The sequence below is a fragment of the Streptomyces sp. NRRL WC-3742 genome, assembly GCF_000720635.1.
Taxonomy (GTDB): Bacteria; Actinomycetota; Actinomycetes; order Streptomycetales; family Streptomycetaceae; genus Kitasatospora.
Genome location: NZ_JOCF01000026.1, coordinates 1 through 56551, shown reverse-complemented (window position 1 = coordinate 56551; position 56551 = coordinate 1). Strand labels below are relative to the sequence as shown.

The 56551-nt window shown below is 73.4% G+C and carries 48 protein-coding genes, 1 tRNA gene, 1 other RNA gene, 1 pseudogene and 1 riboswitch (1 of these 52 cut by a window edge); of the genes and pseudogenes, 12 read left to right on the top strand and 39 right to left on the bottom strand.

Annotated elements, in window-relative coordinates:
- Positions 1 to 345 carry the 5' portion of a DinB family protein gene (locus IH61_RS0116450; protein WP_051837201.1) on the bottom strand. It extends 222 nt beyond the left edge of the window, so only the first 345 of its 567 coding nucleotides appear in the window; it begins with the start codon at positions 343 to 345; its stop codon lies off the left edge, out of view.
- Between the two features lie 81 nt (positions 346 to 426).
- Positions 427 to 825 (bottom strand): winged helix-turn-helix transcriptional regulator, encoded by a 399-nt coding sequence (locus tag IH61_RS0116445; RefSeq protein ID WP_031070295.1) that lies wholly within the window; start codon positions 823 to 825, stop codon positions 427 to 429.
- Positions 826 to 952: 127 nt separating this feature from the next.
- On the opposite strand from IH61_RS0116445, the gene IH61_RS0116440 reads away from it, so the two are divergent.
- Positions 953 to 1630 carry an NAD(P)-dependent oxidoreductase gene (locus tag IH61_RS0116440; protein ID WP_051837199.1) on the top strand — a complete coding sequence of 226 codons (678 nt, stop codon included), beginning with the start codon at positions 953 to 955 and terminating at the stop codon, positions 1628 to 1630.
- A 95-nt stretch (positions 1631 to 1725) separates the two neighbouring features.
- On the top strand, positions 1726 to 2289 hold the full coding sequence (locus IH61_RS0116435; RefSeq protein WP_031070291.1) for a GNAT family N-acetyltransferase: 564 nt from the start codon (positions 1726 to 1728) through the stop codon (positions 2287 to 2289).
- Here the strand turns inward: IH61_RS0116435 and mycP are convergent.
- The 4 genes from mycP to IH61_RS0116410 form a co-directional block, all read right to left on the bottom strand.
- Complete coding sequence (gene mycP, locus IH61_RS0116430) at positions 2283 to 3587, bottom strand: type VII secretion-associated serine protease mycosin (RefSeq protein WP_051837197.1); 1305 nt, start codon at positions 3585 to 3587, stop codon at positions 2283 to 2285. The two genes, IH61_RS0116435 and mycP, sit on opposite strands and share 7 nt — an antisense overlap.
- A 42-nt stretch (positions 3588 to 3629) precedes the next feature.
- Positions 3630 to 4952, bottom strand: a complete 1323-nt coding sequence (locus IH61_RS44570; protein ID WP_078911148.1) for a WXG100 family type VII secretion target — start codon at positions 4950 to 4952, stop codon at positions 3630 to 3632.
- Positions 4953 to 4991: 39 nt separating this feature from the next.
- Positions 4992 to 5342, bottom strand: coding sequence for a hypothetical protein (locus IH61_RS0116415; RefSeq protein WP_158845036.1), 351 nt, complete (start codon positions 5340 to 5342; stop codon positions 4992 to 4994).
- 167 nt (positions 5343 to 5509) lie between these two features.
- Positions 5510 to 6211, bottom strand: coding sequence for an endonuclease V (locus IH61_RS0116410; RefSeq protein ID WP_031070280.1), 702 nt, complete (start codon positions 6209 to 6211; stop codon positions 5510 to 5512).
- 200 nt (positions 6212 to 6411) lie between these two features.
- On the opposite strand from IH61_RS0116410, the gene IH61_RS40930 reads away from it, so the two are divergent.
- On the top strand, positions 6412 to 6639 hold the full coding sequence (locus IH61_RS40930; RefSeq protein ID WP_037972859.1) for a hypothetical protein: 228 nt from the start codon (positions 6412 to 6414) through the stop codon (positions 6637 to 6639).
- 27 nt (positions 6640 to 6666) lie between these two features.
- Here IH61_RS40930 and IH61_RS0116400 read toward each other — a convergent pair whose 3' ends face one another.
- Positions 6667 to 7317 (bottom strand): RDD family protein, encoded by a 651-nt coding sequence (locus IH61_RS0116400; RefSeq protein WP_031070277.1) that lies wholly within the window; start codon positions 7315 to 7317, stop codon positions 6667 to 6669.
- A gap of 81 nt (positions 7318 to 7398) precedes the next feature.
- Positions 7399 to 8700 (bottom strand): RDD family protein, encoded by a 1302-nt coding sequence (locus tag IH61_RS49570; protein WP_031070276.1) that lies wholly within the window; start codon positions 8698 to 8700, stop codon positions 7399 to 7401.
- A 397-nt stretch (positions 8701 to 9097) separates the two neighbouring features.
- On the opposite strand from IH61_RS49570, the gene IH61_RS0116385 reads away from it, so the two are divergent.
- Positions 9098 to 9514, top strand: a complete 417-nt coding sequence (locus IH61_RS0116385) for an SsgA family sporulation/cell division regulator (RefSeq protein WP_031070273.1) — start codon at positions 9098 to 9100, stop codon at positions 9512 to 9514.
- Positions 9515 to 9661: 147 nt separating this feature from the next.
- On the opposite strand, the gene IH61_RS0116380 is transcribed toward IH61_RS0116385, so the two are convergent.
- The 3 genes from IH61_RS0116380 to IH61_RS0116370 all read right to left on the bottom strand — a co-directional run bounded on the left by IH61_RS0116380 (position 9662) and on the right by IH61_RS0116370 (position 13673).
- Complete coding sequence (locus IH61_RS0116380) at positions 9662 to 11065, bottom strand: glycosyltransferase 87 family protein (RefSeq protein WP_078911147.1); 1404 nt, start codon at positions 11063 to 11065, stop codon at positions 9662 to 9664.
- A gap of 332 nt (positions 11066 to 11397) precedes the next feature.
- Positions 11398 to 12972, bottom strand: a complete 1575-nt coding sequence (locus IH61_RS0116375; RefSeq protein ID WP_234327201.1) for a sensor histidine kinase — start codon at positions 12970 to 12972, stop codon at positions 11398 to 11400.
- Positions 12969 to 13673, bottom strand: a complete 705-nt coding sequence (locus tag IH61_RS0116370) for a response regulator transcription factor (protein ID WP_031070266.1) — start codon at positions 13671 to 13673, stop codon at positions 12969 to 12971. Before IH61_RS0116370 ends, IH61_RS0116375 begins: the two co-directional genes overlap by 4 nt.
- A gap of 172 nt (positions 13674 to 13845) precedes the next feature.
- Between IH61_RS0116370 and IH61_RS0116365 the strand changes: the two genes are divergently transcribed.
- The gene (locus IH61_RS0116365; RefSeq protein WP_031070264.1) at positions 13846 to 14379 is read left to right on the top strand and encodes a hypothetical protein; all 534 of its coding nucleotides are present in this window, start codon (positions 13846 to 13848) and stop codon (positions 14377 to 14379) included.
- Positions 14380 to 14398: 19 nt separating this feature from the next.
- Here the strand turns inward: IH61_RS0116365 and IH61_RS0116360 are convergent, their stop codons facing one another.
- A complete protein-coding gene (locus IH61_RS0116360; RefSeq protein ID WP_051837194.1) occupies positions 14399 to 15013 on the bottom strand; it encodes a VOC family protein in 615 nt (204 codons plus the stop codon).
- A 202-nt stretch (positions 15014 to 15215) separates the two neighbouring features.
- On the opposite strand from IH61_RS0116360, the gene IH61_RS0116355 reads away from it, so the two are divergent.
- Entirely contained in the window at positions 15216 to 15773 is a 558-nt protein-coding gene (locus tag IH61_RS0116355) for an Lrp/AsnC family transcriptional regulator (protein WP_234327200.1), read from the top strand.
- A 47-nt stretch (positions 15774 to 15820) separates the two neighbouring features.
- Here the strand turns inward: IH61_RS0116355 and IH61_RS0116350 are convergent, their stop codons facing one another.
- The 5 genes from IH61_RS0116350 to IH61_RS0116330 form a co-directional block, all read right to left on the bottom strand.
- A complete protein-coding gene (locus IH61_RS0116350) occupies positions 15821 to 16627 on the bottom strand; it encodes a S16 family serine protease (RefSeq protein ID WP_031070259.1) in 807 nt (268 codons plus the stop codon).
- Positions 16628 to 16665: 38 nt separating this feature from the next.
- The gene (locus IH61_RS0116345; protein WP_031070258.1) at positions 16666 to 17316 is read right to left on the bottom strand and encodes an IclR family transcriptional regulator; all 651 of its coding nucleotides are present in this window, start codon (positions 17314 to 17316) and stop codon (positions 16666 to 16668) included.
- 339 nt (positions 17317 to 17655) lie between these two features.
- Positions 17656 to 18096 carry a DUF2752 domain-containing protein gene (locus IH61_RS0116340; RefSeq protein WP_078911146.1) on the bottom strand — a complete coding sequence of 147 codons (441 nt, stop codon included), beginning with the start codon at positions 18094 to 18096 and terminating at the stop codon, positions 17656 to 17658.
- A gap of 2 nt (positions 18097 to 18098) precedes the next feature.
- Positions 18099 to 18374: a TM2 domain-containing protein gene (locus IH61_RS0116335; RefSeq protein ID WP_031070254.1), complete on the bottom strand. Its 276-nt coding sequence runs from the start codon at positions 18372 to 18374 to the stop codon at positions 18099 to 18101.
- Positions 18375 to 18591: 217 nt separating this feature from the next.
- Positions 18592 to 20427: a DEAD/DEAH box helicase gene (locus tag IH61_RS0116330; protein ID WP_051837212.1), complete on the bottom strand. Its 1836-nt coding sequence runs from the start codon at positions 20425 to 20427 to the stop codon at positions 18592 to 18594.
- A gap of 307 nt (positions 20428 to 20734) precedes the next feature.
- Between IH61_RS0116330 and IH61_RS0116325 the strand changes: the two genes are divergently transcribed.
- Complete coding sequence (locus IH61_RS0116325) at positions 20735 to 21166, top strand: SsgA family sporulation/cell division regulator (RefSeq protein WP_031070250.1); 432 nt, start codon at positions 20735 to 20737, stop codon at positions 21164 to 21166.
- Positions 21167 to 21230: 64 nt separating this feature from the next.
- On the opposite strand, the gene IH61_RS0116320 is transcribed toward IH61_RS0116325, so the two are convergent.
- Genes IH61_RS0116320 through IH61_RS0116310 form a run of 3 tightly spaced genes read right to left on the bottom strand, consistent with a single transcriptional unit; the run spans position 21231 to position 25740 of the window.
- Entirely contained in the window at positions 21231 to 23780 is a 2550-nt protein-coding gene (locus IH61_RS0116320; protein WP_051837189.1) for a rhomboid family intramembrane serine protease, read from the bottom strand.
- Entirely contained in the window at positions 23777 to 25102 is a 1326-nt protein-coding gene (locus IH61_RS0116315; RefSeq protein WP_051837187.1) for an alpha/beta hydrolase, read from the bottom strand. The genes IH61_RS0116320 and IH61_RS0116315 overlap by 4 nt, the downstream gene beginning before the upstream one ends.
- On the bottom strand, positions 25099 to 25740 hold the full coding sequence (locus IH61_RS0116310; protein WP_051837185.1) for a class F sortase: 642 nt from the start codon (positions 25738 to 25740) through the stop codon (positions 25099 to 25101). Before IH61_RS0116310 ends, IH61_RS0116315 begins: the two co-directional genes overlap by 4 nt.
- 425 nt (positions 25741 to 26165) lie before the next feature.
- On the opposite strand from IH61_RS0116310, the gene IH61_RS0116305 reads away from it, so the two are divergent.
- Entirely contained in the window at positions 26166 to 27461 is a 1296-nt protein-coding gene (locus IH61_RS0116305; RefSeq protein WP_037972858.1) for a lipoprotein, read from the top strand.
- 3 nt (positions 27462 to 27464) lie between these two features.
- On the opposite strand, the gene IH61_RS0116300 is transcribed toward IH61_RS0116305, so the two are convergent.
- Positions 27465 to 28904, bottom strand: coding sequence for an MFS transporter (locus IH61_RS0116300; protein WP_031070239.1), 1440 nt, complete (start codon positions 28902 to 28904; stop codon positions 27465 to 27467).
- 129 nt (positions 28905 to 29033) lie between these two features.
- Entirely contained in the window at positions 29034 to 29348 is a 315-nt protein-coding gene (locus tag IH61_RS0116295) for a DMT family transporter (RefSeq protein WP_031070237.1), read from the bottom strand.
- A 42-nt stretch (positions 29349 to 29390) separates the two neighbouring features.
- Positions 29391 to 29456, bottom strand: a riboswitch (guanidine-III (ykkC-III) riboswitch).
- Positions 29457 to 29540: 84 nt separating this feature from the next.
- On the opposite strand from IH61_RS0116295, the gene IH61_RS0116290 reads away from it, so the two are divergent.
- Positions 29541 to 29612, top strand: a tRNA-Cys gene (locus IH61_RS0116290).
- Positions 29613 to 29703: 91 nt separating this feature from the next.
- Here the strand turns inward: IH61_RS0116290 and IH61_RS0116285 are convergent.
- The 6 genes and pseudogenes from IH61_RS0116285 to IH61_RS0116260 all read right to left on the bottom strand — a co-directional run bounded on the left by IH61_RS0116285 (position 29704) and on the right by IH61_RS0116260 (position 37035).
- Complete coding sequence (locus tag IH61_RS0116285) at positions 29704 to 32034, bottom strand: xanthine dehydrogenase family protein molybdopterin-binding subunit (protein WP_031070235.1); 2331 nt, start codon at positions 32032 to 32034, stop codon at positions 29704 to 29706.
- Positions 32035 to 32596: 562 nt separating this feature from the next.
- A pseudogene (locus IH61_RS48530) lies at positions 32597 to 33053 on the bottom strand ((2Fe-2S)-binding protein); the annotation flags it as partial.
- A 71-nt stretch (positions 33054 to 33124) separates the two neighbouring features.
- Positions 33125 to 33991, bottom strand: coding sequence for an FAD binding domain-containing protein (locus tag IH61_RS45975; RefSeq protein ID WP_051837209.1), 867 nt, complete (start codon positions 33989 to 33991; stop codon positions 33125 to 33127).
- Positions 33992 to 34301: 310 nt separating this feature from the next.
- A complete protein-coding gene (locus IH61_RS0116270; RefSeq protein WP_031070231.1) occupies positions 34302 to 35993 on the bottom strand; it encodes a beta-N-acetylhexosaminidase in 1692 nt (563 codons plus the stop codon).
- A 90-nt stretch (positions 35994 to 36083) separates the two neighbouring features.
- Positions 36084 to 36368 carry a DUF3039 domain-containing protein gene (locus IH61_RS0116265; protein WP_031070229.1) on the bottom strand — a complete coding sequence of 95 codons (285 nt, stop codon included), beginning with the start codon at positions 36366 to 36368 and terminating at the stop codon, positions 36084 to 36086.
- A 73-nt stretch (positions 36369 to 36441) separates the two neighbouring features.
- A complete protein-coding gene (locus tag IH61_RS0116260) occupies positions 36442 to 37035 on the bottom strand; it encodes a YqgE/AlgH family protein (protein ID WP_031070228.1) in 594 nt (197 codons plus the stop codon).
- Positions 37036 to 37334: 299 nt separating this feature from the next.
- On the opposite strand from IH61_RS0116260, the gene murA reads away from it, so the two are divergent.
- Positions 37335 to 38675, top strand: a complete 1341-nt coding sequence (gene murA / locus IH61_RS0116255; RefSeq protein ID WP_031070226.1) for a UDP-N-acetylglucosamine 1-carboxyvinyltransferase — start codon at positions 37335 to 37337, stop codon at positions 38673 to 38675.
- A 69-nt stretch (positions 38676 to 38744) separates the two neighbouring features.
- Here murA and IH61_RS0116250 read toward each other — a convergent pair whose 3' ends face one another.
- From IH61_RS0116250 to ftsE, 8 genes are all read right to left on the bottom strand, one after another.
- On the bottom strand, positions 38745 to 39026 hold the full coding sequence (locus tag IH61_RS0116250) for an HU family DNA-binding protein (RefSeq protein ID WP_030308200.1): 282 nt from the start codon (positions 39024 to 39026) through the stop codon (positions 38745 to 38747).
- Positions 39027 to 39540: 514 nt separating this feature from the next.
- Positions 39541 to 41013, bottom strand: coding sequence for an NAD-dependent malic enzyme (locus IH61_RS0116245; RefSeq protein WP_031070224.1), 1473 nt, complete (start codon positions 41011 to 41013; stop codon positions 39541 to 39543).
- A gap of 388 nt (positions 41014 to 41401) precedes the next feature.
- Positions 41402 to 43705: a HelD family protein gene (locus IH61_RS0116240; protein ID WP_031070222.1), complete on the bottom strand. Its 2304-nt coding sequence runs from the start codon at positions 43703 to 43705 to the stop codon at positions 41402 to 41404.
- A gap of 153 nt (positions 43706 to 43858) precedes the next feature.
- Positions 43859 to 44240: a transfer-messenger RNA gene (gene ssrA / locus IH61_RS43955) on the bottom strand.
- 129 nt (positions 44241 to 44369) lie between these two features.
- A complete protein-coding gene (gene smpB, locus IH61_RS0116235; RefSeq protein ID WP_031070220.1) occupies positions 44370 to 44846 on the bottom strand; it encodes an SsrA-binding protein SmpB in 477 nt (158 codons plus the stop codon).
- 56 nt (positions 44847 to 44902) lie between these two features.
- Positions 44903 to 46039 (bottom strand): S41 family peptidase, encoded by a 1137-nt coding sequence (locus IH61_RS0116230; protein WP_031070218.1) that lies wholly within the window; start codon positions 46037 to 46039, stop codon positions 44903 to 44905.
- Between the two features lie 113 nt (positions 46040 to 46152).
- Positions 46153 to 47064 (bottom strand): permease-like cell division protein FtsX, encoded by a 912-nt coding sequence (gene ftsX / locus IH61_RS0116225; protein ID WP_031070217.1) that lies wholly within the window; start codon positions 47062 to 47064, stop codon positions 46153 to 46155.
- A 78-nt stretch (positions 47065 to 47142) separates the two neighbouring features.
- Entirely contained in the window at positions 47143 to 47832 is a 690-nt protein-coding gene (ftsE, locus tag IH61_RS0116220; RefSeq protein ID WP_030059730.1) for a cell division ATP-binding protein FtsE, read from the bottom strand.
- A 351-nt stretch (positions 47833 to 48183) separates the two neighbouring features.
- Between ftsE and IH61_RS0116215 the strand changes: the two genes are divergently transcribed.
- Positions 48184 to 48378: a hypothetical protein gene (locus tag IH61_RS0116215; RefSeq protein ID WP_031070214.1), complete on the top strand. Its 195-nt coding sequence runs from the start codon at positions 48184 to 48186 to the stop codon at positions 48376 to 48378.
- Positions 48379 to 48536: 158 nt separating this feature from the next.
- On the opposite strand, the gene prfB is transcribed toward IH61_RS0116215, so the two are convergent.
- The 3 genes from prfB to IH61_RS0116195 all read right to left on the bottom strand — a co-directional run bounded on the left by prfB (position 48537) and on the right by IH61_RS0116195 (position 53064).
- A complete protein-coding gene (prfB, locus tag IH61_RS0116205; protein WP_031070212.1) occupies positions 48537 to 49652 on the bottom strand; it encodes a peptide chain release factor 2 in 1116 nt (371 codons plus the stop codon).
- A gap of 45 nt (positions 49653 to 49697) precedes the next feature.
- Positions 49698 to 50966 carry a serine/threonine-protein kinase gene (locus IH61_RS0116200; protein ID WP_031070210.1) on the bottom strand — a complete coding sequence of 423 codons (1269 nt, stop codon included), beginning with the start codon at positions 50964 to 50966 and terminating at the stop codon, positions 49698 to 49700.
- Between the two features lie 214 nt (positions 50967 to 51180).
- The gene (locus IH61_RS0116195; protein WP_031070208.1) at positions 51181 to 53064 is read right to left on the bottom strand and encodes a serine/threonine-protein kinase; all 1884 of its coding nucleotides are present in this window, start codon (positions 53062 to 53064) and stop codon (positions 51181 to 51183) included.
- Between the two features lie 405 nt (positions 53065 to 53469).
- Here IH61_RS0116195 and IH61_RS0116190 point away from each other — a divergent pair, with 405 nt between their 5' ends.
- On the top strand, positions 53470 to 56328 hold the full coding sequence (locus IH61_RS0116190) for an FHA domain-containing protein (RefSeq protein WP_031070206.1): 2859 nt from the start codon (positions 53470 to 53472) through the stop codon (positions 56326 to 56328).
- Positions 56329 to 56551 lie beyond the last annotated feature (223 nt).

Sequence of the window (56551 nt, the reverse complement as noted above, 5' to 3'; positions counted from 1 at the left end):
GGCCGTCTCGTCCTGGTCCCAGTTCGGGAAGAGCGGGCCGTCCTCGTCGAGCATCAGGTTCAGCCGGACGTGGAACAGCCGGAAGACGTCCCGGACGTGGCAGGCGTACTCCAGCGGCGACCACACCGCCGGCTCCGGACGCAGGCGCAGCCCGTCCTCCTCCCCGCCCAGGACGGCCAGCCAGCCCTCGGCGTTCGCCCGGATCATCCCGGCGACCTCCTCCCGCACCACCGCCGGGGTGTTCAACCCGCAGTCGGGGCACGGGCGTTCCAGGACCCAGGTCCAGTCCTTGGTGTCGGGGACGATCTCCTCGGCCGCGCTCGCGGCGTGCTGTTCGGTGCTCATGGGCCCAGCATCGCCGCCGCGCCACCCCGCCCACCAGCGGCAGGACCGCCAGCCGTCGCCGAAATGCCGCCAGGTCGCGACTCAGTTCTCGTGCTCGTGCTCGTGCTCGCGCTCGTACTCCGCCCGGGCCTCGAGCAGGCCCCGCAGGTTCTCGCGGCTCCACGCGCACACCGCGTCCATCGGCCCGAGCAGCGTGCGGCCCAGCGACGTCAGCGCGTACTCGACCCGGGGCGGGTTCTCGGCGAACTCCGTCCGCGACACCACGCCGTCCTGCTCCATCGACCGCAGCGACTCCGCCAGCACCTTCGCGGTGATCGCCCCCAGCGGCACCCGCAGCTCCGAGAACCGGCGCGGGCCGCCCTCCAGGCAGCGGATGATCTTCCAGGCCCACTTCCTGCTCCCCAGCACCGGCACGGTCTGCACCGGGCAGTCGGCGGGGAAGAAGTCCGCCGACAGCGGCTCCAGCACGCTCTGCGTCATGCCCCCGACCGTACCCCCGGCCCCCGCGCGGGCGCGCCGGTACCGTTGAAGTAACCGGCACCCCCTGACCTACCGTCCCCTCAACGGCGGGCGACAGCGCCCGCCCACGAGCGGAACGGACACCGCCATGGGCAGCACTCAGGACGTGGCTCAGGACGTCACTCAGGGCATCACCGACGTCATCGTCTACGGCGCGGGCGGCCAGGTCGGCCGGGCCGTCGTCGCCGAGGCCCGCCGCCGCGGCCTCACCGTCACCGCCGCCGTCCGCGACCCCGCCCGCCACGCCGAACTCGCCGGCCCCGGCGTACGGCTGGTGGCCTGCGACGTCACCGACGCGGCCGCCGTCGCCGCCACCGGGCAGGGACACCGGGCCGCCGTCAGCTCCGTCTACACCCCGGACACGCCGTCCACCGAGTTCTACGGCGCCGCCACCACCGCCCTCGTCACGGGCCTCGGCCGGGCCCGCGTGCAGCGGCTCGTCAGCGTCGGCGTCGCCACCACCCTGGAGACCGCACCCGGCGTCGCCGTCCACGACGACCCCGCCTTCCCCGCCGAGTACCGCGCCTTCTCGCTCGGCCACGCCGCCGCCCTCGACCTGCTCCACACCTCCCCCGCCGACCTCGACTGGGTCGTCGTCACCCCGCCCATGGACCTCGACCGCACCGCCCCCGGCACCGGCCGCTACCGCAGCGGCGGCCCCCAGGTCCTCGGCACCCGCATCGCCCAGGCCGACCTCGCCGTCGCCGTCGTCGACGAACTCACCACCCCCGCCCACCACCGCCGGCAGATCGCCGTCGCCGACTGAGCCCGCGGCCGGGAGGCCAGGCGGCCCGGAGGCCCGGCGGCTCGGGCTCGCAAAACACGTGGACGAACGGACGGGCAGCCGCCGATCCTGGCGCCATGACCACCCACCTCGGCGCCCTCACCGTGAAGCCCACCCTCCACGGGCCGACCGTCCGCCTCGTCCCCCTCAGCGCCCGCCACACCGACCCGATGTGGCAGATGTGCGCCGACGAGGACATCAAACGGCTCACCGGCACCCGCACCACCTTCACCCGCGACCGGATCGAACAGTGGTGCACCACCCGCGCCGACCAGCCCGACCGCCTCGACCTCGCCGTCGAAGACCCCACCACCGGCCAGTTCCTCGGCGAAACCGCCCTCAACGACCTCGACCCCGACAACTCCTCCGCCGGCTTCCGGATCGCCCTCACCCCGGCCAACACCGGCCGCGGCCTCGGCACCGAAACCGCCGTCCTCATCCTGCGCCACGCCTTCGAGACCATCCGCCTCCACAGCGTCCACCTCGACGTGTACGAGTACAACGAACGCGCCATCCGCGCCTACGAGAAGGCCGGCTTCGTCCTCGAAGGCCGCGCCCGCCAGTCCCACCACTGGGACGGGCGGTACTGGGACACCCTGTACATGGCGGCGCTACGGGAGGAGTGGCTCGCCACTCACTGACGCGGCGGGGCGGGCGGCGGAGGGGGAGAAGAAGGAGTCGGGGCGTAGGAGTGGGGATGCGGATACGGAGACAGCGCCGCCTCCTCCGCCGCCCGCCGCTTCCGCCGCGTCCGCCGCCGCGAACGGACCACGAGCACGACCACCAGCACCACGACCCCGACCACCGCCAGGCCCCCGGCCGCGACGATCGCCACGGCGATCAGATCGCCGGTGTCGTCGGCGGTGTGGTCAGGTACCACTGGGGCGATGCTCGGCTCGTCCGTGGGGTCGTCCGCCGGCGGGTCGCCCTGGGACTCCTTGCGCGTCAACAGCGGATTGTCCCGTGGGCCGTTGTCGACTGCCGGATTCACCTCCAGCGCCTTCGCCGGCGAGACCGACCCGTAGCCGTACCGATCGCTCGGCACCTTCGACCCATCCGCCGGCTTGGTAGCCGTGGTGATCATCCGGTTGATGACCTGTCCAGCGGACAGGTTCGGATACTTGGAACGAATCAGGGCAGCAGTCGCGGAGACGTAGGCGGTGGAGTCGGAGGTACCGCTCGCCATCCCGTAGCTCGTCGACGACTTGGCCGTGGCTCGGATTATCTCTGCGCCGGGCGCGACGAGGGTGGTCTCGGGACCCGACGTGGACCGATCCCACAGGGCCCCCTTGAAATCGACCGCCCCGACAGCCACCACTCCGGGGAAGGATGCCGGGTATTCCACAGGCTCAGAACTGTCGTTTCCGGTGCTGGCCACCAGCACCACGTCCTTCGACACCGCGTAGGCGACAGCCTTACGGGACTCCAGATCGAACCGGAACCTCCCACCGAGGGACATGCTGATGACCTTGGCGCCGTGATCCACCGCGAATCGAATCGCCCGAGGCAGTTCGTTGACTGCGAAGGAGTAGTCGTCGGTACCCAACTTGATCTTCACCGGAAGGATCTTCACCTTCGGCGCCAAACCCATCACGCCGACTTGTGAGCCATGGCCGTGTCCAGCGATCAAGCTGGCCATCCCGGTGCCGTGACCGTCGCCGTCCGAACGGCCGTCCGTGTTGGCGCCGGTGAAGTCGGCCCCCGGAAGTACCTGCCCGGTCAGGTCCTGATGATCCTGGTTGACCCCGCTGTCGATCACGGCGACGACCACGCCCTCGCCCTGACTCACCGGCCAGACCTTCGTCTCAGCCTCGAACGACTTCAGAGCCCACTGCTGGTCACGGATCTCGTCGGCCGACACCGCCGGTGCCACCAGGCCCCAGAGCAGTGCCCCGACGGCAAGGACCGCCGCCCCCCGAGCCAACTGGCGGCGCGTCACCTAGTTCACCCCACTCAGATCAACTGTCCGTCAACAGACGCCTCATTTCACCACGTTCGGATTGGTCGGCCGGTCCGACGCCCAGGTTTCCTCGTCCTCGACGAGGTAGTCCGGCCGTTTGCCGTCCTTCCCCCTGCCCCTCCTTCGGCCATGGCCATCGCCCATCGGAACACCATGAGGCATGGCCCCGGCAGTGCCGATGCCCGTGTCGCCGCGCAGTCGCCCGCGAGCTCCCAGGCCCGAACCACCTTCCGTGAAAGCCTGCTTGGCGCCCTCGCCGATCCCCGGCCTTACCACTGGACCAGCCACGGACTTGGCGACAGCACCACGCCCCACTTCTCCGGCGACCGCTCGACCATCGCGCGGACCGATTCCCTCCATCGGCAGCCCTCCCGGCCCGACGATCGGCGCGCCGGTCACTGGGCCGGCGGGCCGTGCATCCGGCCCTCCACCGCCGAACGGGCCGACAGTCGGGGTGGCCGCCGGCGTGGTGTTCAGCACCGAAGTCTGGGCCCCGGCGGTTGCGGGGCTTGGAACACTCCCGCTCGGTTGGGACACCGGAGTTCCGGAGATCCCTGAAGTAGTGTCTCGGCTTCCTGGCCCTGGCTCCTTGGGCGGAGCCTGCGCAGTTCCGCCCTTGATGCCCGAGTCAGTCGGAGCAGACACGCTCTTCGCCTGGATGGTCGGCGACTTCGGCATCGAAGACGTGGACTGCTGCGTCCTCGAACCCGTCGTCATCCGTACCGGTGCTACTCCAGCTGCCGTCCCCGACACCACGGCGGCCGCCGCCGCTGCGCTGCTGGGGTCCGCCTGCGACCCGTAGTCACTGGGTTTGTCATCACGATGCCCCCCGGTCCCCAAGGGCGGCGGGGTCTTCAGTCCCGGGGTCGCGATCCGGTAGTGCATCGCGAGTGTCTGCATCACCTGGGCCGCTTCCGCCTTCCGGCGGGCGGTGATGCCTACGTGCTCGTCCTCGCCATCGCCCGTCACGAAGTCGACGAAGTCGCTCGCCGTGTCCTTCGTCTTGTCCCAGATGCCCGGTTCCTCGGGCATGTCCCGCTTGGCCTTCGCCATCGCCTCGGACATGTTGTGCAGCGTGTTCCCGGCGTCCTGGGCGTACGCGGCAGCCTGGTTCAGGCTGTTGGACAGGTCGAGCATCCGCTTGTGGAACGCCTCGCTCGTGGGGCCTTCCCAGGTGCCGACGGCCTCGCTGCTGTACTTGGCGAGGCGTTGGCGGATGTCCTTGAGGGTTTCGGCCGCCTTGTGCCACGGGTCGCCTGCCGCCATGACCGCGCCGGGGTTGAGCGCCTTGGCCATCTTGCGCAGTTCGGCGTGGCTGAACTGGTTGAAGTTGGTGTAGCCCATGGCGGCGTTCGCCTCCGTTCGAGGTTCGGGTCCGGTGGGTCAGTCGGGGTTCTTGTTGCCCCACTGGGGCAGGTGGAGGCCGTCCTGGTACGCGTTCTCACTCGCCTTCGACGGGGCCGCCGCGGACCAGCCGTCGCCGGCGAGTTTGAGTTTCTTCGCGGTGCGGTGTTCGTGTTCCTCGTAGCTGCTGGCGGTGAGTTCGGCCTTGTGCTGGGCCTCGTCGACGGCTTTCTGGAGCTGGTTGAGGATGTCGCGCAGCGCGTTGCGCATGGAGTCGTAGCGGCCCTGGAGGTCGGTGGCTTCCACGAAGGTGCCGAAGGCGTCCTTGCCGAGGCCCGTGTGTACGTGGGTGGCGGTGCCGTTGGCGTGTTTGTCGAAGGTTCGGAGCATGGTTCGCACCTGGCTCGCGAAGGCGCGGAGTTGTTCGACCTCGACGCGGTATCCCTGGCCGGCTCCGCCGGTCGAGCCGGTTCCCGATGACACTTCGGTGCCTCCCCCGTGCGTCCGTTCGCGTGTCATGTCTAACACACCGTCGGCCAATCCGGCCTGGCACATGGTCAGTTCGAGGGCGTCCGGGTGCGCAGGGCGTCGGCGAGGGCACGGCGGCAGAGCGAGTCGGCGTGGCGGGTGGTTTCGGGGATGCGGTAGCGGGTGGCCAGTGCGAGGGTGGTGCGGACGGCGGTGTCGAGGCCGATGCGGTGGCCGACGGAGACGTAGACGGGTTTGACGCCGGGCCTGGTGCGGACGGCGCGGCCGACCTCCTCTCCCGTGGCGGGGTCGGTGAGGGGGCTCGAGGCGCCGCGTTCGGGGCCGGGGTCGGTGTGGTCGAAGGTGAAGGGGGTCTTGGCGACGCCGAGGGTGCGCAGTCCGGTGTGGACGCCGAGGTGGCTGGCGAGGCCGAGGCGGCGGGGGTGGGCGAGGCCGTAGCCGTCGCAGACGACGGTGTCGGGTGTCTGCTTCAGTGCGGCCAACGCGTCGAGGACGGCGGGGAGTTCGCGGAAGGCGAGCAGTCCGGGGACGTACGGGAAGGCGATCCGCCCGACGGCGGTGGCCTGCTCGACCACGTCGAGGGTGTCCCGGTCGAGGAGGACGGCCGCGGCGGCGACGAGGTCGTGCTCGTCGTCGTAGGCGACGTCCACGCCGGCGATGAGCCGGCCGGGGAGTTCCCCGTCGTCGTGGGCCCGGACGAGCGGCCGCAGCCGTTCCTGTTCGGCGAGCGCCTGGGTCTCGGTGGTGGGCCAGTCGGCGGGGATGGGCACGGGACGGTTCCCCCGGGTTCATTCGTGGCGGACAGGTGGACGGAGTGCACGGTCGCGATCCCGTTCACCGTACCGAGGGGCCGGACGACCCCGCGATGAGCCCGTGCGCCCCCCGTGCTCCCGGGGCCCGGGCCTTAGCCTGGACTCACCGAAGACGCACCTCCCGCCCGTTCCCCCGACGTGCGAAGGACTCCCCCGCCATGCCGCGTCCCTCCGCTTCCCAGCTCTGCCTCGGCTCGTTCACCGTCGTCGCCGCCACGGTGGCGCTACTGGCCGTCTCGGGCGCCTCCGGCGTCCTGGAGGTCGCGGTGCTGGTGGCGTTCGCGCTGGCGCTCGGCACCCTGGTGACGGTGCTTTCCTCGCGTGCGGACGATCCTTCCCGTCCCACGGCCGCCGGGAGCGGACCCGAGTACGCCCGGCAGCGCTGAGCACCACCGGGCGTTGTGGAGGGGTCGTCAGACCTCCGTGGTGACCACCACGGTCTTCGCCGCCTTGTCGTGGATGCACTGCCGGTAGGGCTTGTCGAAGACGCCCCACAGGCCGTCGACGAGCCACCAGAGCGCGGCGCAGCAGAGCACGGCGGGCAGGATGAAGACGGCGGCGCGGGTCCAGGCGGCGGACTGCGTGGGCGGGTTGCCGTCGATCAGCATGGCGACCCGGATCTTCGTCGCCTTCTTGCCGAGGGTCTGGCCGTCCCGGCTGAGCATCAGGGCCTCGTACACGAGGTAGAGGAGTGCGCCGACCCAGAAGGCGCCCGCGGAGCCGTTTCGCTCACTGAGGTCGGCGAAGGGCGCGACGATGATCGCGCCGACGGCCTGCATCAGCAGGTAGTCGATCAGGCGGGCGAGGATGCGCCGGGGCCAGGTGCCGAGCGGCGGCATCCCGGGGACGGGGCCGGCGCCGGGCATCCCGTAGCCGGACGGCTGGTCATAGGGGTTCTGTCCGTACGGGTTCTGGTCGTACGGGTTCTGGTCGTGCTGGTTCGCGTGCGGGTCGCCGCCGTAGCTGCCGCCGTACGCGCCGGGGCCCGGCTGCGGGGGCTGCTTGTCGAAGGAGGGCTTGCCGCCCCCCTCCGGCTCGGGGCCTGAGGGGTCGTGGGTGCTCATCCCTCGAGTAGAACATCACACATTCGCACGCTTCGGGATATTCAGTCCGTTTTGACCGCCGACGGCGGGAATGGCGCAGCCTCAGCCGCGCACCACCCTGGTCCGGGCTGCCCGGTCCTGCCAGCCGCGCCGGGCCGGACGGTCGAACAGTGGCCAGACCAGCCCGAGGAGCAGGACGAGCCCGAGATGCCGAACGACCCATCGCAGCAGCGAGCGCCCGAAGCCCAGCCGGGAACGCCCGCCGGAGGCGGCGGCGACGGCGTCGACGACCCGCACCCTGGCGAGCCGCTTGCCGAAGGTCTGGCCGGTGCGGGCGGTCGGCAGCACCTCGTAGAGCAGGCCGACGAAGAGGAGGATGCCGATCAGCACCCCGGCCTTGCCCAGCACCACACCGTCCACCAGCCAGACCTGGACCTGGCGATGGGTGAGGACGCTGGCCATCTTCGCCTGGTCGAACTTCTGCTGGAGGTGGTCGGAGACCGAGTGCCCGAGCGGGACCCCGGCGGCGGCCGCGACGGCCAGCATCACCGCGGTGTCCACGATCCGCGCGGCCAGGCGTCGCCCGAGCCCGGCCGGTACGGCGGCGGGCCTGCGGCGCCCGGCGGGCTTGCGCGCCCTCGGAACGACCGTTTCCCCCGGGGCCCGCCGCACGACGGGAGCGGGAGCAGACACAGGAGCGGGCGCGGGTTCGGACGCGGGAGTCGGAACCGGAACCGGAACCGGCAGCGACGCCTTCCGCACCACCACCGCCGCGACCGGGGCGACGCCCGCGGCCACCTCGACGGCAACAGGAGCGCGCACCTCCTCCGCACGCCCCTCCTCCACTTCGAGCGCCTCCGGAAGCGCCCCCCAGGAGACCCAGCGCGGCGCCCCGCCCGTCTCCAACAGCCCGTGCTGGGCGCGGGGATCGGCCTGCCAGCCGGAGATCTCGGGCCCGACCGCCTCGACCATCTCGGCCATCTGGGCCACCTCGACCGCCCGGAACACCGGGCCTCCGGCCGCCTCGGCCTCCGCGGCCCCTGCCTCCGCCACCTCCGCCGGCTGCCCCGTCACCTGTGGCCCGAGGACGAAGGACGCCCCGCCCGTCGTCTGGTCGAGGTAGACCGGCCCGGTGTCCCGTGCCGTGTCCCGCCCGGGGCCGGCCACCGGCGGCGGCACCACCCTGCCCCCGGTGGCGAGCCCACCGGGGGCGGGCGGCCGCCGGGTGGCGAAGCGGGGCGGTTCCAGCACCTCGCCCTCCGCGGGGACGAGGCGGCTGGTGCCGGGCACCCAGGCCGAGCCGCCCCAGTACCGGACGAAGCCGGGGATGGACGGGTCCGGGTAGTAGCCCGGCTCGGGTGCGACGGCCGGGTCGCCGGCGTCGGCGATGGGGCGGTCCGTCATGGGGGTCTTCTCTCCTGGGGCCTGGACGCTCGGAAGCCTGGGAACCGAAAAACCTGCGCGAAGCCGCGCGCCCGGCGCACGCCCCTCGGCGCAGGTGTGGGGGCATCACCGATGGGCGGACAGTCGCCGGACAGTCACAAAGGGTAGTGCCTCGCCGCAGTCGCGACGGGAAATCGGCGAATCCCCGGACAGCCGGGGCCCGCCCGGGGTATGGACGGCCGGGTCACGCCCAGCGCGCGGCGCCTACCCGCGCGCCCCGCCCTTCGCCGTTCACCACCCCTCGCGGAACTTCCCGAAGAAATTCGGGAAACGCGTGTAAGAGCCGACGCGCACGGCCCTCTCAAAGGTCACAAGGCCAAAGGCCACAAGGCAGCGCAGCAGAGAGAGGAAGACGGTCATGGAGCGTCCCGTCAGCGTCGTCGAGCACGAGCTGGAGCTGAACCTCGTGCTCTCCCCGGAGCACAGCGTCCCCGTCCCGGCCCGCCTGTCGTACGGCAGCCACGACCCGTACGCGGTCTACATCACCTTCCACCTGGACACCGGCAACCCGGTGACCTGGGTGTTCGCCCGCGAGCTGCTGGTCGAGGGCACCTTCCGCCCGTGCGGCCAGGGCGACGTGCGGATCTGGCCGACCCGCTCGGGCCGGCGCAGCGTGCTCTGCCTGGCGCTCAGCTCCCCGGCCGGGGACGCGCTGCTGGAGGCGCCGCTGCCGGCCGTCGCGGCCTGGCTGGAGAAGGCGCACCGGCTCGTCCCGCCGGGCAGCGAGATGGCCACCCTCGACATGGACGGCTCGCTCGCCGAGCTGCTCGCCTAGGCCGTGCGCCGAAGCGTGCACTGGCACGTGCTCACGCACCACGCCCAAAGCTCCCGGACCGCCCAGACACCCCAGACACCCCAGACAACCCGGAAGGACGATCGGAGCGGCAGCGAGACGACGAAGCCGAACGGCGCCCCCGCCGGCTCAGCGGGCCGCGGGGGCCTGCTGACGACCGCGGGCGGCGTCCGGGCCGCCGCCGTCGCGCCGCTGTCCGGGCAGCCGGACGAGCGGGGCCCCGGCGGAGCGGCGCCGGGCCCTTATCCGGACGGCGGCGGCGAGCAGGAAGCAGAGCCCGACCCACGGATACACCGAGGTCGGCAGCTGGCGCAGTGCTGACATGTGGAGGACGGCGGGCCCGAGCGGCTTCGCCAGCCACATGGCGAAGGACAGGAACGCCAGCAGCGTGGCCCAGAACACGGCCCGCCAGCGCACCCGGCGGACGGCGTCGGGGCGCACCCGCTCGACGGACGCCTCGGAGGCGAGCAGGACGAGCACCGGCACGCACCAGATCCAGTGATGGGTCCAGCTGATCGGGGAGATCAGCACGGCGGTGACGGCCGCGCAGCAGACGCCCCACGCCTCGGAGCGGGGCAGCCAGCGGCCGCTGCGGTAGGCCCAGGCGGCGACGGCGAGGCCGGCCAGCGCGACCAGAGCGGCCCCGAGGGTGGCGGTGAGGCCGGGCTCGGTGGTGTGCAGCAGGCGGGCGAAGGCGCCGCGCAGCGACTGGTTGTCGACGATCTCGGTCTTGCCGACCCGGGAGGAGTCGTACAGGTACTTGGTCCAGAAGCCCCAGGTGGCGTCGGGCAGGAAGAGCGCGCCGATCAGGAAGGTGCCGAGGAAGGTCAGCCCGGCGGTGAAGGCGGCCCGGACGCGGCCGGTGATCAGCAGGTAGACGGCGAACAGCCCGGGGGTGAGCTTGAGGCCGGCGGCGATGCCGATCGCCACGCCCTTGCCGCGGCGGCCGTCGGGGCGGGTGAGGTCCCAGAGGATCAGGCAGGCGAGGGCAAGGTTGATCTGGCCGTAGCGGAGCGTGGTGAAGACGGGTTCGAGCCAGACGCCGAAGCCGGTGACCAGGACCACGCCGATCGCCCGCAGTTCGCGGCGCGGCCAGCCGACGAGCTTGAAGGACAGGTGGGCGAGCACGGCGAGCAGCGCGAGGTTGCCCAGAGTGATCACCACGCGCAGGGCGGGTACCGGGAGCCAGGTGGTGGGGACGAACATCATGGCCGCGAACGGGGGGTAGGTCGCGGGCAGGTTCCACTCGGTGACGCGCAGTGCGTACAGGTCGGTGCCGTTGGCGACGGCGGCGCCCTCGGCCCGGTAGACGATCATGTCGACCATCGAGGTGTGCACGAAGTGGCGGACCACCGCGTACGCGACCAGGGACAGCAGTGCCAAGGCCGAGGCGACGATCAGCGGACGGCGCGGGGCCTCGCGCAGCGCGCGCACCGGGGCGCCGAGCGCGAACCTGAGCCGGTCGGACAGTGGGGCGGGCGAGGGTTCGGGGACGGTCCGCACCGCTCTGCGCTCGTCTTGCACCGCTGTCACTTGCTGTCTCCGTCCACCGCTCGGCCAACCAGCGACGATACCGGATGCCGTCGGGGCAGGTCCTGGGTCGATCGGCTACGCACAGTGACGAGCGGGCCCCGGTCGCCCGTGCTCGGCTGCGGACGGAGCACGGACGACCGGGGCCGCACCGGGGGCCGGACGGGCTCGGCCTGCGCAGGGCGCCGAAGGAATCCGACCGGCCCGACCGACGCTAGCCACAGCCGCGCGGCGAGGGCAGGGGGCTCAGCCAGGGGTAGAACTCCCTTAGGCCCCTCTTAAGGAAACGCCGCCCGGCGCGGCAACCACCGCCCGACGCGGAACCGTCTCACCCCTCACCGTTGGAAGAGCGCCCCCCGGCTGCGCCGCCGCCCGGCCCGGACCTCGCCCTCGGGCGGCCGGGTGCGCATCCGCAGCCGGACCTCGGCGCCGCCGAGCACCGCCGAGCGCCCGAGCGCGAGGTCCCCGCCGGTGGACTCGGCGAGCTTGCGCACGATGTCCAGCCCGAGCCCGGTGGAGCCCTCGCCGCCGTCGCCCTCGCCGCGCTTGAGGGCGGCGGCCGGGTCGGCGAAGCCCGGTCCGGCGTCGCCGACCAGCACGATCACCGAGGAGCCGGCGACCAGGACGTCCACCGAGAAGGCGGTGCCGACGGCGGTGTGCCGGAAGACGTTGCCGAGCAGCGCGTCCACGACGGCGGCCAGGTCGCCGCGCTGGACGGGCACGGGCGCGGGCTGCTCGGCGCCGCCCAGCTGCCAGGGGCGGCCCTCGTCCTCGGCGAGGGCGGACCAGAAGCCGACGCGCTCGCGGATCACCTCGGCGGCGTCGCAGCCGACGGGGACGGCGGGCTGGGCGTCCTCGGGGTCGCGGCGGGCGGCCCGGATGATCTGGTCGACCTCGCGTTCCAGCTGGGCGACGGCGTGCCGGGTGGCATCGGCGGCGTCTCCGTCGCCGAGCGAGGCGGCGTTGAGCCGCAGCACGGTGAGCGGGGTGCGCAGCCGGTGCGACAGGTCGGCGGCCAGTTCGCGCTCGGCGGCGAGGAGTTGGACGACCCGGTCGGCCATGGCGTTGAACGCCTGGGCGGCCTCGCGCAGTTCCTCGGGGCTGTCGGCGGCCTGCTTGCCCTCCAGCGGGACGCGCACGGTGAGGTTCCCGGTGCCCAACGACCGTGCGGCGGTGGCGAGTCGGCGGGCGGAGGCGACGATCCGGGTGCCCATCCGGTCGGCGACCAGCACCGAGATGGCGACGAGCCCGAGGGCGACGCCGCTGAGCACCAGCCAGGCGATGGCGACGCCCCGGGTGAGGTCGCTCTCGGCCACGAAGACCTCGACCACCGCCGTACGGCCGGTGTCGACGGCGACGGGCTGGAGCAGCGCGTAGCCGCCGGGCACGGCGACGGTGAAGGCCCGGCCCTGCGACCGGGCGGTGCTGACGGCCTCGGAGTCCGCACGGACCGTCCCGATGGTCGGGCCCTCGGGACCGCCACCGACGGCGGGCCCCAGCGGGGAGCCCCCGGGCGCCGCCCCGGACACCCCTCCGGACACCCCTGCCCCGGACACCCCTGCCCCTGCCGCCCCCACCCCGGAGCCGCCCCCCGCGGGCGCCCCCGGCGTCCCGGCCGTCCCCGGCAGCACCGCCGCCCCGGCCGGCGCCGGCAGGTGCACGGCCATCCGCCCCTGCCCGCCCGCGTCCGTACTGGCCAGCGCCCGGCTGATGGCGTCCTGGTCGGTGGTGATGGCCAGCGCGGGCCCGAGCGCGGCGGCCTGCCGCTCGGCGGCGGTGAAGGCGCGGTCGCGGGCGGTCTGCTGGACCATCAGGCCGAGCGGGATCAGGAAGGCCAGCGCGACCATGGTCGTCCCGGCGACCGCGGCCCTGACGAGGGCCCAGCGCAGCGAGCGCCCGAACCTCCTCATGCCCGGTGCTCCGCGAGCCCCCCGGCGGCCTCCAGCCGGACCCCGACGCCCCGGACGGTGTGCAGGTAGCGGGGGCTGGAGGCGGTCTCGCCGAGTTTGCGGCGCAGCCAGGACAGGTGGACGTCGATGGTCTGGTCGCCGCCGTACGTCTGCTGCCACACCTCGGCGAGGATCTCCTTGCGCGGCACGACCACCCCGGGCCGGCGCGCGAGGAAGGCGAGCAGGTCGAACTCGCGGCGGGTCAGGTCGAGCGCGGTGCCGTCCAGGACGGCCTCGCGGCGCTGGAGGTCGATGGCGAGGCCACCGACCCGCAGCACCTGGGTGGCGGGGGCCGCGCCGCCGCCCAGGCGCCGCAGCACGGCGGTCATCCGGGCGCTCAGATGCTCTCCGGAGAAAGGTTTCACCAGGTAGTCGTCGGCGCCGTCGTTGAGCAGCCGGACGATCTCGGCCTCGTCGTCGCGCGCGGTACAGATGATCACCGGGACGTTGGTCAGCCCCCGGATCATCTTGAGCGCCTCGCTGCCGTCGAGATCGGGCAGGCCCAGGTCGAGGATCACCAGGTCGCAGCCGACCTGGGCCACCTCCCGCAGCGCCTCCAGCGCGGTGCCCACGCTGCGGACGGCGTGGCCGGTGTCGGTGAGGTGGCGGATGAGGGCGGAGCGTACGAAGGGGTCGTCCTCGACCACGAGCACTGTTGCCATGGCCCTGCACGGTACGCCATCGGCGGGCAGTGGTCTGTACCTCGGGTCGTAGCTCGGGGCACAGCTCGGCCGGGACCGGCCGAGGTTCAACTCCCCAGGGTCACAACGGGGCTGGCTCAATTCAAGGATGCCGGTCGGTACCGGCCCGGAGATGCGGCAGGATGTGCGCACGATGCGGAACGGACTGGTACAACTCGGCGCCTGGGTGGCGGCCACCGGAGCGGCGGTGCTGCTGTCCTGGCTCGGGGTGCACGCGGTGCTGAACGGTGCCGCGTTCGAGCGGCCCACCGCCCTGCCGCTGCCCTCCCCGAAGCTCGCCGGCGCCCCGCAGTCCGCCGCGCCCACCCCGACGCCGACCCCCACCCCGACGCCCACGCAGACCGAGACCTCGGCGTCGGCCCCGGCCGCCACCACCACGACGCCCCGCGCCCCGGCCACCGCGACGCCCACCCGCCGGCCGACGACGCCCGCGGCCACCGCGACGTCCACGGTGCAGAGCGTCCCGATCCCCGGCGGCCGGGTCGCGCTGGACCTGCGCCCGGACAAGGCGTCGCTGGTCTCCGCCGTCCCGGACCCGGGCTGGCAGATGAAGGTGTGGAACGGCGACATGTGGCTGCGGGTGGACTTCGTCAAGGACGAACAGGCCAACTCGGTGTTCGTCGCCTGGAACGGCCACGCCCCGATCGTGGAGACCGCGGTCCGCTGACGGCCCGCCGGCCGGCCCCTCACCACCCCCCGAAGGGCACGTACCCCGGCAGGTACGGCCCCGCGTACCCGGCCCGGTCGACGAGCGTGTGCCTGGTGCCGCCCGGCACCCCGATGGTGGCCAGCACCACCGTGCCGAAGGCGTCCCGCGCCTCGTACGGCTCGGCGAGGGAGAGCGCGCCCCGGTCCACCGCGTAGTCGTAGGCGTAGTGGACGTCCGGCACGCCCACCGAGAGGTCCAGCACGCCGTCCCCGTGCCGGGCCAGGAACCCGGCCAGCTCCCGCCCGCGCGGGCCGATCACCTGCACCAGGGAGGTGAGCACGATCCGGGTACCCGGCGCGGCCAGCACGTACGAGACGGTCTCGGGCTCGCCGGTCTCGGGCCCGGCGTACGCGACGCAGCGCAGCCCGAGCGCGGCGCGGTAGCGGCGGGCGGCCCGCTCGGCGTCGCCGACCACGAACACCAGCGCGTCGGCGCGGCCCGCCGGGAACACCTCCGAATCCCCGAGAGCGCAATCCCCGAGAGCGGAGTCCCCGAGAGCGGAGTCCCCGAAGGCGGCCCCCAGCCCTGGCCCGAGGTCGCCCGGTGCCCCCGGGACGGCCAGGCGCAGGGGTTCGGCGGCGGTGTCGGTCATGACGGCCCTCCCGGTCGACGTACGAACCGCCCCGGCGGCCGGATCAGGGGCCTGCACGGGGTCGTGGCTGGAGGGTGGCGCCGGGTCGACCGGCACGCAACTGTTCCGTTTCATCCTGGTCAAGCTGCGCGCCCGGACGGGACAATCGGCCGCACCGCTGTACAGAATGCCCATCGCGAAGCGCCCCCAGGACGGAGCCACGATGCCCCCCGCCAACTCCCCGAGCCCGCCCGGCCCGGCCAACTCCCCCGTCCCACAGGCGCCTTCACCCGTCCAGGGCGGAGGCGGCAACGACGCGATCGACGCCCTGGACGGCCGGCTGATCCGGCTGCTGACCGAGGAGCCCCGCATCGGCGTGCTGGAGTGCTCGCGCCGCCTCCAGGTCGCCCGGGGCACCGTGCAGGCCCGGCTGGACCGGCTGCAGGCCAAGGGCGTCATCGGCGGCTTCGGCCCGGAGGTCGACCCGGCGGCGCTCGGCTACCCGGTGACGGCCTTCGCCACCCTGGAGATCTCCCAGGGCCAGGGCGCGGACGTCCGGGCCCACCTGGCGCGCGTGCCGGAGGTGCTGGAGCTCCACACCATCACCGGGGCCGGGGACATGATGGTGCGGATCGTGGCCCGCTCCAACGCCGACCTGCAGCGGGTGATCGACCGGGTGGTGGGCTTCGACGGGATCGTCCGCTCCTCCACGGCGATCGCGCTGGAGAACCCGGTGCCGTACCGCATCCTGCCGCTCGTGGACCAGGCGGCCGCCGAGTAGGACGATCCCCCCTCGGGCGCCGTCCCCACCGACCAGGAGCCGGAACGTCAGCAGCTGGGGACGTTCCCGCCGCTCCTCAGCGCCTGCAGCGCGGCGATCGACTCGCCGAGCGTGCCCACCGGCACCAGCCGCAGCGTCCTGGGCACGTTGACCTTGGCGTCCGTGCACTCGTCCTTGGGCAGCAGGAACACCGTGGCCCCGTCCCGCGCGGCCGCCTGCGTCTTGAGCGGGACTCCGCCCACCGCGCCGACCCTGCCGTCCTTCTCGATCGTGCCGGTGCCCGCGACCTTGAGCCCGCCGGTGAGGTCGCCGCCCTTGCCGTCCCCGGCGAGCTTGTCGACGATGCCCAGCGCCAGCATCTGGCCGGCGCTCGGCCCGCCGACGTCCCCGAGGTCGACCTTGACCTTCACCTGGGCCGGGGACAGGTGGAGGTAGTCGAGCGCGGCCGCGGTGGCGCTGTCCTGCGAGTCCGCCATCTGCTGGGCCGTGACCTCCTCGGCCTTGGCCGGGTCGCCCTGCGGGTAGACGGTCTCGGTCGGACGCACCGCCTCCTTGGGGTCGAACCACGCCTGGAGCGCGCGCCAGAACGTCGTCCTCTCCCCCGGGTTGGTGGCCGAGATGGTGACCATCCGCAGCTCGCCCTCGGTGGTGCGCAGCGGCGCCCCGGTGATGGTGAGCACCGGCCGGTCCTGGTAGCTGCCCAGGGTGTCCGCGGTCAGCCCCGGCCAGGTGAGCGTGTAGGGCAGCGGGACGAAGGCGGCGACACCGAACAGCGCGGTCACCAGCGCCCCGCACAGCGCGAGGGTGCGGGTGCGCGGGGAGGTCAGGGCCTTGGATGGCTTGGTCTCGGACACAAGGGGAATCCAAACACACCCGAGGGGCTCGGTACGCCCTACCGCAGGGCGTCCGCGACCTCGGTGGCCGCCTCCACCACCCGGGGGCCGACCCGCTCGGGGACCATGCCGCTGAGCATCACCACGCCGACGCTGCCCTCGATGCCGCTGAGCCCGACGAGGGCCGCGGCCGCGCCGCTCGCGCCGGACTGCTCCTCCGCGCGGGTGATGACGAATCCCTGTTCGGGCCGCCGCTGGCTGGGGAAGCCCCGGGCCTCCAGGATCGCCCGGCCCGCGGCGCTCTCGGTGAGCGGGTGGCGCAGCCCGGTGCGGTAGGCGACGTGGAAGTCCGTCCAGCTGGGCTCGACGACGGCGACGGCCAGCGCCTCGTTGCCGTCCACCAGGGTGAGGTGGGCGGTGGCGCCGAGGTCCTCGGCGAGGCTGCGCAGGGCGGGCAGCGCGGCCTCGCGCAGCAGCGGGTGGACCCGGTGGGCGAGCCGCAGCACGCCGAGGCCGACGCGGGCGCGTCCGCCGATGTCCCGGCGGACGAGGCCGTGCTGTTCGAGGGTGGCGAGCAGCCGGTAGACGACCGTGCGGTTGACGGCCAGCCGGGCGGCGAGCTCGGTGACGGTCAGTCCTCGCTCGGAGTCGGCGAGGAGTTTGAGGACCCTGACGCCACGGTCCAGGGTCTGGGAGGTCTCGGCAGTCACGACGGGCGTTCCTTTCCCGCGGCGCTCGCAATGCGGGCGGCTCCGGTCCAGAGGTCGGTGTCGCGCGCAGGCGGGGTGGCCGCGCTCGGGCCGTACGGTGTCGTCCTTGACGCCCGTGCGGCCCTGCGGTGCCCGTCCCGCGGGGGTCGCCCGGCGGAAGAGCGTGGGGGAAAGGTAGTGAAGGAAATGTCGGGACGGAAGTGGTTGTCCAAAATTCGGGCGTGATCGTCACCTACGCCGTCGGGAAATCCGGATGAACCGCCTCATATCACCCGGCCGATCGGCACACGGGTTCGGACCCGATCCGAAAACCGGACACATCGGGTCAGAGGGAGTCGCTCACCAGAGGTTGCGCACGACGGCCCACACCACGGCCGTGCCGAGCACCGCCGCCGTGCCGCGCCGCCCGAGCGGAGGGCTCCAGCTGCGCCCGGCGAGCCCCTCGCGCAGCCAGGTCAGGTACATCAGGGCGACCAGCGGGAGCGAGAGCAGCAGCAGCGCGTTGTCGTGGAAGGCGGCCGCGAGGTCGCCGTGCAGCAGGTCGTACGTCATCCGGGTGCCGCCGCATCCGGGGCACTGCAGGCCCGTGACCCGCCGGAAGGGGCAGAACGGCAGCACCTGCCCGGGCAGGTGGGGGTTGCGCGTCCACAGGTACACCGACCCGGTCACTCCGCCGAGGAGGGCGGCGAGCGGGAGGCCCGCGGTCCGCAGGCGCGCGGGCACGGCGAAGCCGCCCCGGCCGGAACCGGGGCGGCGAGCCGTGCTGGGGGTGTCGCGCAAGGTCAGCCGCGCAGCAGACGACCCTGGGCGTCCGTGCGGTCGTTGCTCACCAGGAACATGATGCCGTCGATCAGGGCCCAGATGCCGAAGCCGCCGCAGGTCAGGAGCTGGGCGACGCCCATGCCGATGTGGCCGGTGTAGAAGCGGCCGATGCCGAACCCGCCGAGGAACAGCTGCAGGATGCCCGCAACGATCTTCGACTTGTCCGAGTACTCGGGCTGGCCCGGGTAGTACGGCTGGCCCGGGTACGGCTGGCCGGGCTGAGGGGGGTACGACACGTTCGCTGCGCTCCTTGAGTGACAGATCCGGCGCGGCGGACGGCCGCTGCCGGGTGGTGAGGCACGCGAAACACTAGCGACTCATCACACCGGTTGTCTTCATGAGTCCCTCACGTATACCGGAATGTCATATCGCACTACGTTTTCTGAATTGCCCCCACCGCCTGCCCCGCCCCACCGGCACCCGCCCCGCCCGCGGAATCGCCCTGGCGGACCGTTACTTCGCGGCCCATTCACGAATGCGGGCGATCCGCGCCTTCAGCTGGTTCGCCGTCGCCTGCGCGGTGAGCGGCCCTCCGCACTCGCGGCGCAGCTCGTTGTGGATGGTGCCGTGCGGCTGGTTGGTGCGGTGGTGCCAGGCGGCCACCAGGGCGTTCAGCTCCTTGCGCAGCTCGCGCATCTCCTGGTGGGTGACGACCGGCCGCTGCTCGGCCGGCATCTCCAGGAGGTCGGCCTCCTCGGCGGGCTTGGTCTTGCTGCGCTGGATCTGCCGGTGCTGACGCTTCTGCAGCAGCATCTGCACCTGGTCGGGTTCCAACAGGCCCGGGATGCCGAGGTAGTCCTCCTCCTCCTCGCTTCCCGGGTGGGCCTGCATGCCGAATTCCATGGCGTTGTACAGCACGCGGTCGAAGACGGCCTCGGAGCCGAGCGCCTCGTACGAGAACTCCTCGCCGCCGGCGCCGTCGGGCCCGTCGTTGGCCTTCTCGGCCTCGGCGAGCAGCCGGTCCTCCTCGTCGAAGAGGCCCTCGCCCTCCTTCTTGGGCCGGTCCAGCACGTGGTCGCGCTGGACCTCCATCTCGTTGGCGAAGCCGAGCAGCATCGGGATGGTCGGCAGGAACACCGAGGCGGTCTCGCCGCGCTTGCGGGCGCGCACGAAGCGGCCCACGGCCTGGGCGAAGAACAGCGGGGTGGAGATCGAGGTGGCATACACGCCGACGGCCAGCCGGGGCACGTCGACGCCCTCGGACACCATGCGGACGGCGACCATCCAGCGCGAGGTGCCCTCCGAGAACTCGGTGATCCGCTTCGACGCCTCGGCCTCGTCGGAGAGGACGATGGTGACCTTCTCGCCGCTGATCTCGCGCAGCATCTTGGCGTAGGCGCGGGCCACGTTCTGGTCGGTGGCGATCACCAGGCCACCCGCGTCGGGGATGGCCTTGCGGACCTCGGTGAGGCGCCGGTCGGCGGCCTGGAGCACGGCGGGGATCCACTCGCCCTGCGGGGAGAGCGCGGTGCGCCACGCCTGGGCGATGAGGTCCTTGGTCATCGGCTCGCCGAGCCGGGCCTCCAGCTCGTCGCCGGACTTGGTGCGCCAGCGCATGTTGCCGCTGTAGCTGAGGAAGATCACCGGGCGGACGACGTGGTCGGCGAGCGCGTGCCCGTAGCCGTAGGTGTAGTCGGCGACGGACTTGCGGATGCCGTCGCTGCCGGCGTCGTACGCGACGAACGGGATCGGGTTGGTGTCCGAGCGGAACGGCGTCCCGGTCAGCGCGAGGCGGCGGGTGGCGGGCTCGAAGGCTTCGAAGCAGGCTTCGCCCCAGGACTTGGAGTCACCGGCGTGGTGGATCTCGTCCATGATCACGAGGGTCTTGCGGGCCTCGGTCCGGTTGCGGTGCAGCATCGGGTTGACCCCGACGCCCGCGTAGGTGACCACGATGCCGTGGTACTCCCGGGAGAGCGGCCCGGAGGAGTACGCCGGGTCCAGCTTGATCCCTATCCGGGCGGCGGCCTCGGCCCACTGCTTCTTGAGGTGCTCGGTCGGGGCGACGACGGTGATCTGCTGCACGAGGTGGTTGTGCAGCAGGTACGAGGCCAGGGTGAGCGCGAAGGTGGTCTTGCCTGCGCCGGGGGTCGCGACCGCGAGGAAGTCGCGCGGCTGGGTCTCGATGTACCTGTCCAGCGCGCCCTGCTGCCAGGCCCGCAGCTTGCCCGCGGTGCCCCAGGGCGCGCGGCCGGGGAAGGCCGGCGACAGGTGGTGCGAGGAGGCGGGGGCGGCATGGCCCACCGGCCGGACGGGCGCCTGCGAGTCAGGCGCGTCGGAGAACAGCGGCATCGAGGAGGCGGCGGCGGTAGACACGGGCTCCGAGGGGGATCATCGCAGGTCAGAGGCGTTTTCGAGGCCCCGCCCCGCGGTCGGTCGGCGGTCGGACAACCCGCCCAGCCTACCGGGCCGCCGCCGAACGGGCCTCCAGGCGGCGGCCCGTGCCGGGCCACCGCGGCCGGAAATCGGTGTGACGCGGATCACAGTGAATCACCCCGTGAACCGGGTAATCGCATCCCTCCACGGTGCTCTCAACCAATGCGGGGCCGCTCCACCCCCCTGCCCTCACGGCCCCGCAGCAGAACGAAGGGATCCACCCGTGCACAACTCCGTCGAAGAGACCGCCCAGGCCCGCCTGATCCTCTCCCCGCAGCGCTCCGCCCGGCTCCGCGTCCTGCTGACCTACCTCCCGGAGGACCCGCTGGCCGTCCGGATGGCCTTCCCCGCCGAGTTCTCCCTGGACGGCGACGCCACCGGCGGCCCCGAGGCCGAGGACATCGTCTGGGTCTTCGCCCGCCAACTGCTCGCCTCCGGCCTGGAGCTGCCCTCCGGCGCCGGCGACGTCCACGTCCGCCCGGCGGTCGGCCGCCGCACCCTGGTCGAGCTGCGGGCCCCGGAGGGCACCGCCCTGATCCAGTTCGACACCACCGACCTGCGGCGTTTCCTGTGGCGCAGCCGCCTGCTCGTCCCCGAGGGCGAGGAGCACCTGCACCTGGACGCCGACCGCGCGCTCGCCGAACTGCTCGGCTGACGGCGGTACGGCGTCCGGGAGCGCCCGCACGCGCTCCCGGCCGTACGACCGTCGCACCGCGGCTTCAGCCCGACAGCCGCCGCATCAGCCGCACGCCCTGCGCGGCCGTCAGGTGCGGCAGGTACGCCTTGCCGATCGCCCTGGTGATCGCCGGCAGCGCCGCCGGGTCGGAGTAGCACATGTACATCGGCCGGTACTCCGGCTGGAACTTCGCCTTGAACGCCAACAGCGACCGGAAGCCGTACACCGGCTCCAGCACCCCGCCCATCCAGTCCAGCATCCGCTCCAGCCCGGTGGGCTCCTCGTCCTGCCCGGAGCGCGCCAGCGGCGCGCCGGAGAGCGACAGGAAGCGGGCGCCCTCCTCCTTGAAGCCGAGCGCGGCCGAGGCGATCAGGAACTCGCTGACCCCGCGGAAGCCCTCCGAGCGCCGGCGCATGAAGTCCAGCGTCCAGCCGACCGGCACGCCGTCCTCGTAGACCGGCATCCAGCTGGTCAGCCCGTGCACCGTCCGCTGCGCGTCCACCGCGACCAGCACCCGCACGTCCGGGTCGTCCAGCTCCTCCAGGCCCCCGAGGGTGAAGCCCATCTCGGGCAGGCCCTTCTCGGAGACCCACTCCTCGGAGATCGCCCGGATCTGGTCCTTCAGGGCCAGTGGCGCCTCGTGGTACGACCACCACTCGGCGGTGATGCCCTGCTTGCCCGCCTTGTTGAGCGCGGTGCGGATGTCCTGCCACTTCTTGCCGGTGAAGGCCAGCTCGGGCAGGGGCACGACGGTGTCCTCGGCGACCTGCAGCGAGCGCCAGCCCAGCTGCCCGGTGGCCGCCCTGGTCTGCGGGGAGACGCTGTAGAAGCACGGCGTCCAGCCCCGCGCGTCGCAGTGCCGGGCGAAGCCCGCCACGGCGGCGGCCCGGTCCTCCGGGGCCCCGAACGGGTCCCCGGTGGTCAGCGCGACCGTGCCCAGCAGCCGGTAGGCGACGGCCGACCGGCCCTCCTCCTCGAACCAGTAGTGGTTGCCGTCCCAGGTGGTGATGAAGGACAGCGTGCCGCCGCCGTGCTCGGTGAGCAGCGCCCTGGCCCGGGCGGCCGCGTCCGCGTCGGTGTGCGGCACCGGCCGCCGGAAGGAGGTCAGCAGCGCGCCCAGCGCGACCACCCAGAACGCCAGCCCGCAGTACGTCTCCAGGAACAGCGCCACCGGGCCGACGGCCACCGGGTAGTCCGGCAGCAGGTCGTTGTACGCGGGCGGCAGGAACTGCGCGGGCAGCCCGTTGACCAGCCCCCGCACCCCGGCCCCCGGCTCGAACTGGTCGGCCGCCAGCCGCCCCAGGCCCACGTACGCGGCGGCCGTGACCAGCGCGGCGCCGCCGACCAGCAGGCCGATCCGGCGCACCGCCCGGCCGGGCAGCCGCAGCGGGAAGCGCTGACGGGTGGCCAGCAGCAGCGCGGTGGTCAGCAGCGGCAGCAGCATCGCCTCGACGAAGTACTGCACCAGGTCCCGGTCCACCGGCCCGGCGTCCAGGTACAGCCAGCCCAGCAGCGCCACCCAGAGCAGCTCGGTGGCGACGGTGATCCGCCAGGCGAACCGCAGCCCCCGGCGCAGCCCCTCGGCGAGCACCAGCAGCAGCGCCGGGAACAGCGCGGCCATCAGCCGGCCCGGGGTGTCGAAGATCCGCTCGACGGCGTGCGCGCGGGCGCAGTCGTGCGCCGACACCGCGCAGAATTCGGCGACCTCCTCCGGGCTGAGCCGGTGCGAGAAGTACAGCTCGGAGAAGGTGTTGAACGGCCCGCTGGCGTTGTCGTACAGCGAGGCGATCAGCGGCCCGAAGGCGGCGGCGACCAGGCAGAGCGCGACCAGCACCCTGGTCTCGGCGTGCGAGGAGCGGTGGCTGCGCAGGTACGGGCGGCCGCGGCCGATCAGCGCGCCCACGCCCAGCCCGGCCAGGGCCGCGGCGCACCGCTGGACGCTCTGCAGGTGGCCCACGTACAGCGTCATGACCAGGGGGACGAGCAGCACCATCAGGTGCAGCCGTCGCCTCCACAGCACGGTGAGCCGGTAGCCGAGCACCCCGGCCAGGGCGAACAGGCCCACACCGGGGCCGATCGAGGTCTGGTCGGCGACGGAGACGGTCCACTGCTCGCCGGCCAGGGAGCCGGCCTTGATCAGCCCCGTCCCGGCGAGGGTGCCGACGACCTGTCCACCGACCAGCACCGCCAGGGTGCGCAGCCGTCCGAGCCGCTGCTCGGCGGCCGGGCCGACCAGGAGCAGCAGCAGGCTGGTGAACACGTAACTGCCGAGGCCCGAGCACCACAGCAGTGAGGTCAGCGGCGTCCACCAGCGCCCCTCGGCGAGGGTGGGCAGGCCGACGCCGGCGTGGGCGAGCACCCGGGCGGACGGGCCGTGGGCGAGGCTGCCGGTGGCGGCGCCGATCGTCCACAGCCCGACCAGCAGGGCCAGCGTGAGCGGCGCGGCGCGCAGTCGGGCGCCGAGGGCCCGCGGCGCCCGGCGCAGCCGCTGCCCGCGCGAGCCGGGCGTCCCGGTGACGGGGGCCGGGGCGGGCGCCCGCTCGGTCCGGGGGGAGCGCTGCTCGACGGCGAGCGCCGTCGCGGTCCCGCTCACCGGATCAGTCCCGTCTGCCGGGCCAGCCAGGGCAGCTGGTCGGCGATGGCCGGACGGAAGACCATCCAGCCGTGGCCGCCCGGCGCCGTCGCGAACGTGGCCTTCATCCCTGCCCCCTGAACGGCTTTGTAGACCTTCTCCTGCTGCGGCCGGAAGATCCCGTCGCCCTCGCCCACGACGACGGCGATCGCGGTGTCGGGGAACTGGCGGCGGGCCATCACCTGGAGCGGGTCGATGGCGTCGAACTTCGCCGTGTCACCGCCGAAGGCGGCCTTGACGGTCTCGGCGCGGGTGCCGAGCGTCGGTTCCTCCTGCCCGGAGATGTCCAGCACGGTGCCGTACACCTCGGGGGCGTTGACGCCCAGCTGCAGCGCGCAGGTTCCCCCCATGGAGGCGCCGCCGATCGCCCAGGACCTGCGGCCGGTGGCGGTCTGCAGGTTCTTCTGGGCCCAGTTGGGCACGTCCTCGGCGAGGTAGGTCTGCATCTTGGCGATCTTCGAGTCCATGCAGAGCGAGTTGTTCCAGGTGGCGCCGAGCTGGTCGGGCATCACCACGATCGGGGCGAGGCCCCCGTGCTTGGCGGCGAAGGCGTCCATCAGCTCGTCGACCTGGCCCTGGTGCACCCACTCGTCCGGCGCGCCGGGCTGACCGGTGATCAGCACCAGGACGGGCAGCAGCGGGCGCGGGCTGGCCTGGTAGGCGGGCGGCAGGTAGATGTACGCGTTGCGGCCGTGGAACCCGGACTTGGTGCCGGGTATGTGCGCCTGGGAGACGGTGCCCTTGGCGGGCAGGCCGGGCGGGGGCGTCCAGACCTCCTCCAGCACCTTGTCCGGCGGGGCGGTCGCGGTCTCGGCGGACTTGGTGGTGGACAGCATCGCCGTCCTGTCGAGCCAGGGCGCGAGCATGACGCGGCCGTTCGGGTACATGTCGAACCCGATGTTGACCTCGGAGGCGGCCATCAGCAGCACCAGCGAGCCGAGGCCCAGGCCGAGCACCCGGCGCGGCCAGGTGCTGCGGCGCATCCGGTAGGCGGCCAGGCACAGACCCAGCAGGGCGGTGGCGACCCACCAGGTGACGTACCGGGGGGTGCCCTCGGGGAAGGGGTGCCACCAGTCGTCCACCAGGTAGCCGAGCAGCAGGCTGAGCCCGGCGGCGGTGGCCAGCGCGGCGGGAAGGCCGAAGCGCCACCAGGAGCGGTCGCGGCGCAGCGCGAGCAGGATGAGCGCCGCCCAGCCGACTGCCTGGACGGCTTGCGGGATCGGGCCGTGGGTGAGCGGCCAGTCGAGCGGGTTCCAGCGGGAGGCGAGCGTGAGCGTGGTCATGCGGCTTTGCCCGGCGGCTTGGTGTCGGCCAGGAAGCCGTAGGCGACGACGTTGCCCTCGTAGCCGTGCTCCTCGCTGTACGCGCCGCCGCAGGTGATGACCCGCAGCTGTGCGTCGGCGGCCTGGCGGTAGACCCGCTCGTCCGGGAAGTCCTTTCGGTCGTGCACTTCGATGGCGTACAGCTGGTACACGGCGGTGGCGCCGTCGGCCCGGGCGATCTCGATCCGGTCTCCCCGGTGGAGCGCGCCCAGGTGGTAGAAGACGGCCGGGCCCGACTTGTTGTCGACGTGCCCGGCCAGGATCGCGGTGCCCCGCTGGCCGGGGCTGGCGCCGCCCCGGTACCAGCCCGCGAGGTTGCGGTCCTCGGCCGGCGGGGCCTGGAGGTGGCCGCCCGCGTCGAGGCCGAGCGCGGTGACCGGGGCGTCCAGCCGTACGGACGGGATGCGGACGCGGGTCGGGGCGGACGGGCCCAGCGGCGGGACGATCGAGACCGGGGCGATGCCGGACTGCGCCTGACCCGCGCCCGGGGCGGGCGGCAGGGTGAGGGAGGCGCCGCCGTTCAGCATCCAGGCGCCGAACACCAGGGCCGTGCCCGCGGCCAGGGCGCCCGGCCAGGGGCCCCTGCTCCGGACGTCCACGAGCGCTCCCCTCTGTCGATCCGTCGACCCCGTCGGAACCGGAAACCCGGATTCCTGGGAACTTCCTGAGAACCCATTCAATCGGATCGAACCGTAAGCCACGTCGGCACGACGGTCACATCGACACCCGCCGATCGGCAGGGCTCGCGCCCCGACGACAGCGCCGAGCGCCCGGTCGGCCACGGAGAGCGACCTCTCCGCCCGGCGTTCCCCGGCGCGGCGACCGGCCCGGTACGTGCTTCGACGAATGCTCCGCGCGTTCGGTTGCGTCAATCGAGCGATCGCCCACGACCACTCGCCGAGCCGCGACGGGCTCCACCACCCGCGTGCCATGCTGACCCGGTCACGGGTTCTATCACCCCACTTGTCCGACCGGACTTTCGCACGCCTGCACGCCTGCCGAACGCCTCATGAACGGAGTGACCATGGACGCTCTCTCGCGCCGCACCCTGCTGGCCGCCGGCGCGGCGACGGCCGCCACCCTGGCGGCCGGCTGCGGGGGCAAGGGAGGCGGCGGAGGGGAGCACGCGGCCGGGACGGCGAGCAACGCGCCCGGGCCGGGCCCCTCCTCCTCCGAGCAGACCGCCACCCCGGCGCCGGTGCCCCAGCCGAAGGTCGTGCTGATCGGCGACGGCTCCACCTCCGACACCGGCGCCCAGCCGTACCAGCCCGTCCCCGAGAAGCTGCAGCCCGGCCAGCGGCCGCCGCAGTTCGTGGTCTTCTCCTGGGACGGCGCCGGCGAGCTCGACAACGGCCTGTTCGCCCGCTTCCGCAAGCTGGCGCAGGAGCACGACGCCAGGATGACGTTCTTCCTCAGCGGCCTCTACCTGCTGCCCGAGTCCAAGAAGGACCTCTACCGACCGCCGCAGCACAAGGTCGGCGCCTCCGACATCGGCTACCTGAGCGACCAGCACATCCGCGACACCCTGCAGAACGTCCACGCGGCCTGGCTGGAGGGCCACGAGATCGGCACCCACTTCAACGGCCACTTCTGCGGCTCCACGGGCGTCGGGAAGTGGTCCCCCGAGGAGTGGGACAGCGAGATCCAGCAGGCGATGGACTTCGTGACCAACTGGCGCACCAACACCGGCTTCACCGACCTGCCCCCGCTGCCCTTCGACTACTCCAAGGAGCTGATCGGCAGCCGCACCCCCTGCCTGGAGGGCCAGCGCAACCTGCTGCCCACCGCCGTCAAGCGCGGCTGGCGCTACGACAGCAGCGGCAACGGCACCCAGGTCTGGCCGCAGAAGATCCAGGGCGGCGCCCTGTGGGACCTCCCGCTGCAGTCCATCCCCTTCCCCGGGCACACCTTCCAGGTGCTGTCGATGGACTACAACATCATGTACAACCAGTGCGGCCCCAACACCAAGGCCGACCCGGCGCTCCACCCGGGCTTCCAGACCCAGGCCCGGGACTCCTACCTGATGGGCTTCGAGCGCACCTACAACAGCAACCGGGCGCCGTACGTGATCGGCAACCACTTCGAGGAGTGGAACGGCGGCATCTACATGAACGCCGTCGAGGAGGCCCTCAAGCAGATCGCGGGCAAGCCCGAGGTCCGGCTGGTCTCCTTCCGCCAGCTCGTGGACTGGCTGGACGCCCAGGACCCGGCGGTGCTGCGCAAGCTGCAGACCCTGGCCCCGGGGCAGTCCCCGGCGGGCGGCTGGGAGTCCTTCCTCGGCACCCCGTCCGCCCCCGCCACACCCGTCCCCACCTCCTGACGGTCAGGCCCGGGCGCGGACCCGGCCGGCGAGCAGCGCCCCGAGGAGCGCGACCCCGGCCATGGTCAGCAGGATCACCGCGAAGGCGCCGGCCGAGCCGGCGCCTTCGGCGCTCCCGTGGGCCACGGCCATCGAGCCGCCGCCGAGCGCCGCGAACATCACCCCGGCCAGGCCCGTCAGCAGCACGTTGCCCAGCGCGTCGCTCATCTGCAGCGCGGCCGAGTTGGCCCCGGCGTCCTCCGGCGCGGACAGCTTCATCATCAGCACGCTGACGGACGCGACCGTCAGCCCCATCCCGATGCCGCCCACGCCCCAGGCCAGCGCCGCCGCCCAGGCCGGCACCGCCGGGACGAGCACCAGCGCGGCGCCCGCGATCGCCACCGTGCTCAGCACGAAGCCGCCGCGGATCATCACCGCCCGGTAGCGCTCGGCCCCGGGCCGCCCCTGGAGCCAGGAGCCCAGCGCCCAGGAGAGCCCGCCGCTGGTCAGGGTGAGCCCGGCCAGCGTCGGCGACAGGCCGCGCTGGGTGACCATCATCAGCGGGATGAACGCCTCGGCCGCGAAGAACGCCCCGGCCGCCACCCCGCGCAGCAGGATCACCGTCGGCAGCCCCCGCCCGGAGCGCAGGGTGCCCTTCGGCAGCAGCCCGAGGACGGCCGGGGCCAGCAGCGCCACCCCGGCCGCACCGGGTATCAGGCCGATCAGGTCGAGCCGCTGACCGGCGTACTGGAGCAGACCGGCGCCCACCGCGGCCATCGCGGCCAGCAGGGTGCGCCGCCGGTCGAAGTCCGCGCCCCTCGGCGCCGGGTGCTCGCGCTCGGAGCGGGCGAGCGCCGGGCCCATGACGGCCAGCGGCAGCAGGATCAGCGCCGGCACGGCCAGGAACACCCAGCGCCAGCCCAGGTGCTGGGTGACGGCCCCGGCGACCAGCGGGCCGACGATCGAGGGCAGCACCCAGGCCGAGGAGAAGGCGGCGAAGACGGCCGGCCGCAGCCGCTCCGGGTAGGCCCGGCCGACGACCACGTACAGGGCGACGATCACCAGCCCGCCGCCCAGCCCCTGGATCGCCCGCCCGGCCACGAACACCCACATGCCGGGCGCCGTCCCCGCCACCACCAGGCCCGCGCCGAACACCGCGATGCCCGCGAACAGCGGCTGCCGCGGCCCGCGCCGGTCGCACCACTGGCCGGAGACGACCAGGGCGAACAGCGTGGTGGTGAAGTAGCCGGAGAAGGCGAAGGCGTACAGCTCGAGGCCGTCCAGCTGCCGGGCGGCGACCGGCATGGCGGTGTTGACGGCGGTCGCCTCGAAGGCGATCACCAGGACCACCGAGACGATCCCCAGGGTCAGCGCCCGGTAGCGCCCGCCGAGCACCCCTCCCCCGGGGTCGGTTCCGGTGGGTGGGGAGGCCGCGTCGACCGAGGTGGGGGAGGCTGTGGTCATACGTAGCATCGTAAGTGCCGTCCGGGTCGTTGACCCCTGACGGAAGTCGCTGAGTTCCTCGGCCTCCGGACGTAGGACCAGCCGCCGGCACCGCCAGCACTGACCGCACCGCCGGTACCGCCGGTGCGGTCAGTGCAGCACCTTGAGCCCCACCACGCCGGAGACGATCAGCAGCAGGCAGCCGATCCGGGCCGCCGTCACCGCGTCCCCCAGCACGGCCATGCCGTACAGCGCGGTGCCGACCGCGCCGATGCCGACCCACACCGCGTACCCGGTGCCGATCGGGATGGTGCGCATCGCGTACGCCAGCCCGCCCATGCTGAACAGCAGGGCGACGCCGAAGACGATGCCGGGGACGGGACGGGAGAAACCCTTGGACGATTCCAGGGCCACCGCCCACACGGTCTCCAGGAGACCGGAGACGATCAGAACGAGCCAGGCCATGACGGCCACCTCCGCAGTTCACAGCGGCCGGATTGCCGCTGAACTGCGCCGTCTTGTCGTCACCGGGTACGACGCGCTCGTCCGGGGTGGCGGGAAAACAGCCACCGATTCCCGACGGTAGCACACATTGCCATACAGAATTTACAAAGCGGCGTTGACCCTCTTCCTGAATTCCGTCATCCTGAATTCACTGGCCGTGTGCCCGAGTGGCTTAGGGAACCGTCTGCAAAGCGGTGCACGCGGGTTCGATTCCCGCCATGGCCTCGAGGAATGGAATTGCCGGTCGGCCCGAAAAGGAGCCGACCGGCAATTCCGTATTTCCCGTTCCTCGTTTCCCGTGCGCCCCGCCCGCCCGTCAGGCCGAGACGGCGTCCTCCGGCCTGATCGGCAGCCGGCCGACCGGCAGCCCGGTGGCGGCCCGGACGGCGGCGGCCACGGCCGCCGGGGCGACCACGGCGGGGGCTGCGCTGACGGCCTTGGCCCCGAAGGTGGCCACCACGTCCCGCTCCTCCAGCAGCGCGGCGATCCGCACGTCCGGGGTGTCCAGCGAGGTGGGCAGCCGGTAGCCGGTCAGCGAGGGGTTGAGCAGCACGCCGCCCTCGGTGCGCAGGTCCTCCAGCAGGGCCAGGCCCACGCCCTGGGCCACGCCCGCCTCGATGCGGTCCTCGATCTGGCGCGGGTTCAGCGCCCGGCCGACGTCCTGGGCGACGGTCATCTCGACCACCCGGACGGCGCCCAGCTCGATGTCCACGTCCACCACCGCGCGCATCGCGCAGAAGGAGATGGAGACGAAGGCGTCGCCGTGCCCGTCCTCGTCCAGCGGCTCGGTCGGGTGCGGGCGGCACTGCGCGGTGGCCCACAGCTCCTTGCCCTCCAGCGCCTCGGCGACCGGCATGCCGAGCACCCCGTCGTAGGAGGTGATCTTGCCGTCGGCGATCTGGAGCAGCTCGGCGGACATCCCGAAGTTGGCCGCGATCGGCTGGAGCAGCTGGTGGCGCACCATCAGCGCGGCCCGCTCGACCGCGCCGCCGGAGACCCAGGTGTGCCGGCCCCGGGCGGAGGGCCCGGCGACGGACTGGTCGCTGTCGGCCGGCGCGAGGTAGACCTCGCTGACTCCCAGGACGGTCTGCACGATCTGCCGGGCCAGCGTGGCGAAGCCCTGACCGGCGTCGACGGCCGCGCAGATCACGGTGGCGTGGTCGCCGCTGACCCGCACGGTGGCGGTGGACACCTCGTCCTCGCCCTCGGCGCCCAGCATGTGCACCATGCCGACGGCGTAGCCGATCCCCCGCCGCACCGCCGACGGGTCCCCGGCACCGCCGGGCCCGCCCGGCAGCAGCCACTCGGCGTCCGGGTCGTCCACCGGCAGGGCCGGCAGCGGCTCGGCGGCCACCGCGTCCAGCAGGGCCCGCACCGGCGCCGGGCAGGTGACGGCCTGTCCGGTGGGCAGCGGGTCGCCGGTGGCCATCGCGTTGCGCCGGCGGATCTCCACCGGGTCCACGCCCACCCGGGCGGCCAGCTGGTCCAGCTGCGACTCGTACGCGAAGCACGCCTGCAGCGCGCCCTCACCGCGCATCCGGCCGGCCGGCGGGTTGTTGGTGCGCACCGCCCAGGCGTCCACGAAGACGTTGGGGCAGTTGTACGGGCCGACGGAGAAGGCCGTCGCGGCGGCCAGCGCCTCGGCGGAGACGTCCGCGTAGGCGCCGCCGTCCAGCAGGATCTGCGCCTCGACCTTCACCAGGACGCCTTCGGCGTCGGCGTGGTGGCGGTAGCGCAGCAGCGCGGGGTGGCGCGAGGTGTGGGTGTGGAAGGACTCCTCGCGGGTGAGGGTCATCTTCACCGGGCGGCCGGTGCGCAGCGCCAGCAGCGCCAGGGTGACCTGGAAGGAGAGGTCCTCGCGGTCGGTGGTGGCGCCGGGCACGCCGGTGGCGACCAGTCGGACGCGGTCCGGCTCCAGGCCGAGGCAGGCGGCGGTGCGGTCACGGTCGCCGTGCGGGTCGGTGGAGGACAGGTGCAGCTCCACCCCGCCGTCCGGGCGCGGCACGGCGAGCCCGGCCTCGGCGCCCAGCGGGGCCGGGTCCTGACGGCCCACCTGGTAGAGGCCCTCGACGATGAGCTCCCCGGCGGCCTCCGGGTCCCCGGTGCGCAGCGGCAAGTGGCGGAAGAGGTTGCCGTCCGGGTGCAGCGGCGGGGCGGTGAACGCCTGCTCGGGGTCGGTGACGGCCTCCAGCGGCTCGTAGTCGACCGCGATCAGGCCGACCGCCAGCCGGGCAGTGTCCGGGTGGTCGGCGGCCACCGCCGCGACGGGCTCGCCGTGGTGGCGCACCACGCCGACGGCCAGCACCGGCCGGTCGGCGACGATCGGGCCGGACGGCGCGCCGTCGGGGCTGCCGTCCGGTCCGGGCGGCAGGTCGGCGCCGGTGACGACGGCGTGCACGCCGGGCAGGGCGAGCGCGGCCGAGGTGTCGATGCCCCGGATGCGCGCGTGCGGGTGCGGGGAGCGCAGCACGGCGCCCCAGAGCAGGCCCTCGGCCCAGAGGTCGGCCGCGTACGGGTAGATGCCGAGCGCCTTGGGCAGGGCGTCGGTGCGCAGCGGGGAGCTGCCCAGGCCCGAAGCCTCCGGTGCGGCGCCGCCCGCGCCGCCGTCCTGCTGGAGTGCTGCGCCGATGTCGGTAGGCGACGTCATGATGCGTGGTCGTCCTCGGGGAGCCGGATGCCGTGGGCGGGGGTGGCGTGCGGGGGCACGGCCGTCGTGTCGTAGCCGGGCAGCGGGGTGCCGTGCGCGGGGGTGGGCTCGTAGACCGGGGCGTCGTACCCGGATTCGTAGCCGGAGTCGTGGCCGCTGGACTGTTGGTAGCCCTCCGGGTAGCCGGCGGGCACGAAGGTGCCGTGGGCGGGGGTGGCCTGGTACGGCTGCTCGGGGTAGCCCTGGGCCTGCCGGTAGACCTGGTCGTCGGCGGCCTGGGCGGGGATGCCGCCCTGGTGGGCCGTCAGGGCGGAGGTGTCGTACACGCCGGTGTCGTAGCCGTCGGCGGGGGCGGTGTACGGGGCGGCCTCGATCCAGGCGTCCGCGTCGGTGTAGACGGGCGCGTCGACGGCGGGCTCGGGTGCGGGCCCGGCGGCGGCGGTGGCCTCGGCGGCCGGCTCCTCCGCGACGGGGGCCGGGGCGGCGGCGGGCGCCGGGGCCGGGGTCTCCTCGGCGAGGGCGGACGCCTCCGCCGCCTCGGCCTCCAGGGCGCGGGCGTCGGCGACGGTCTGGACGGCGGCCAGGACGCCCCGGTAGCCGGTGCAGCGGCACAGGTTGCCGCACAGGGCCTGGCGGGCCTCGACCTCGGTGGGCCGGTGGTTGCGCTGGAGCAGGTCGTGCACGGCCATCGCCATGCCGGGGGCGCAGTAGCCGCACTGGACGGCGCCGGAGGCGGCCAGGGCCTGCTGGACGTCACTGGCGCCGCCGGCGGCGGAGAGGCCCTCGACGGTGCTGATCTCGCAGTCGGCGGCCAGCGCGGCGGGCACCAGGCAGCCGGCGACCAGCTGGCCGTCCACCTGCACCGAGCAGGCGCCGCACTCGCCCTGCTCGCAGCCGTCCTTGGCGCCGGCCAGGCCGAGGCGCTCGCGCAGCACGTAGAGCAGGCTCTCGCCGATCCAGGCGTCGGTGACGGGCCGTTCGAAGCCGTTGACCCTCAGGGTGTACGAGGCGCAGGGGCGCAGTTCGCGGCTGACCTGCGGGGTGCCGAGGCCGAGCGGGTCGGCGTCGAGGATCTCGATGGGGTCCGTTGTCACTTCAGCGCCCTTCCCAGTGCCCGGCGGGCCAGCACCGCCACGGTACGCCGCAGCCGCACGGCCGCCACGGTCGGCCCCTCGGTGACGGCCTCCCAGGCGCCCTCGGCCCCGTAGTCGGCGGGGACGCAGGCGGCGGCCACGTACTCGCCGAAGGCGGCGGTGGCGGCCGGATCGATCTCCCGGCTGCCGTCCCAGTCGATGCAGCCGGCCACCCAGGCTTCGGCCTCCAGCGGGCGCAGCGGCACCGGGGCGACGGCTCCGACCGCGCAGCGCACGCCGCGCCGGGCGGGGTCGAGGACGAGGGCGACGGAGGCGCCGGCGCGGGCGGGGCCGCTGCGGCCGGTGGCCTTGAGGAAGACCTGCGGGGCGTGCAGCAGGGGCACGCGCACCCAGGTGAGCAGTTCGCCGGGGCGCACCGGGTCGAGCCCGGTGAGCAGGTGGCTGACGGGCACCTCGCGGGTGCCGCCGGCGTGGGCGAGGGTGACGCTCGCCTCCAGGGCGGTGAGCACCGGGAGGGTGTCGCCGGCCGGGGCGGCGGTGACGATGTTGCCGCCGAGGGTGCCGACGTTGCGCACCTGCGGCGGGCCGGCGGTGCGCGCGGCGTCGGCGAGCGCGGGGATGAGCGCGGCGAAGTCGGGGCGGTCCATCCGGGCGTGGGTGAGTCCGGCGCCGAGGACGGCGGTGCCGCCGTCCTCGTAGCGCCAGCCGCGCAGTTCGGTGATGCGGCCGAGGCCGAGGAGGGAGGCGGGGCGCAGCCGTCCGGCGTTGACGGCCTCCATCAGGTCGGTGGCGCCGGCCACCGGCACCACGCCCGGGGCGGTGGCCAGCGCGTCGACGGCCTCGTCGAGCGAGGCCGGCAGCATGATCGTCCGGTTCACCTGGGTCCCACCGTGCTCCACTTGCTCATCGATCGCCTGCCGCCGCAGCCCCGGCCGTGTTGTCCGCGTCGGCAGCCCGGCCTGGCCCGTAGGGTACGGGCGATCGGGCCGGGTTGGGCAACTCTGGCACACAATGCTCGATGATCATTTCGGGGCCTGTGAACGAGGCTGCCCGATTGGGACGGATACCGGGCGGTATCTGCCCCGACCCGGGTCGGGCCTGGGCAGATGTTCATCTGTTCTTGACGTCAGATGATCGTTCATTAGTTCCCGAAGAGGTCCCCGGGCCGGTCCGTCATCGAACCGGCGGCGGTCCGTCGATCGGCCGGCCGACCACCCCGGGCCACCGCTGCCAGGGGTGCGGGCCGTCGACCGGGCGGTACTCCACGCCGAGCGCGTCCAGCACCCGCAGGTGCTCCCCCAGCCGCCGTTCGAAGCCCGCCCAGTCGCGCTCGGCGCCCTCGCGCGGCAGGTCGGACCAGGCCACCTCGGCGAAGGCCGCGAGCCGGGGGAAGGCCCGGTAGTCGATGTCCCGGGCGCTGTGCATGAACTCGCTCCACAGGTTGGCCTGCGTCCCGATCACGTGCCGGGCGGCGGCCGCGTCCAGCTGCGGCGGCACCGGCTCGAAGCGGTAGACGTCCTCCAGGGTGCGCACGAAGCCCACCGGGATCGGCTCGTCCGGCCCGTCCGCCTGCCGATGGTCGAAGTAGACGTACTGCTCGGGGCACATCACCACGTCGTGCCCGGCCTCCGCCGCCGCGATCCCCCCGCCGAACCCCCGCCAGGACGACACCGCCGCACGTGACCGCCCCCACGCCTCCGGGCGCTCGGTACCCGACGCCGACGCTCCTCCCTCCGGCGCTCCCTCCTTCGGCGTGGTGGCAATGGCCAGCCCGCCCTCCAGGATCTCGTCCCAGCCGATCAGCCGGCGCCCGCGCGCGGCCAGCCAGCGGTCGAAGTGCCGGATGAGGTGGCTCTGCAGCTCGTCCTCGTTGGCCAGGCCCAGTTCGCGGATGCGCGCCTGGGCGGCGGCGCTGTCCTTCCACTGCTCCTTGGGGCACTCGTCGCCGCCGAGGTGGACGAACTCGGACGGGAACAGCTCCAGCACCTCCTCGAGCACGCCCTCGAAGAAGCGCAGGGTCTCCTCGGAGGCGTTGAGGACGTTCGGGCTGACTCCCCAGTCCGTCCAGACGCCCAGCGCGGAGGTGTCCACCACGTCGGTGTTGCCCAGCTCGGGGTAGGCGGCCACGGCGGCCTGGGTGTGGCCGGGCAGGTCGATCTCGGGGACGACGGTGATCCCGCGCTCGCCCGCGTAGGCGACGATCTCGCGCAGGTCGTCCTGGGTGTAGTAGCCGCCGTGCGGCCGGTCGTCCCGGCGCTGCCCGGCCCGGTAGCCGACCATCGAGCGCTCCCGCCAGGCGCCCCGCCCGGTCAGCCTCGGGTAGCGCCTGATCTCCACCCGCCAGCCCTGGTCGTCGGTCAGGTGCAGGTGCAGCACGTTGAGCTTGTGCGCGGCGATCAGGTCGACGAAGCGCAGCACGTCGGCCTTGGGCAGGAAGTGCCGGGCGACGTCCAGCAGCACCCCGCGCCAGCCGAACCGGGGCGCGTCCTCGACGTCCACGCCGGGCAGCACCCACCCGTCCCGGCGCAGCGCGGAGCGGCGGTGGGCGTCCGGGCCGAGCAGCCGCCGCAGGGTCTGCGCGCCCCACAGGGCGCCGGCCGGGCCGCCCGCGGTGATCAGGGCGTGGCCCGGGCGCACCGTGAGCCGGTACGCCTCGGCGGCCAGCGCCCCGTCCAGGACCAGCTCGATCCCCTCGCCCGCCCGGCCGGGGCCGAGCGGCAGCCCGGTGGCGGCGCCCAGCGCTCCGCGCAGCCAGCGCTCGGCGTCGGCCAGGGCGGGCGGCGCGGTCAGCGTGGTGGCGGCGTCGAGGGGGAAGTCCTCGCCCGGGCGGCGGACGGCGCTCGAGGGTGCGGGAATGAGGTCCATTCCGACATCCTGCCCCGGCCCGATCGACCGGCACAGACCACTGCCGGGAACGAGGCACCATGCAAAACGGCGCCGCCCGGCAGCGCGGGACTACTTGTTGCCGTTGTCCCCGTCGCCGCCCTGCGGCTTGCCGATGCCGTCGTAGATCTCCTTGCACATCGGGCAGACCGGGTACTTCTTCGGGTCGCGCCCGGGCACCCACACCTTGCCGCAGAGCGCGACCACGGGAGATCCGGAGAGCGCGCTCTCCATGATCTTGTCCTTCTGGACGTAGTGCGCGAAGCGCTCGTGGTCGCCGTCCCCGTGGGACACCTGCGGGACGGGCTCGACCAGGGTGCCGGTGCCGAGGCCGCGCTCGGGCTCAAGAGTGCTCATGGGTGCCAAGTCTATGGGCGCCCCCGGAAACCCGGCCAGTGTCGCGCGGCGGGCCCGTCCCCGGGGCCCGTCCTCAGTTCAGCGTCGGATCGTCCGGGTACGTCGCCAGCAGGGCCAGCGGGCCGCGCTGGCGGCGCAGCACGGCACGCCACAGCCGCTCCGGCTCGGGGCTGGAGATGTCCCCCGGCTCGCAGTCCACCAGGTACCAGGCGCCGGTCTCCAGCTCCCCCTCCAGCTGGCCCGGCGACCAGCCGGCGTACCCGGCGAAGATCCGCAGGCCCCCGAGCTCCCCGGCCAGCACCTCGGGCGGCGCCTCCAGGTCGACCAGGCCGATCGCCCCGTGCACCCGGCGCCAGCCGAGCGGCTCGCCGGTGCCCGGGTCCCCCGGCGCCACGGCCAGGCCCAGCGCCGAGTCCAGCGCCACCGGCCCGCCCTGGAACACCACCGCGGGCCGGCCGACGAGCCGGCCCCAGCCGTCCAGCACGCTGCCCACCTCCACCGGTGTCGGCCGGTTGAGGACCACCCCGAGCGCCCCCTCGGCGTCGTGGTCCAGGAGCAGCACCACCGAGCGCGCGAAGTTCGGGTCGGTGAGCAGGGGCGTCGCGACGAGCAGACGGCCGGTGTGGGACCGGCCTGCGTGCGAGTGGGCCGCGGTCATGCCACACATGATCCCGCAAACCGGCGCCCCACGGACAGCTCGACGGGCGAAACCCCGCCACGCCGGACGAACACCCGTACGGCCGTACCGGCGGGCGCGAGCACCCCGGGAGAGAGCACCATCACGGGAGAGGCTCGCGGGAACCATCGGCACGCCTACTACCATCTACGGATGGTGGACGCCCTTCTACGGTGCCGACTCGGATTCGCCGGGGGCCCGAACGCGCCCGTACGCCCGTAACACCGGTCCACCGGCGGCTCCGCACCGGAGCCCGTCCCACTCCTCTGGCACTCCGGATTGCGAGAACGATGACCGACGACGTCCTGCTGGTCCACGGCGGAAACCCGCTCGAAGGCGAGATCCGCGTCCGCGGTGCGAAGAACCTGGTCCCCAAGGCCATGGTCGCCGCCCTCCTCGGGCAGGGCCCCAGCAGACTGCGCAACGTCCCGGACATCCGTGACGTCAAGGTGGTCCGCGGCCTGCTCCAGCTGCACGGCGTGACCGTGCGCACCGGCGACGAGGACGGCGAGCTGATCCTCGACCCCTCGCACGTGGAGAGCGCCAACGTCGCCGACATCGACGCGCACGCCGGCTCCTCGCGGATCCCGATCCTGTTCTGCGGCCCGCTGCTGCACCGCCTCGGCCACGCCTTCATCCCGGGCCTGGGCGGCTGCGACATCGGCGGCCGCCCGGTCGACTTCCACTTCGAGGTGCTGCGCCAGTTCGGCGCCAGCATCGAGAAGCACCCCCAGGGCACCTACCTGGTCGCCCCGCAGCGCCTGCGCGGCACCAAGATCGAGCTGCCCTACCCCTCGGTCGGCGCGACCGAGCAGGTGCTGCTCACGGCCGTCCTCGCCGAGGGCGTCACCGAGCTGCGCAACGCCGCCATCGAGCCGGAGATCGTCGACCTGATCTGCGTGCTGCAGAAGATGGGCGCGATCATCACCCTGGGCACCGACCGCACCATCCTGATCACCGGTGTGGACGAGCTGAACGGCTACAACCACCGCGCGATCCCGGACCGCCTGGAGGCGGCCTCCTGGGCCTGCGCGGCGCTGGCCACCAAGGGCGACATCTACGTCCGCGGCGCCCGCCAGCTGGAGATGATGACCTTCCTCAACACCTTCCGGAAGGTCGGCGGCGCCTTCGAGGTCGACGACGAGGGCATCCGCTTCTGGCACCCGGGCGGCGAGCTCAAGGCGATCGCCCTGGAGACGGACGTGCACCCGGGCTTCCAGACCGACTGGCAGCAGCCGCTGGTGGTCGCCCTGACCCAGGCCACGGGCCTGTCCATCGTCCACGAGACGGTGTACGAGTCGCGGCTTGGCTTCACCGGCGCGCTCAACCAGATGGGTGCGCACATCCAGCTCTACCGCGAGTGCCTGGGCGCCGTCCCGTGCCGCTTCGGCGCGCGCAACTTCCTGCACTCCGCGGTCGTCTCCGGCCCGTCCAAGCTGATCGGCGCCGAGCTGGTCATCCCGGACCTGCGCGGCGGCTTCTCGTACCTGATCGCGGCGCTGGCGGCCGAGGGCACCTCGACCGTGCACGGCATCGACCTGATCAACCGCGGCTACGAGAACTTCATGGAGAAGCTGCGCGACCTCGGCGCGCACGTCGAGCTGCCCAGCGAGCAGCTGGTCGACGCGTAACGACCGCCGTACGGCGAGAGGCCGGGCTCCCCGTGGGGAGCCCGGCCTCTCGGGCGTTCAAGGTGCGGTTCAGGCGCCCTTGGCGGCTTCCTTCAGCTTGGAGCCGGCGCTGACCTTGGCGCTGTAGCCCTCGGGGATCTGGATGGGCTCGCCGGTCTGCGGGTTACGGGCGGTGCGGGCAGCGCGGTGGGTGCGCTCGAAGGTCAGGAAACCGGGGATGGTGACCTTCTCGTCGCCCTTGGCGACGACCTCGCCGACGATCTCGGCGAAGGCGGCCAGAACGGCGTCGGCGTCCTTGCGGGTCACCTCGGCGCGCTCGGACAGCGCGGCCACCAGCTCACTGCGGTTCATGTGTACTCCTGTGGTCTGTTCGCTTGCGGTGTACGGGGGCCCATCGGTGCTCCCACCGGGGGGCACCCGGATGGGCCGCAGGTCCGCACACTGTGCTCATGCAGGCATTGGGTGGTCGCAGGCCGGGCCCGTGCCCGATGCCGCGCGCCGGTGCCGTCGATCGAAGGCAACGCCCGCCTGCCGGATACGAATCCTGCCCCGACCGGCCCCGAGAAAGCCAATCGGGCCCCGGCCGAGCCACCCGAACATCGCCCGTCCGTCGGAGTTGTGACGCTCCGTCGGCTCCGGCGAACCGGGTGCGGGCGGCGGTCGGGACGACACGCCGGGAATCCAGGGGGACGTTCCGTAATTGTCGGACACGCCTGCCCCGTGCAGGGCTACCGTACGCCCTAGGACTGACAAGCCCAAACACGCCCCTCGCCCTTGTGTCGCAAGGGTTCGGGGCGGGCCTGGGCGGGTATGGCCGCCAATCGGACATTTGACCGATCGCCGACACGGCCTCGGGGCGGGAGGGTCAGAGCTTGACGGTCGGGAAGGCGGAGGTGTCCAGGGTGCCGACGATGCCCGGGGTCGGGCGCGAGGGCACGGGCGTCCCCTGGGCCCCGGCCAGGGCCGCCTCGCGCACCGCGGAGGCGACGGTCTTGGCGACGTCCTTGTGGAAGACGCTGGGGATGATGTAGTTCGCGTTCAGCTCGTCGTCGGCGACCGTGGTGGCCAGCGCCCGGGCGGCGGCGATCATCATCTCGGTGTTGACCGTGCGGCTCTGGGCGTCGAGCAGGCCGCGGAAGACACCCGGGAAGACCAGCACGTTGTTGATCTGGTTCGGGAAGTCGCTGCGGCCGGTGGCGACCACGGCGGCGGTCTGGCGGGCGATGGCCGGGTCGACCTCGGGGTCGGGGTTGGCCAGCGCGAAGACAATGGAGTCCTCGGCCATGGTGGCCAGGTCGTCGCCGTCCAGCACGTTCGGGGCCGAGACGCCGATGAAGACGTCCGCGTCCGCCACGGCCTCCTTGAGGCTGCCGGTGCGGCCCGAGCGGTTGGTGTGCTCGGCGATCCAGCGCAGGCTGTCGTTGAGGTCGTCGCGGCCCCGGTGGACCACTCCGCGCACGTCCGCCACGGTGGCGTGCTCCACGCCGGCGGCCAGCAGCAGCTTGAGGATCGCGGTGCCGGCGGCGCCGGCGCCCGACATCACCACGCGGATGTCGGCGATGTCCTTGCCGACGACCTTGAGGGCGTTGGTGAGGGCGGCGAGCACCACGATCGCGGTGCCGTGCTGGTCGTCGTGGAAGACCGGGATGTCCAGGGCCTCGCGCAGCCGGGCCTCGATCTCGAAGCAGCGCGGCGCGGAGATGTCCTCCAGGTTGATGCCGGCGAAGCCCGGGGCGATCGCCTTGACGATGGCCACGATCTCGTCGGTGTCCTGGGTGTCCAGGCAGATCGGCCAGGCGTCGATGCCGGCGAAGCGCTTGAACAGGGCGGCCTTGCCCTCCATGACGGGCAGCGCGGCGGCCGGGCCGATGTTGCCCAGGCCCAGCACGGCCGAGCCGTCGGTGACCACGGCGACGCTGTTGCGCTTGATGGTCAGGCGGCGGGCGTCCTCGGGGTTCTCGGCGATCGCCATGCAGACCCGGGCGACACCCGGGGTGTAGATCATGCTGAGGTCGTCACGGTTGCGGATCGGCAGCTTGGAGGACATCTCGATCTTGCCGCCGAGGTGCATCAGGAAGGTACGGTCCGAGACCTTGCCGATGGCCACGCCGTCGATGGCGCGCAGCTTCTCGACGATCTCCTCGCCGTGCGCGACGGAGGAGGCCGCCACCGTGACGTCGATCCGCAGGGCCTCCAGGCCGGAGGCGGTGACGTCGAGGCCGGTCACCGAACCGCCGGAGGACTCCACGGCCGTGGTGATCGCACTGACGGCGTTGCCCCGGGCCGGGACCTCCAGCCGTACCGTGATCGAGTTCGAGACACTGGGCACCGTCGCCATCGACGCTTCCTTCTTCCGTCCGTCCCGCAGGTTCAACATTTTGTTGAAGGCATCGCCTGCGAAATGCTAGACCTCGATCGTCGCACCTTCCAAGGGATTGCCAGAAATAACGTTCATTGAGTGTGCGGTCCCCACAACCCCTGGACGGCATTGGGCGCGCAGCCGCCTCAGCGCGGCTCGACCGCGCCTCGCGTCCGCCGACTCCTTGCCTCTGCGGGCCGATGCGTTACATTGGACAGGCACCGGCTCGATCCAAGCCCCCGGGCCCAACCTTCGTCCCTTCGAGGGACCACTTGCCGCGAGGCGAGCATGGCGGGTCGGTGTTCAAACGTCTGAAGGCCCCTCACCGATCCGGTGAGGGGCCTTCTTCCGTGGGCTCCGGCCTCCGTCAGCCGTGCAGCAGGGCGGGCACCCCGGCGGCGTCCGGCAGGTCGTCCGGGCCGGAGAGCACGGTCAGCCGCTGGGTCGCGCGGGTCAGCGCCACGTAGAGCACCCGCAGGCCCGCCTCGGACTCGCCGGCGATGCCGGTCGGGTCGGCGACCACCGTCGCGTCGTACTCCAGGCCCTTGGCCTCCAGGCTGCCCAGGGCCACCACGCGCTCGCCCAGGCCCTCGGCCCAGCCGGCCGCCTCGGCCCGGCGGTCCATCGGCACCACGACCGCCACCGTGCCGTCCACCTCGGACAGCAGCCGCTCCAGCTCGGCCCGGGCCGCCCGGCCGAACGCCTCCGGCCCCGGCTCGGTGACGGCCGCGAAGCGCGGCTCGACGCCCACGTGGCGCACCGCGCTCGGGGACGGCGTGCCGGGCGCGGCCAGGGCCAGCACCTTGGCGGCGACCTCGGCGATCTCGGCCGGGTTGCGGTAGTTGACGGTCAGGGTGAAGCGGCGGCGAGGCTTGCCCGAGAGCACCTCGTCCATCGCGGCCTGGGCCTCCTGCGGGAACGGCCAGGAGGACTGCGCCGGGTCCCCGACGATCGTCCAGGTGGCCATCCGGGCCCGGCGGCCGATCATCCGCCACTGCATCGGGGTGAGGTCCTGGGCCTCGTCCACGATGACGTGCGCGTACTCGGTGCGCTCGACGGGCACGCGCTCGCGCTGGCGCGAGTTGCGGTCGGCGAAGGTGGTGACCTCGTCCAGGCCGGACAGCATGTCGACCGCGTCCACCTCGCGCACCTTCGGGCGGGCGGGCTCGCCGAGCAGCACCTGGAGCTCGTCCACCAGCGCCACGTCGTGCGCGGACAGGGCGCCCTCGCCGGCCGGGGTCAGGTGCCGCCAGGAGCCGGACAGCAGCCGCGCCTCCTCCGGGGTGACGGCGCGGCGGGCGATCCGGTTGATGTGGCGGTGGTGCCTGAGCGTGCCGAGCACCCGGCGCGGGGTCACGGTCGGCCACCAGGCGTTCAGGAAGTCCAGGAAGGGCGCCTCGTCCGAGACGTACTCGTCGAAGGACTCCTTCTCCTCCTGACGCTGCTCGCGGGCGTAGTGGTCGGTGGGCCTGGGCAGGTCCTTGACCACCTCCTGCCAGAGCGCGTCCAGCAGCAGCCGGCGGGCGCGGGGGCGCAGCAGGTTGAGCGGGGTGCCGCCGGAGCCGATCACGTTTCCGCGGACGGAATTGAGGCGGGAGGCGTCCAGCTTCAGCACCTCGCCGCGCGCCACCACCTTGAGCTCCTGCGGGGCGCCGAGCTCCAGGGCCGCCCGCGCGGCGCGGCGCAGCAGCTGCGTCATCCGGGCGGAGCCCTTGACCCGGGCGGCCTCCGGGGTGTCGTAGGTGCCGGCCTCGATGCCGTCGACCAGGGAGCCGACCGCGCGGACGGCGACCTGGCCCTCCTCGCCGAGCGAGGGCAGCACGCCCTCGGTGTAGGAGACGAGCAGCGCGGTGGGCGAGACCACCAGGATGCCCCCGGCGTAGCGGCGGCGGTCCTGGTAGAGGAGGTAGGCGGCGCGGTGCAGGGCGACGGCGGTCTTGCCGGTGCCGGGGCCGCCGGTGACGAGGGTGGCACCGGCCGCGGCGGCCCGGATGACCTCGTCCTGCTCCTTCTGGATGGAGGAGACGATGTCGCGCATGGAGTGGCTGCGGGCGCGGCCGAGCGAGGCCATCAGCGCGCCGTCGCCGACCACGGCCAGTTCCTCGCCGCCCAGGGTGGGGGTGAGGTCGGGGCGCAGCAGGTCGTCCTCGACGCCGACCACCCTGCGGCCCTTGGAGCGGATCACCCGGCGGCGGATCACCCGGCCGGGCTCGACCGGGGTGGCGCGGTAGAAGGGGGCGGCGGCGGGGGCGCGCCAGTCGATCACCAGCGGGCCGTACTCGGCGTCGAGCACCCCGAGGCGGCCGATGTGGAGGGTCTCGGCGACGGCCGGGTCGGCCGGGTCGAGCGGGGTGTTCGACGGGATGCCGTGCTCCTCCGGGGCGTCCGCCCGCTGGAGGTCGATCCGGCCGAAGAGGAAGTCCTCGAACTCGTTGTTGAGGCGCTGGAGGTGCGCACCGGCCCGGTAGACCTGGGCGTCGCGCTCGGCGAGGGCGCCCGGGGTTCCGACGTGGACCCGCTTGGCGGCGTCCTCGAGGATGTACTCGGCTTCGGCGAGCTTCTCCTCCAGTCGGTGGTAGACGGTGTCGAGGTGTCGCTGCTCGCCCGCGATCTCGCGCTCTCTGACGGTCTCGTGGTCGGCGGCGTGGGTGGCGCCCGTGTTGCTCTGCATGGCCCTCGGTGGTAGCGACGGAATCCGGCTCCGGAAAACGAGCGGACGGATGATCCTACGCCCGAGCAGGCCCGGGCGCCGCACCCGGGCCACGGAAAATCCGAAGGCCGCCCCCCGCGCGAGCGGTGGACGGCCTTCGGTGTGAACATGGGGTGGTGGAGATGCCGGGAATCGAACCCGGGTCCAGTGGAGTTAATTCAGGGCTTCTCCGAGCGCAGTCCGCTGTGCTTTTCTCGGCCCTGGCGGTCACACGGACGAGCCGCCAACAGGCCCAGCTGCTGTTTGATTTCCCATCCACCCTCGCAGCCCGGGCGGACGGTTGAGTTCCCTAGATTATGCCAGGGTCCGGGTCGGGAACTCCCCGGTCTGACACCCAAGCGCTATCGGTGCTTATTAGGCAGCGAGAGCGAACTGCTGGGAATCGCGCTTAGAGTTGGCGATTATTTTTTTGCGACACGTGGTTAACGAGATCATTGCCGCGTTCCTCGGCTCGCTTCCCCTGTTTCAACATCCCCTGTCGAAACCGATCATCCCCATGTTTTTTTGAGAAACAGCTCGGACGGTGACCGTCCGTGTTGCTTGCGCCATAGTACGCGAGGCGACGGGCGAGGGTCCAGCGGATTAACCCCGGCGCATCAACCGCGGCGCATCGACCCCTGGCGCATCAAGCCTGGCGCCGCCGGGCCGCGGCCACGGCGCGTGCGGTCTCGCGGACGTCCTGCTTCTCGCGCAGCGTCTGGCGCTTGTCGTACAGCTTCTTGCCGACCGCGAGTGCGAGTTCGAGCTTGACCCGGCCGTCCTTGAAGTACAGCGACAGCGGGATGAGGGTGTGGCCCGCGTCGCGGACCTTGGTCTCGATCTTGTGGATCTCCATCCTGTGCAGCAGCAGCTTGCGCTTGCGGCGGGCCGCGTGGTTGGTCCACGTCCCCTGGGTGTACTCGGGGATGAAGACGTTGTCGATCCACGCCTCGTGGTTCTGGATGTACGCGTAGCCGTCGACCAGGTTGGCCCGCCCCTCGCGCAGCGACTTCACCTCGGTGCCGGTGAGTACGAGGCCGCACTCGTAGGTGTCGAGGATCGTGTACTCGTGCCGCGCCTTCTTGTTCTGCGCGATCAGCTTGTGTCCCGTTTCCTTTGCCATAGCGCGGCCATTCTCGCACTTCGGCGGCGGAACGGGCAGCTGCTTTAGGGCGGGCCCTACGCCCGGGTGCCCAGTCCCGCGAGCACGCGCAGGGCGAGGGCACCGGCGTCCTCGCCGCCCGCGGCCTGGACGTCGGGGGTCAGGCCCGTGCCGTCCAGGGAGCGTCCGGCCGGGGTGTAGTAGCGGCCGACGGTCATCTCCAGCACCGCGCCGTCCGCGAGCCTGCTGGGCTGCTGGACGGTGCCCTTGCCGAAGGTGCGGGAGCCGACGACCACGGCGCGGCTGCGGTCCTGGAGGGCTCCGGCGAGCAGTTCGGCGGCGCTCATCGTGCCGCCGTCCACCAGCACCACCAGCGGGGTGCGCTGGTCGCCGCCGGCCGGGGCGGTCAACTCCCGCCGCTCGCCGCGCTCCTGGTAGGAGCCGACCGAGCCGCCGTCCAGGAAGATCCCGGCGGTGCCGGCCGCCTCGTCCAGCAACCCACCGGAGTTGCCGCGCAGATCGAGCACCACCCCGGCGTGCGGGGCGCGCAGCGCGGCGCGGACCTGGTCGGCCACGCCGGTGGTGAAGGCGCGCACGGTGATCCGCAGCTCGCCCCTGTCCAGGCGCTCGGCGACGACCTGCTGGCTGTCCAGCAGCGCGCGCCGCAGCCGCAGTTCGCGCACCTCGCCGCCGCCGCGCTGGACGGCGAGCAGGACCTCGGAGCCGGCCCGGTGGTCGGCGCCCTGGCCGCGCAGCCGGGCCACCACCTCGGTGACGGGCAGGTGGTCGGCCTGGTCCTGGTCGATCCTCAGCAGCCGGTCGCCGGGGGCGATCCCGGACTGCGCCGCGGGCCCGGCCGGGGCGACCTGGGAGACCGCGGTGACACCGTCCTCGCCGCGGCCGACGGACAGGCCCACGCCCAGGTACCGGCCGTCGAGGCCCTGGCTGAACTCGGCGTACTCCTGGGCGCTGTAGTACGCCCCCCAGCGGTCGCCGCCCGCCGCGAGCAGGTGCTCGGCCTGCTGCTCGGACAGCGCGCTGCCGGCCGGGTCGGAGCCGGGCCCGGCGGCCGGCCGGGCCGTGTCGGCGGACGGGCGGGGCGGCGGCTGGTTCGCGTCGCCCCAGGCGCCGGTGGCGGCCCCGGCCAGCAGCACGGCGCCGAAGACCAGGCTGAGGGTGGCCACCTGCCGTGCCCTGCGCGGAGTTTGCAGCATGGCATCGGAGTGTAGACACCGCATCGCGCCCGCCGGGCCGGAACGCGGGACGGCGGAACGGCGGCGGCCCCGGACGGCGCAGTGCCGTCCGGGGCCGCGAAGGCCCGCTCGCGTCAGACCTTGAGGTACTTGCGCAGGGTGAAGAAGGCCGCGATGCCGGCCATGCCCATACCCACCACGACCAGCAGCGGAATCACCGCCAGCACCGAGCCGAGGCCGATGAAGTGGATGAACTGGACGCGGTCGGCCAGCCAGTTCTGGACGAAGAAGTGCCCGCCGACCAGCAGGCCGGAGGCCATCGCCGCGCCGAGCAGCGCGGCGAACGCGGCCTCGGCGATGAACGGCATCTGCACGTAGAAGTTCGAGGCGCCGACCAGGCGCATGATGCCGGTTTCGCGCCGCCTGCTGTACGCCGACACCCGGACGGTGTTGACGATCAGCAGCAGGGCCACGAAGAGCATCAGCACCATGATCACGAAGGCCGCCGTCTGGAGGCCGTTGAGCAGGCCGAAGAGGTTCTCCAGGATCTTGCGCTGGTCCTCGACCGACTTCACGCCGGGCTTGCCGGCGAAGGCGCTCTGGATGACGTCGTACTTGGTCGGGTCGTTGAGCTTGACCCGCCAGGACTGCGGCATGGCGTCGGGGCCCAGGACGGTGATGAGCGGGTTGTCCGGGTTCATCTCCTTCCAGTGCTTGTACGCCTCGACGGAGCTCTCGTACGTGGAGGACTGGACCACCGAGTCCATCTTGTCCAGCTGGCCCTTGATGTCCTGGACCTGCTGGTCGGTGGCCGCGCCCTTGTCGCACTGCGGCGAGTTGCGGGCGTCCGCCTTGGTGCAGAAGTAGATGCTCACCTCGACCTTGTCGTACCAGTACCCCTTCATGGAGTTCACCTGGTCGCGGACCAGGAGGGACGAGCCGGCGAGGGCGAGGGAGAGCGCGACGCTGACCACGACCGCGATGGTCATGGTCAGGTTGCGTCGGAGACCCACACCGATCTCCGACAGGACGAACTGGGCACGCATGCGGGAAACAACTCCAGGGTCGGTACTGCTCGGGGTCTGGCGGTCGGGCCGGCGGCCCTACGGGTCAGCGCCGATCGGTCAGTGCTGGTACCCGTAGACGCCGCGGGCCTGGTCCCGGACGAGCAGCCCCTTGTCGAGCTCGATGACGCGCTTGCGCATCTGGTCGACGATCGCCTGGTCGTGGGTGGCCATCAGCACCGTGGTCCCGGTGCGGTTGATGCGGTCGAGCAGCTTCATGATGCCGACCGAGTTCTGCGGGTCGAGGTTGCCGGTGGGCTCGTCCGCGATCAGCAGCATCGGGCGGTTCACGAAGGCGCGGGCGATGGCCACGCGCTGCTGCTCACCACCGGAGAGCTCGCCGGGCATGCGGTCCTCCTTGCCCCCGAGGCCGACCAGCTCCAGCACCTCGGGCACCACCTTGTTGATGGCGCTCTTGGGCTTGCCGATCACCTCCAGCGCGAAGGCGACGTTCTGCGCGACCGTCTTGTTCGGCAGCAGGCGGAAGTCCTGGAAGACGGTGCCCAGCTGGCGGCGCATGTGCGGCACCTTCCAGTTGGACAGCTTGCCGAGGTCCTTGCCCAGTACGTGCACCGCGCCCGTGGACGGGCGCTCCTCGCGCAGGCACAGGCGAAGGAACGTGGACTTGCCCGAGCCGGACGAGCCGACCAGGAAGACGAACTCACCCTTCTCGATCTCCAGCGAGACGTTGTCCAGGGCGGGACGGTTCTGCTTGGGATAGGTCTTGGAGACGTTGTCGAATCTGATCACGGCTGCATCACGGAGGCCATCCTAGGCGGCGCCAATCCTCGGTCCGTCCACCCCGGAGGCCCGGTCCGGGGGCGGGCGACGGGAGCGCAGGGGGCCGCTCCCGGCTTGGGACCATACGCGAAGCGGCGACCGGCCCGCAGGGGCAGCGGAGGACAACGTTCGAATTCTGGGGGAGAATGCCCGGTTATGCCCCGAAAATTGCGAGGCATCTCACAGCCCGGGCGCCGGAACGGTCGGAACCTGGCAGAGTGGAGGGTGGCGACCGTCCTGCGGCCGCTCCCCCGCACAGGGCAATCCGAGGAACCAAAGCCCCGTCCGGTGCGTTGGCTGTAGCAGCGAGGAGGAGATCGCATGACCTGCGACCATCTGGTGTGCGCCAACTGCAACGGCCGCGTGAGCGAAGGCCGTTGCCCCGTGTGCCGCGCCAACCGGGCCCGGCTGCAGGAGCAGCAGGGGCCGCTCGCCGCGCTCTCCCCCGCGATGCTGCTGGCACTGGTGGCCGCCCTGTTCGCGGTGGCACTGATCGCGCGGCAGGCGCTGGCCTGAGACCCGAGTACGAAAAGGGGCCCCGACCGGTCGAACCGGTCGGGGCCCCTTTCGCGTTGAACGGGTCGGGACCGCTTACTGCGCGGCGGTCTCGCGCTGCTTGCGCCAGCGGATGCCGGCCTCGATGCTGTGCTCGATTTTCATCGAGGCCGGCATCCTCACGCCTGCGCGGCCGTTTCCCTCTGCTTCCGCCAACGGATTCCGGCCTCGATGAACCCATCGATGTCGCCGTCCAGGACGGCCTGCGGGTTGCCGGCCTCGAACGCGGTGCGGACGTCCTTCACCATCTGGTACGGGTGCAGGACGTACGAGCGCATCTGGTTGCCCCAGGAGCTGCCGCTGTCCTTGAGCGCGTCCATCGCCGCCTTCTCCTCCTGGCGGCGCCGCTCGAGCAGCTTGGCCTGGAGGACGTTCATCGCGGACGCCTTGTTCTGGATCTGCGAGCGCTCGTTCTGGCAGGAAACCACGATGCCGGTCGGGAGGTGCGTGATGCGCACCGCCGAGTCGGTGGTGTTGACGCCCTGGCCGCCGGGGCCGGAGGCGCGGTAGACGTCCACGCGCAGCTCGCCCTCGTCGATGTCGACGTGGTCGGACTGCTCGACGACGGGGAGCACCTCGACGCCGGCGAAGGAGGTCTGGCGGCGGCCCTGGTTGTCGAAGGGCGAGATGCGCACCAGGCGGTGGGTGCCCTGCTCGACGGAGAGGGTCCCGTAGGCGTACGGCGCCTTGACCGTGAAGGTCGCGGACTTGATGCCGGCCTCTTCGGCGTACGAGGTGTCGTACACCTCGGTCGGGTACCCGTGCCGCTCGGCCCAGCGCAGGTACATGCGCATCAGCTGCTCGGCGAAGTCGGCGGCGTCCACGCCACCGGCCTCGGCGCGGATGTTGATCAGCGCCTCGCGGGAGTCGTACTCGCCGGACAGGAGGGTGCGGACCTCCAGTTCCTCGACCGCCTTCTGGACGGAGACGAGCTCGGTCTCGGCCTCGGCGCGGGTGTCCGCGTCGTTCTCGTCCTCGGCGAGCTCGAACATGATGACCAGGTCGTCGATACGGCCGCGCAGGCCCTCGACCCGGCGCAGTTCGCCCTGGAGGAAGGAGAGCCGGCTGGTCACCTTCTGCGCGTTCGCGACGTCGTCCCACAGGGTGGGGGCGGCTGCCTCCTCCTCCAGGACCGCGATGTCGGCCCGGATCTTGTCCAGGTCGAGGACGGCCTCGATCGACCCCATGGTCGTATCGAGGTTCTTGAGCTCTTCGGAAGGATCGACGGCTGCCACGCCCCCAGGGTAATGGTTCCGGGGGTGGTCATGACGACACCCCCGTTACGGATGGGGCGAGGGAGCACTCGGGGCGGGGGCGTGGACGGCCGGGCGGCCCTGGCCCGGCGCGGTGGCGGGGCCGGTGGCGGCGAAGGCCGTCCAGGCCGCGGCGGCGCCCGCCAGCAACAGGACGGTGGCCAGCAGGACGGCCAGCAGGCGGCGCCGGCGCAGCAGCGCCTGGCGGTCCCGGCGGTGGCCGGGGGCGGTGCGCTGGGCCCGGGACTCGGCGGCGTACGCAGCCAGTTCCTCGGCGGAGGGGCGGCGCAGGCTGGTGTGGGTGTCCCGGGTGGAGTCCGGGACGATGCCGGGCACCAGCGGGACGGCCGGGCCGCGGCGGCGCTTGTGGGCCCCGGGGGCGGCGTCCACCTCGGCGTAGACCGCCTCGCCGGGGGTCAGCTGCTCCTCCACCGGGGGACGGCCCTGGGAAGGCACGGCGAGGACGGGCAGCCCCGCCAGCGAGGGCAGCTGCTCGCGCAGCCGGGAGGCCAGCTCGGCGGCCCGCAGCCGGGAGGCGGGGGCCTTGGCCAGGCACTCGGAGATGATGCGCCACAGCCCGTCCGGCAGGCCCGGGATCGGCGGCACCTGCTCGGTGACGTGCCGGCGCAGCACCGCGCCGGTGTGGCCGCCGCCGAAGGGGGTGGAGCCGGCCAGCAGCTCATACAGCACGGTGGCGAGGGCGTAGATGTCGACGGCCGCGCGCGGCTCCAGGCCCTCGATGATCTCGGGGGCGAGGTAGTCGGGGGTGCCGATGATGCGGGTGGCGCGGGTGCGGCGCGGGGCGTCGACCAACCGGGCCACGCCGAAGTCGGTGAGCTTGGCGCGCGGGGCGCCGCCGGGGCCGGGGGCGGCGGCGAGGTCGAGCAGGACGTTCTCGGGCTTGACGTCGCGGTGGACGATCCCGGCGGCGTGCGCGGCCGCGAGGCCGTCCGCGACGTCGGCGATGACGGAGGCGGCGATCTGCGGGGGCAGGGCGCCGTCGCGCTCGAGGCGCGAGCGCAGGTCGGTGCCCTGGACGAGCTCCATGACCAGGGCGAGGTCGTCGCCGTCCACGACCATGTCGCGCACGCCGACCACCCGGGGGTGGTCGAGGCTGGTCAGCGCGGCGCGCTCCTGGACGAACCGCCCGACCAGCACCTGGTCGGCGGCGAGGTCCTCGCGCAGCAGCTTGACCGCCACCGGGCCGTCCGGCCCCTCACCGAGCCAGACAGTCCCGGCCGAGCCGCGGCCGATCACCTGGTGGACGGTGTACCGGCTGCCGATCTTGCGTGCCAATGTGCTGCTCCGTGGGCGGCGCGGGAGCGCTCCGGCGGGCCGGCGCGCTCGGTGGGGCGGGACAACAGCGACCAACCTACGCGCCCGAGGGCCCCCTGCGGGGCGCCTGAGGGGGCCCGGACGGCAGTCTCGGGCGGGAAATCTCGTGAATTGTCGACAAAGCGTCAATCCTGCCGCCCGGGCGGGCACTCGGGCCCGGGCCGGCCCCCGGTGGTCAGGTCTTCGAGCTGCCGAAGACGTCGTCGATCCAGCCCTTGGCGGTGTCGAACCAGCCCACCACGTTGTCCCAGTAGTGCGGGAGCGGCGTGAAGTTCCACAGCGCCAGCGCGGCCACGGCCAGCACCACCAGGACCAGCAGGCAGCCCTTCAGGCAGCCGAGGCCCGGGATGTACATCCGGTTGCGGCTGCGCGGACGGCGCTCGCGCGGCGGGGCGCTCTCCCGGCGCGGGGGCTCCGGCTCCTCGCGGCGCTGCGGGGGCTCGCGGTGCTGCGGGGCCGGGGGCTCGGTGCGGCGGGCGGCCGGGGAGGGTGCGGGCGGCGGCGGGTAGCCGCCCTGCGACTGGCCGTAGCCGGCGGGGGCCTGCCGGTAGCCGCCGGGCGGCTGGGGGCGGGCGCCCTGCTGGGTCTGCGCCTGGGCCTGGGCGGCCTGCCGGGCCTGGTAGGGCGGCGGGGCGACGGGCGGGCGCTGGGAGTAGCCGGGGGGCGGCGGCGGGCCCTGGCGGCGCGGATCGGGGCGGTAGCCGGCCGGGGGCTGGGGCTGCTGCTGGCCCGCGTAGCCCGGGTGGCCGGGGTGGCCGGGGTTCCCGCCCTGCTGGGACTGATAGGGCGCCGGGGCGACCTGCGGGTCCTCGAAGTCCTCCGGGCCGAAGTAGCCGACCTGGGTCTGCTGGTTGCGGTCGCGGGCCGCGCGCAGCTGCGTCTGCCACGGGTGCGGCGTCTCCTCCTGCGGCGCGGAGGGCACGCCGGGAGCACCGGGCGGGGGCGGCGGGACGGCGGCGGGCGGCATCACCTGCGTACGGTCCTGGGAGCCGTACGGGGGCGCGGGCGGCGGCTGGGTGCCCATCATCTGCGTGGCCGCGGCCGGGTCGTACTGCGGGGCGGAGCCGCCGGGCAGCATCTGGGTGCGGTCCTCGCCGAACGGCGCGGCCGGCACGGCGGGCATGCTGCCGGGGACGGCGGTCGGCTGCGGGTCCGGCAGCAGCAGGGCGCCCACGGCGAGCGCCTCGTCCACCGCCGCCGGGGAGGCGTGCACGCCGACCCCGGCCGCGACCACCCGCAGGGCGCGGGCCAGCGCGGTGGCGCTCGGCCGCTGCGACGGGTCCTTGCGCAGGCAGCGCTCGATCACCGTCCACAGCGGCTCCGGCATGGTGCTCGGCCGCTGCGGCTCCTGCGCCAGATGTGCCTGGAGGACGGCGAGCGCGCCGTCGCCCTGGAACGGCTGGCGGCCGGTGACCAGCTCGTACAGCATGATCCCGGCGCCGTACACGTCCACCGCGGAGGTCTGCGGGCGGCCCTCGGCGGACTCCGGGGCGACGTAGGCGGGGGTGCCGACGAACTCGTGGGTGCGGGTGATGCCCGGGGAGTCGGCGAGGCGGGCGATGCCGAAGTCCGTCAGCAGGGGGTGCATCTGCTCGGTGCCGTCCACCACGGCGGTGGCGAGCAGCACGTTGGCCGGCTTGAGGTCGCGGTGGACGATCCCGTCCGCGTGGCTGGCCGCCAGCGCGTCCGCGACCTGGGCCATCAGCAGGGAGCCCGCGATCGGGCTGAACGGCCCGTTGGCGCGCAGGTAGCGGGCCAGGTCGGGGCCCTCCACCAGGTCCATCACCAGGGCGAGCAGCTCGCCCTCGACGACGAGGTCGCGGACGCGGACGATGTTGGGGTGGGTCAGGCGCAGCAGCAGCGAGCGTTCGCGCAGGAAGCGCATCACCACGTCCGGGTCGGCCGCCAGCTCCTCGCGCAGCACCTTGATCGCCACCCGCTGCCCGGGCTCGCTGCCCGGCACCTGGACGTCCGCGCGCACCAGGCCGCGCCAGACGGTGCCCGTGGCACCCCGTCCGAGGGTCTCATCGAGCAGATACTTGCTGCCGACTGGCCGCACCTTGTCGTACTCCTCGCCGTGCCGCCCGCGCGGGGCGCTCCTCCGCCGGTGCGGTGAGCCTGCCGGGCCCGTGTCTGCGGCCACTCTAACGGTGCCCGTACTGGTTTTTGAGGCGCCCGGCAGAGCTTGGGAGCAGGGTTGGGGGAGAACCCCTAGGGGAGTCCCCGAGGCGGCCGGACAGGGCCCCTCGGGCACCGGTTGACCTGACCCACCGTCGCCTCCAACATGGCGATGATCGCAAGATCGTCAAATCCGGTACCGTGCGCGGACCGTCCGTGACGGATGGCAGGATGGACACTCGCCACTCGTGTGGCCCAACGGGTCCCCGCATCCGCCCGGCGCGGCCGCGACGACACCCGGCAGCGGTACCAGGCTCCACACCAGCAGAAGGGACCCGCGGGCGAGATGCAGATCCGGCTGACCGTCCTCCGACCGCGCAGCGGCCCGGCCGCCGCCGGCTCCGCCATCCCCTACGTCGACGTGCTGGTCACCGCCCCCGTCGGCACCGCGCTCGGCGCCCTCGCGGGGGCGCTCGCCGGCGCCGTGGGCGTGCGCGGGCCCCGGGCCGCCACCCACGTGCACCTGTACGCCGGGGCGCACCGCGTGGACGAGCACACCCTCCTCGGCCACCCCCCGCTGCTCGACGGCGCCGTCCTCAGCCTCAACGAGCCCGACCCGACCGCCGACGACCCCGACGACACCCCCGCCGCGGCCGAACTGCGCGTCGTCGGCGGCCCCGACGCCGGCGGCGTCCACCGCCTGCACGGCCGGGAGATCCGCATCGGCCGCTCCGGCGAGGCCGACGTCCCGCTCGACGACCCGGACGTCTCCCGGCTGCACCTCGCCCTCCACCTCGCCGAGGACGGCCGGGTCACCGTCCGCGACCTCGGCTCCACCAACGGCACCACCCTCGACGGCCGGCTCGTCCCGCCCGGGCCACCCGAGGAGGCCGTCACCCTCGAGCCCGGGGGCCTGCTGCGGATCGGCGAGTCCACCCTGCTGCTGGCCGCCCCCGAACCCGCCGAGGCCCCGCCCGCCCGCGCCGCCCTGCCGGACGGCCACGGCCACCTCCAGCTCGCCGCCCCCGGGCCCGCCCGCCCGACCCCGGCCGTCGTCGAGCCGCCCGCCTCGCCCGACCCCGCCCCCGGCCGCAGCCGGGGCCTGTTCTCCCTGCTGCCCGGCCGCGCCGCCGAACCGCCCGGCCAGGAGAACGCCGAGCGCCACCACGCCGCCGTACGGCTGCGCCAGACCGCCGCCCAGCGCGAGCGCTTCCCCGACCTCGCCACCCTGCTGCTCAACGCCCTCGGCCCCGGCCCCCGGCTCTGGGAGCGCGGCCCCGGCCACCCCGACGCCCTCACCCTGCGCCTGGGCACCGCCGACCGCCCCGGCGGCCCCGGCACCACCCCGGGCACCGTGCTGCCCTCGGTGCCCGTCACCCTCGACCTCCAGACCGCCGGCAGCCTCGGCCTCAGCGGCCCCCGCGAGCGCCTCGACGCGCTCACCCGCGCCGTCGTCGCCCAGCTCGCCGCCCTGCACCCACCCACCGGGCTCAGCCTCGTCGTCGTCGACGCCGACCGCTCCCGCCCCCCCGAGGACCGCGCCGACACCTGGGCCTGGGCGCTGTGGCTGCCCCACCTGCGCCCGGCCGACGGCCAGGACTGCCGGCTGCTGCTCGGCCTCGACGAGGACCAGGCCACCGCCCGCCTCACCGAGCTCACCTCCCGCCTCAGCGGCCCCATCGGCCTCGGCGGCCACCCCGCCACCGTCGTCGTGGTCGACGGCCGCCCCGCCACCGAGGCCGCCCGGCAGGCGCTCGACCTGCTGCTGCGCCAGGGCCCGGCCGTCGGCATCTTCCCGATCTGCCTCGCCGAGCAGCCCGAGCTGCTCCCCCGGGGCCTCGGCGCCACCGCCCTGATCACCGGCGAGGTCGGCACCCACCTCTCGCTCGACCGCCCGGTCGCGCGCGGCCGCGAGACCCTCCACGAGGTCTCGATCGACGCCGTCTCCGACGCCTGGGCCGAGCGCCTCGCCCGCGTCCTCGCCCCGCTGCGCGAGGCCGCCCCCGCCTCCCGGGGGCCCCTGCCGGACGCGCTGCGCCTGCTCGACCTGCTCCAGCTCGACACCGTCACCCCGGCCAAGCTCTCCGCCCGCTGGGAGGCGCACACCGGCGGCATCGGCGCCGCCACCGCCCTGCTCGGCACCACCCGGGACGAGCTCTGCACCCTCGACCTCGCCGACCCCGAACTCTCCCTCCCCTCCCCCGACCCCGGCGGCCCGCACCTGCTCGTCGGCGGCGCCCGCGGCTCCGGCAAGACCGAGCTGCTGCGCACCCTGATCGCCTCGCTCGCCGTCTCCGAACGGCCCGAACGGCTGGCCGTCAGCATCATCGAGGGCCGGGCCCCGGGCACCGACGGCCAGGACGGGCTGGACGGCTGCCTCGAGCTGCCGCACGTCACCGGGCTGATCAACGCCGCCACCGACCCGCGCGCCGCGCTGCTCACGGCGGAGTCCCTGGAGGACGAACTCACGCTCCGGGAGCGGCTGTTCGACGGGCTGGACTTCGCCTCCTGGCACGCGGCCCAGATCCTGGACAAACAGAGTCTCGACGGGCAGGGCATGAACGGGCAGGGCATGGACTCCGACCGTGCCCAGGTCCCGGTGCCGGCAGTGGTCGGCGGCGCCGCCGCCCCGGCCCCCCGGATCATCCCGCCGCGCTCCCCGGACTCCCCCGTCCCGTCCGGCGCCCCGACCGGCCCATCCCCCGCGCGCCTGGTCGTCGTCGTCGACGACTACGACGCCCTGCTCTCCCCCACCTCCCCGGCCGGGCGCCCCCTCGCCCGCGCCCTCGCCGCCGTCGCCCGCCGCGGCGGCCCGCTCGGCATCCACCTCGCCGTCACCACCGGCCGCCCCGAGGACAGCGCCGGCACCGAGGTCGACGAGGCCGCCCTGCTGCGCATCGCCCTGCGCACCGAGGACCCGGCCGACTCCGACCTCCTCATCCACCTCGGCGACGCGGCCGCCCTCCCCGAGGACACCCCCGGCCGCGGCTACCTGCGCCTCCCGGACGGCGGCGTCACCGCCTTCCAGACCGCCAGGATCAGCGGCCGCATCCCCCGCACCGCCACCCTGCGCCCCACCGTCGTCGCCATAGACCCCCTCCAACTCGGCGCCCCACCCGCCCGCCGCCCCGTCCGCGAACTGGGCAACGGCCCCACCGACCTCGCCCTCCTCGCCAGCGCCCTCCAACGCGCCGCCTCCCGCTGAGGCCCGGATCGCACTACCGGGGTAGTCACCGACCACTCCGGCAGGTGACTCTTGGGGGCGGGCCCGAAAAAAGAACCAACCAGCATCCCAAGCTCCATTTCCCCGTTGCCGCTTCGGCCCAGCCGAAGCGGCAACGGCATTATTCGATACCTCTCACCCTTACATCTAGGAACGAGAACACATATTGTTGCGCCCCGTCGCGATATCGCGACGGGGCGCAACA

Coding starts and splice junctions, on each gene's coding strand:
- IH61_RS0116445 (WP_031070295.1), bottom strand. CDS start 825: ATGACGCAGAGCGTGCTGGAGCCGCTGTCGGCGGACTTCTTCCCCGCC.
- IH61_RS0116440 (WP_051837199.1), top strand. CDS start 953: ATGGGCAGCACTCAGGACGTGGCTCAGGACGTCACTCAGGGCATCACC.
- IH61_RS0116435 (WP_031070291.1), top strand. CDS start 1,726: ATGACCACCCACCTCGGCGCCCTCACCGTGAAGCCCACCCTCCACGGG.
- IH61_RS44570 (WP_078911148.1), bottom strand. CDS start 4,952: ATGGGCTACACCAACTTCAACCAGTTCAGCCACGCCGAACTGCGCAAG.
- IH61_RS0116415 (WP_158845036.1), bottom strand. CDS start 5,342: ATGCTCCGAACCTTCGACAAACACGCCAACGGCACCGCCACCCACGTA.
- IH61_RS40930 (WP_037972859.1), top strand. CDS start 6,412: ATGCCGCGTCCCTCCGCTTCCCAGCTCTGCCTCGGCTCGTTCACCGTC.
- IH61_RS0116400 (WP_031070277.1), bottom strand. CDS start 7,317: ATGAGCACCCACGACCCCTCAGGCCCCGAGCCGGAGGGGGGCGGCAAG.
- IH61_RS49570 (WP_031070276.1), bottom strand. CDS start 8,700: ATGACGGACCGCCCCATCGCCGACGCCGGCGACCCGGCCGTCGCACCC.
- IH61_RS0116385 (WP_031070273.1), top strand. CDS start 9,098: ATGGAGCGTCCCGTCAGCGTCGTCGAGCACGAGCTGGAGCTGAACCTC.
- IH61_RS0116375 (WP_234327201.1), bottom strand. CDS start 12,972: ATGAGGAGGTTCGGGCGCTCGCTGCGCTGGGCCCTCGTCAGGGCCGCG.
- IH61_RS0116370 (WP_031070266.1), bottom strand. CDS start 13,673: ATGGCAACAGTGCTCGTGGTCGAGGACGACCCCTTCGTACGCTCCGCC.
- IH61_RS0116365 (WP_031070264.1), top strand. CDS start 13,846: ATGCGGAACGGACTGGTACAACTCGGCGCCTGGGTGGCGGCCACCGGA.
- IH61_RS0116360 (WP_051837194.1), bottom strand. CDS start 15,013: ATGACCGACACCGCCGCCGAACCCCTGCGCCTGGCCGTCCCGGGGGCA.
- IH61_RS0116355 (WP_234327200.1), top strand. CDS start 15,216: ATGCCCCCCGCCAACTCCCCGAGCCCGCCCGGCCCGGCCAACTCCCCC.
- IH61_RS0116330 (WP_051837212.1), bottom strand. CDS start 20,427: ATGCCGCTGTTCTCCGACGCGCCTGACTCGCAGGCGCCCGTCCGGCCG.
- IH61_RS0116315 (WP_051837187.1), bottom strand. CDS start 25,102: ATGACCACGCTCACGCTCGCCTCCCGCTGGAACCCGCTCGACTGGCCG.
- IH61_RS0116305 (WP_037972858.1), top strand. CDS start 26,166: ATGGACGCTCTCTCGCGCCGCACCCTGCTGGCCGCCGGCGCGGCGACG.
- IH61_RS0116300 (WP_031070239.1), bottom strand. CDS start 28,904: ATGACCACAGCCTCCCCCACCTCGGTCGACGCGGCCTCCCCACCCACC.
- IH61_RS0116295 (WP_031070237.1), bottom strand. CDS start 29,348: ATGGCCTGGCTCGTTCTGATCGTCTCCGGTCTCCTGGAGACCGTGTGG.
- IH61_RS0116285 (WP_031070235.1), bottom strand. CDS start 32,034: ATGACGTCGCCTACCGACATCGGCGCAGCACTCCAGCAGGACGGCGGC.
- IH61_RS45975 (WP_051837209.1), bottom strand. CDS start 33,991: ATGCTGCCGGCCTCGCTCGACGAGGCCGTCGACGCGCTGGCCACCGCC.
- IH61_RS0116270 (WP_031070231.1), bottom strand. CDS start 35,993: ATGGACCTCATTCCCGCACCCTCGAGCGCCGTCCGCCGCCCGGGCGAG.
- IH61_RS0116265 (WP_031070229.1), bottom strand. CDS start 36,368: ATGAGCACTCTTGAGCCCGAGCGCGGCCTCGGCACCGGCACCCTGGTC.
- IH61_RS0116260 (WP_031070228.1), bottom strand. CDS start 37,035: ATGTGTGGCATGACCGCGGCCCACTCGCACGCAGGCCGGTCCCACACC.
- murA (WP_031070226.1), top strand. CDS start 37,335: ATGACCGACGACGTCCTGCTGGTCCACGGCGGAAACCCGCTCGAAGGC.
- IH61_RS0116250 (WP_030308200.1), bottom strand. CDS start 39,026: ATGAACCGCAGTGAGCTGGTGGCCGCGCTGTCCGAGCGCGCCGAGGTG.
- IH61_RS0116245 (WP_031070224.1), bottom strand. CDS start 41,013: ATGGCGACGGTGCCCAGTGTCTCGAACTCGATCACGGTACGGCTGGAG.
- IH61_RS0116240 (WP_031070222.1), bottom strand. CDS start 43,705: ATGCAGAGCAACACGGGCGCCACCCACGCCGCCGACCACGAGACCGTC.
- smpB (WP_031070220.1), bottom strand. CDS start 44,846: ATGGCAAAGGAAACGGGACACAAGCTGATCGCGCAGAACAAGAAGGCG.
- IH61_RS0116230 (WP_031070218.1), bottom strand. CDS start 46,039: ATGCTGCAAACTCCGCGCAGGGCACGGCAGGTGGCCACCCTCAGCCTG.
- ftsX (WP_031070217.1), bottom strand. CDS start 47,064: ATGCGTGCCCAGTTCGTCCTGTCGGAGATCGGTGTGGGTCTCCGACGC.
- IH61_RS0116215 (WP_031070214.1), top strand. CDS start 48,184: ATGACCTGCGACCATCTGGTGTGCGCCAACTGCAACGGCCGCGTGAGC.
- IH61_RS0116190 (WP_031070206.1), top strand. CDS start 53,470: ATGCAGATCCGGCTGACCGTCCTCCGACCGCGCAGCGGCCCGGCCGCC.